Here is a 57671-nt window from a genome sequence, read left to right as displayed (position 1 = left end):
AGTAGGAGACCAGGCCGTACGCGGCGCTGTGTGCCTTGTTGAAGGCGTAGTCGGAGAAGGGGAGAAGGATGTCCCACAGGGTCTTGATCGCGGCGGCGGAGTAGCCGTTGTCCTTCATGCCGCTCTCGAAGGACTCGAACTGCTTGTCCAGCTCGGCCTTCTTCTTCTTGCCCATCGCGCGGCGCAGAAGGTCCGCTTTGCCGAGCGAGAACCCGGCGACCTTCTGCGCGATGGCCATGACCTGCTCCTGGTAGACGATCAGGCCGTAGGTCGTGCCCAGGATCTCGGCCAGGGATTCGCGGAACTCCTCGTGGATGGGCGCGATCTCCTGCTGGCCGTTCTTGCGCAGCGCGTAGTTGGTGTGGGAGTTCGCGCCCATGGGGCCGGGACGGTAGAGGGCGCCGACGGCGGAGATGTCCTCGAAGTTGTCGGGCTTCATCAGCCGCAGCAGCGAGCGCATGCCACCGCCATCGAGCTGGAACACTCCCAGGGTGTCGCCCCGCCCGAGCAGCTCGTACGTCTTGGGGTCGTCCAGGGGCAGCTTCAGCAGGTCGATCTTGGACCCGGTGTTGGACTCGATCATCTTCAGGCAGTCGTCGATGATCGTGAGGTTGCGCAGGCCCAGGAAGTCCATCTTCAGCAGGCCGAGCGTCTCGCAGGTCGGGTAGTCGAACTGCGTGATGATCGCGCCGTCGGAGTCGCGGCGCATGATCGGGATGTAGTCGGTCAGCGCATCCGACGACATGATGACGCCGGCGGCGTGGACGCCGGTCTGGCGGATCAGGCCTTCCAGACCGCGGCCGAGGTCGATCACCGCCTTGACGTCGACGTCCTCCTCGTACAGCTTGCGCAGCTCTCCGGCCTCGTTGAAGCGCGGGTGCTCGCTCTCGAAGATGCCGGACAGCGGGATGTCCTTGCCCATCACCGCGGGCGGGAACGCCTTGGACACCTTGTCGCCGAGCGCGTACGGGTAGCCGAGGACGCGGGCGGCGTCCTTGATGGCGGCTTTCGCCTTGATGGTGCCGAAGGTGGCGATCATGGCGACCTTGTCGGCGCCGTACTTCTCGGTCACGTAGCGGATCACGTCGGCGCGACGACGTTCGTCGAAGTCGATGTCGACGTCGGGCATGGAGACGCGGTCGGGGTTCAGGAACCGCTCGAAGATCAGTCCGTGCGGGAGCGGGTCGAGGTCGGTGATGCCGAGCGCGTACGCCGCCAGCGAGCCTGCCGCCGATCCGCGGCCGGGGCCGACGCGGATGCCGTTGTTCTTCGCCCACATGATGAAGTCGGCGACGACGAGGAAGTACGAGGGGAACCCCATCTGGAGGATGACGTCCATCTCGTGCTCGATCTGGCGCTGGTGCTCCTCGTCGATGCCCTCGGGGTAGCGGCGGGCCATGCCCCGGGCGATCTCCTCGCGGAACCAGCCCTCTTCGGTGTGGCCCTCGGGCACCGGGAAGGTGGGCATGAGGTTCTTGAACCCGAACATGCCCTCGGGCTCGACCCGCTCGGCGACCAGCAGCGTGTTGCGGCAGCCCTCGGCCCACAGCTCGGAGGAGTCGACCGCGCGCATCTCGTCGGCGGTCTTGAGGTAGTAGCCGCTGCCGTCGAAGCGGAAGCGGTCGGGGTCGGGGTCGGAGAGCTGCTTGCCCGTCTGGATGCACAGGAGCGCGTCGTGGGAGGTCGAGTCGGACTCGTAGGTGTAGTGCGAGTCGTTGGTGACCAGCGGCGGGATGCCGAGCTCCCTGGAGATGCGGGTGAGCCCGTCGCGGACCCGGCGCTCGATGTCGAGCCCATGGTCCATGATCTCCAGGAAGTAGTTCTCCTCGCCGAAGAGCTCCTGGTACCTGGCCGCCGCCGCGACGGCCTGGTCGTACCGGCCGAGGCGCAGGCGGGTCTGGACCTCGCCGGAGGGGCAGCCGGTGGTGGCCATGAGGCCCTCGGAGTGCTCGGCGAGCAGCTCGGCGTCCATGCGCGCCCACTTGCGGACGAAACCCTCGGTGTAGGCGCGCGAGGAGAGCTTCATCAGGTTGCCGAGACCCGTGGCGTTGCGCGCCCAGATGGTCATGTGGGTGTAGTAGCCGCCCGCCGAGACGTCGTCGCTCTTCTGGCGCGGCTCGCCCCACAGGACGGGCTTCTTGTTCAGCCGCGACTCGGGCGCGACGTAGGCCTCGATGCCGAGGATGGGCTTGATGTCCGCGGCGGTCGCCTGCTTGTAGAAGTCGTAGGCGCCGTGCATGTTGCCGTGGTCGGTGATCGCGATGGCGGGCATGCCCAGATCGCCGACCTGTTTGAACATCTGCTTCAGGCGCGCCGCTCCGTCGAGCATGGAGTACTCGGTGTGAACGTGCAGATGCACAAACGAATCAGCCATGCGGGCCGTCCCTCTCCCCTCGACGCGGTGCGGCCGATCAGAGCCTACGCCGTCGCGGCGGCCTCCTGGAGCACACCGGGCCCGTCAGTCTCGATCGTGATCCTGCCGGCCACCGGCGAGCGCCTGCGTGCCGGCCGTGCCCGCCGGGCGGTCTCGCGGCGCGGGTTCCTGGCCATTGTCCCTCGAAGCGGCCCTGACCTCTTCGGCGAGGTGGAGGCCGCTCTCGATCACCGCCTTCATGATCGGCGCCAGCCGTGCCTCGCCGAGGCGGGGCGCGCGGCGGGCCATCGCGGCGACGATCCGCCGCTCGCGTTCGGGGTCGCGCCCGGCGAACCCGCCGACCGGCTTGAGCCGCTGGACGACGCCGGCCAGGGCGGCCCGGCGCTCCAGGATCACGGCGAGCGCCGCGTCGGCCCGGTCGATCGCCTCGCGCGCGGCCGCGACGGTGGCGGGACGCTCCTCGCGGACGAGCGCGCCGACCACGACGACGGCCTCGCGCGCCGCCTCGGCGTGCGCGGCGGGGGCGTCCTCGTCCAGCCACAGGCCGTCCGCGCCCGCCGCGACCACGGCCGCCGCCAGCCCGGCGCCGTCCCCGGGCGAGGCGAGGACGGGGTGCCCGCGGCGCTCGCGGGCCGCACGGACCAGCCCGAGGTCGACGGACAGGTGGCCGTCCGCCGCCCGCGCGCCGTCCTCGCACAGCACCACCCCGGCCGCTCCGCCGTCCAGGCACGCTCCGGCGGCGGCCAGCCACGCGCCGAGGGACGCCGGGCCGCGCCGCACGACCACCGGCAGGCCCAGGCGCGCGGCCGCCCGCAGGAGCGCGTCGTCGCCCCCTGCCGGGACGATCAGGCCGTCGGCGTGCGCCGCGACGCCGGGCAGGTCCTCGACGTCCGCGGGCTCGACGAGCAGCGGGCCGTCCGACGCGGCGCGGGCCGCGGCGACCGCGCCGTGGCGGTCCCCGGGGCGCAGGCGCGTGAGGCTCATGTGGTGCCCGTCCGCCTGCGGAGGCCCCGCGAAGACCACGGCGGGACCTTCCCCTACGGTGAGGCTTCCGATGCGCACCGCGCGCCTGCCGGGCTGCCCGGTCGATGACATGTCGGCTCCCTAGGTGGGCGCCGGCCGCGTCGAGTCCGCGAGCCGGCGGGTCTGAAACGACGAAGGCGAAGACGCCGCCGTCTCCGCCCTCGTGCCGGCTCCGGATGGTCGCTAGATCATGTCAACGGCGACCGGCCCTCCCGGAACCGGCCTGGTAAACACGAAACAGCAAGTCACGGCATCAAGATTAGCAGCGACGGCCACCAGTCGGACACAGCATCTCAGATACCGGACACTTTCCCCGAAGCCGCGTTTGCACGTGCGCACCGCTATGGGACGATTCAGTCGGCTGAAAGGGGGTAGCGGCGGGTGATGTCGGAAGCACGGCCGGGTGGCCGGCAGCAGGGGCGCCGCGTAGCCGACCGCTACCAGCTCCTGGAGCCGATCGGCCGCGGAGGCATGGGCGTCGTCTGGCGCGCCCACGACGAACTGCTCGACCGGGTCGTCGCGGTGAAGGAGGTCCGCTACCCCGGAGACCCGGACGACGACGAGGTGGCCGAGCTCAACCGCCGCACGCTGCGCGAGGCGCGCGCGGCCGGCAGGCTCAACCATCCGAACGTCGTCGTGGTGCACGACGTCATCGAGGAGAACGGCCGCCCCTGGATCGTCATGCAGCTCGTCGACAGCCGCTCCCTCGGCCAGGTGCTGCGCGAGGATGGGCCGCTGCCGGTCCGCATGGTGGCCGAGATCGGCCTGCGCCTGCTGGAGGCCCTGCGCAACGCGCACGCCGCCGGGGTGCTGCACCGCGACGTCAAACCCGAGAACGTCCTGCTCACCGACGACGGCCGCGTCGTGCTCACCGACTTCGGCATCGCCCGCATGGAGACCGACACGACGATGACCCGCACCGGGCTCGTCGGCACGCCCGCCTTCATCGCCCCCGAACGGCTGCGCGGGTACCCTGCCCAGCGCGAGTCGGACTTCTGGTCGCTCGGCGCCACGCTGTACGCCGCCGTCGAGGGTCGCCCGCCGCACGACAAGGGCATGGCGATGGCCACGATGCACGCCGTGCTGAACGACGAGCCCGAGCCCGCGCCGCGCGCCGGGCGGCTCGGCGCCGTGCTGATGGGCCTGCTGGAGAAGAACCCGCAGCGCCGCCTCACCGCGGACCAGGCCGAGCGCATGCTGCGCGCCATCGCAGAGGACCGCTCCGCCACTCCGCGGTCGAGCATGCAGACCCTGCCCGCCGCCCCGCATCCGATCCCCGCCACGAGCCCTCCGCGCAAGCGGCCACGGCCCGAGGACGCGGTTCCCTCTCCGGCCGAGGCCGCGTCCCCGGCGGAGGCGGGCGAGGAGGCCGTGTCCTTCATCCCGGCCACGGGGGTGTCCGCCCCGCCCAAGGTCCCCGCGCCCGCCGAGGCCCCGGCGCCCGTCCAGGACGCGCCCGGCGAGGACGTGGCCCCTGCCGAGGACGTGTCCCCGGCCGCCGGCGCGCCGGAGGAGAGCTCGGAGACCGCGCCCGCGGGCCGGGAGGCGAAGGCGAAGGCGACCGGGGAGGCCGCGCCCGCCGAGACGCCCACCGAGCCCCCCGCCGTGGCACAGACCGCGGCACGGGAAACGCCGGATGAGCCCGGCGACGCGGAGCCGCGGGGCACGAAGCCAGAGGCGTCCGCGCGTCCCGGGAAGGCGTCCGCGAGGATCGCCGCCGCCCCCGTCCAGCCGGTCAAGCCCGCCGTCCCCGCTCAGGCGCGCCCCAGTGACGCCGAGGAGGCCGCGGAGGCGAACCGTCCGACGCGGGTGCCCCGGCAGCCGGGCCGCACCGAGGCCGAGACGCGACTGGAGACGCGCAGGCGCCCGTACGAGGACGCCCGGCCGGAGGCGTCCGGTGTCTTCGCCGCCGAGCGCCCCCCCGCCTCCGCGCAGGCTCCGGAGCCCTCGGCGTTCTCCGGCTTCTGGGAGACCTCCGGCGGCTCGCCGACGACTATCGAGCCCGCGCCCGGCGAGGCGGGGGACGGCCCCCGGCGGCCGATGCCGTTCACGCGCGTCGTCCTGGTGGTCATCCCCGTCGTGCTGATCGTCGCCGGGGTCGCGCTGTGGCTGGGGGCGCACGACGCCTCCGACACCCCGCAGGGCGCGTCGGAGGCCGGGAAGAACCCCACTCCCCCGGCCGTCTCCGACCGGGCCTCGGGCGTGCCGTCCTCGCCGCCCGGGGGCTCGTCGACACCGGCGGGCTCCCCCTCCGCCTCACCGAGCGAGTCGCCGAAGCCGTCGCCGACCCCCAAGCCGGCCGCCATCGGCCCGGGCGACGTCCCGGAGGGGTGGCACAAGTACACGCACGCGAAGTTCTCCGTGGCGCTGCCGAAGGGGTGGCACCCGGCCGGGAACGGCAATGGCCTGATCCGCTTCCGCGGGGACTCGCACACCTACCTTGAGGTCCACCACACCACCACCCCGGAGAAGAACGCGCTGAAGACCTGGCAGCGCGACGCGCCGGGCATGAGCCACAACTTCCCCGCCTACAAGCTGATCGCGATCAGAGAGGTCAAGGACTACTGGCAGACCGCCGCCGACTGGGAGTTCACCTTCGGCGACAGCCGGTACCGGTCCCGTGTGATCGACCGCGGGTTCGTCACCGACGACAACAACGGCTTCGCGCTGCTGTACAAGACCGACGACAAGGACTGGAAGGACAAGAAGAAGCTCTTCGAGACCTTGGCGGCCACGTTCAAGCCCAGGTGACCGGCCGGGCGCCCGTGAAGAAGAACCCGGGGGTCAGGCGGGCGTCGCCCGGCCCCCGGTGACGATCGCGCCGGCGTCCCTCACGCGTTCAGCGCCTCGCGCCTGATCTGCTCGAACTGCTCCCCCATCGCCTCGGCCAGGGCGTTCGCCCCCGTCAGCGGCCGGACCATCACCGTGAGGTCGTCGATGAGGCCGTTCTCGTCGACGTGCACGAAGTCGCAGCCGTGTACCTGCCGGCCGTTCACCGTGGCCTGGAAGACGAACGCGTGGTCGCGGCCGTCCTCGCCGGCGATCTCGCGGATGTAGCGGAAGTCCTCGAACACCCGCGCGGCGCCGCGGAGGATCGCCGCCGTGAGCGCCTTGCCCGAATACGGCTGGAACGCGACCGGGCTGGTGAACACGACGTTCTCGGCGAGCAGCTCCTCGAGCGCCGCCATGTCCCCGGACTCGACGGCCTTGCGGAACGGATGCATCGCTTCCCCCATATTCAACTTGTTGACTATGTGCTTTCGACGGTACCGCCCGCCGCTCGGGGCCGTCCAGAGATACCGGCCGCCGTGAATGGTCAATTCGTTGACTAATGAACGGGACGACCAGTCAACGCGGAGATATCGTGGGCTCATGTCATTGCGCCACGCGGTCATGGCCGCGCTCCTCGAGGGCGAGGCGTCCGGGTACGACCTGGCCAAGGGGTTCGACGCGTCGGTCGCGAACTTCTGGATGGCCACTCCTCAGCAGCTCTACCGGGAGCTGGACAGGATGCAGGCCGAGGGCCTGGTCCGGGCGCGCGTCGTCCAGCAGGAGCGCCGTCCCAACAAGCGGCTGTTCTCCCTGACCGAGGCCGGGCGCGGTGTGCTGCGCGACTTCACCGCCGCGCCGCCGCGCCCGGGCGCGATCCGCGACGAGCTGATGGTCAAGGTGCAGTCCGTGGACGCCGGAGACGCCGAGGCCGTGCGCGCCGCCATCGAGGAGCGCATGGCCTGGGCCCAGGCGAAGATCGCCCGGTTCGAACGGCTGCGCGCCCGCATGCTGGACGGCCGCAGCGAGGAGGAGTACCTGGCGCGCGCCGAGCGCGTCGGCCCCTACCTGACGCTGACGCGCGGCCTGTTCTTCGAACGCGAGAACCACCGGTGGGGCGCGTGGGCCCTGGCCGTGCTGGATCGCCGCTCGGCCGCGGCCGGAACCCCCGAGGAGGCGCCCGGCCCCGCGCGCGTCCGGCCGTGAGGCCGGCACACCGCCCCCGATGAGCGGCCCGGTGAGAGGCGGGGCGCCGGGCGGGCACGTCACGTGAGCGCGGCGGGCCCGGCCTGGTCTGGTGTCCCGGCCCGGCACACTGTGGGACGATCGGAAACCGGAGCGAAGGGGGGCGAGGTGACGGCGGAGACGCAGCGGCGGGTGGCGGGACGGTACCGGCTGCTGGAACCCATCGGCCAGGGCGGCATGGGGGTGGTCTGGCGCGCCCACGACGAGCTGCTCGACCGGCCCGTGGCGGTCAAGGAGGTCCTCCACCACGCGGTGAGCGAGCAGGAGCGCGCGGCCTTCACAATGCGCACCATCCGCGAGGCGCGGGCGGCCGGGCGGCTGGACCACCCGTCGGTGGTCGTGGTGCACGACGTCATCGAGGAGGACGGCCGGCCCTGGATCGTCATGCAGCTCGTGCGATCCCGCTCGCTCGGCCAGGTGCTGCGCGAGGACGGCCCACAGGCGCCGCGCCGGGTCGCCGAGATCGGCGTTCAGGTGCTCGGGGCCCTGCGCGCCGCGCACGCCGCCGGGGTGCTGCACCGCGACGTCAAACCCGAGAACGTCCTGCTCACCGACGCCGGGCGGGTCGTGCTCACCGACTTCGGCATCGCCACGATGCCCATGGAGACCGCGCTCACCACGACCGGCAGCCTGTCGGGCACCCCCGCCTTCCTGCCGCCGGAGCGGCTGCGGGGCCTTCCCGCCGTGCCGGAGTCGGACCTGTGGTCGCTCGGCGCCACGCTGTACGCCGCCGTCGAGGGCAGACCGCCGTTCGACCGGGGCGCGCCCGTACCCACGATGGCGGCCGTCCTCAACGACGAGCCCGAGCCCGCCCGTCACGCGGGGCCGCTGGCCCCGGTGCTCGACGGCCTGCTGCGCAAGGACCCGGCCCGGCGCATGTCCGCCGCGGACGCCGCCGAGGCCCTCGGGCGGGTGGCGGCGGGCGAGTCGCCGCGCGGCAGCAGGCAGGCGCGCCGGCGCGCCGAGCCCTCCGTTCCGCTGCCCGCCACCTCGCCCGAGATGCCGATCCCGTGGTCCACGAGCCCGTCCGCCACCGCCGGCGTGCCGCGTCGCCGGTCGCGCGTGCTCGGGCCGCTCGTCGGCGTGCCGCTGCTTCTCGTGGTCGCCGGGGCCGGCTGGTACGGCTACATGCGAGTCGCGGACGACGCAACGCCCGCCCCGCCCCCCTCGCCGAGCGTGACGTCCTCGGCGGGCGTGACCACGGGCCCGGAACCGTCGCCCACGGAGCCGGCCGCAAAGCCGTCCACGTCGCCCACCTCGGCCGCGCCGTCGCCCACGTCGCCATCGGCCACCAGTACCGGCGTGCCGCGCGACTGGCGCCCCCACACCGACCGCCTGGGGTTCACCGTCTCCCTCCCGCCCGGCTGGAAGGAGGTCGACCGCGAGCCGTCCCGCGTGTGGTTCCGGGCTCCCGGCTCGGGGAGCTACCTCCTGATCGACCTGACCCGCTGGGCCGACGCCGATCCGCTGGCGGCGCTGCGCACGGTCGAGAGGCAGTCGCTGGCCGAGGGCAGGCTGCCCGGCTACGGGCTGGTCTCGCTGCGGTCGCTCACGTACAAGGGGCGGCCGGCGGCCGACTGGGAGTTCATCTGGCGGATGGACTCGGGCGTGGCCCACGTCCTGGACCGCGCGTTCACCTCCGCCGACGGGCGGCACTTCGCGATGTACCTGCACATCCCCGCGGCGCAGTGGCAGGCGCAATCTGCCTATTTCGACGCGTTTGCGAGAAGTTTCCGACCTTCCTGACTCTCAGGGGCAGGTGCCAGGTTTTCGGATAGCTCGGCGATCATGCCAGGAGCCCCGGGGCGAAACCGGATGTGAGAGCGCCCCGGGCCCGCCGCCGGTCAGGACTCCGCGCGGACCACGTCCAGGGCGCGGGCGAGCTCGGCCGGGTAGTCGCTGGTGAAGGTCACCCACTCGCCGGTGACCGGATGGTCGAAGCCGAGCGAGACGGCGTGCAGCCACTGGCGGGTCACGCCGAGGCGGGCCGCGAGCGTCGGATCGGCGCCGTAGGCGAGGTCGCCCACGCACGGGTGGCGGGTGGCCGCCATGTGCACGCGGATCTGGTGGGTGCGGCCGGTCTCCAGCCTGATGTCGAGCAGCGACGCCGCCCGGAACGCCTCGATCGTGTCGTAGTGGGTGATCGACGGCTTGCCTCCGGCGACCACGGCGAACCTGCCGTCCCCCGCCGGATGCCGGTCGATGGGCGCGTCCACGGTGCCGCGCAACGGATCGGGGTGGCCCTGGACCAGCGCGTGGTAGCGCTTCTCGACCGTGCGCTCCTTGAAGGCCCGCTTCAGCCGGGAGTAGGCGACCTCGCTCTTGGCGACGACCATGACGCCGGTCGTGTTGGCGTCCAGGCGGTGGACGATGCCCTGCCGCTCGGCCGCGCCGCTGGTGGCCACCTTGTGCCCGGCGCCCAGCAGGCCGCCGATGACGGTCGGCCCCGTCCAGCCCACGGTCGGGTGGGCGGCCACGCCGATCGGCTTGTCGACCACCACGATGTCGTCGTCCTCGTACAGGACGCGCATGCCGGGCACGGGCTCGGCGACCGGCATCGGCGTGGTGGGCGGCGGGGGGATCACGACGTCCAGCCACGCGCCGGCGTGCACGCGGTCGGACTTGGCGGCGGGCGCGCCGTCGACCTGGACGTCGCCCGAGGAGATCAGGTCGGCGGCGAGGGTGCGCGAGAAGCCGAAGAGGCGGGCCAGCGCGGCGTCGAGGCGCTCACCCTCCAGCCCGTCGGGCACCGGGAGGCTGCGCAGCTCACCCATGCCGCTCACCTCCCCGCTCCCCCGAGGACTCCGGCGACTCCGAGGACTCCGGGGAAGACCCGGCTGAGGCCGCGGCCTCGTCGCCGGCGCGCGAGCCGTCGAGCTGGTGGCCCCGCCAGGCGAGCAGCACGGCGAGGATGCCCCCGCAGACGATCGCGGAGTCGGCGACGTTGAAGACGGGGAAGTGCCCGGGGAAGGCCTCGATCCAGTCGACGACGTGCCCCTGGAGGGGGGCGGGGGCGCGGAAGAGGCGGTCGGTGAGGTTGCCGAGGGCGCCGCCGAGCAGCAGGCCGAGGGTGATCGCCCAGGGGACGCTGCGCAGCCGCCGGGCCGTCCGCAGGATCGCGATCACCACACCGAGGGCGATGACCGTGAAGATGATCGTCATTCCGGTGCCGATGCTGAACGCCGCGCCGGAGTTACGGATGACGCGAAGCTGGAGCAGGTCGCCGATCAGCCGGATCGGATCCTTGCCCTCGAGCTCCCGTACCACGATGGTCTTGCTGATCAGGTCGAGCACGTAGACGAGGACCGCGACGACCACGAGGCCGCCCATGCGCCGGGCGCGCGCGGACCCGGGGCCGCCGGGAGGGCGGCCCGAGGCGTCCGTCGGGGGAATCAGCGGCGCTCCTCCCGCTGCTTGCACGACACGCACAGCGTCGCCCTCGGGAACGCCTGAAGGCGTTCCTTGCCGATCGGCTTGTGGCACGATTCGCACACTCCGTAGGTTCCCGCGTCGATACGGACGATCGCCCGCTCGTTCTGCGCGATGAGGTCGCGCGCATTCAGGGTAAGGGCGATCTCACGTTCCCGCTCATAGGTCTTGGCGCCCGCGTCCGCCTGGTCGTCCCCGGCGCTGTCGCTGATGTCGCCCGAGGCGATCTGCGACTCGGACCTGGCGACCTCGGCGCTGAGCTCCTCGATCTCCCCGTGGAGGCGGTCGCGGACCGCGGCCAGTTCCCGGCCGGTCCATACGGCGTCGCCGCTCGTCTCGGTGGCGGTCTTGGCCGCCCGCGTCATGCCCGCCATGAAGGTCTCCTCGCCGCTCGACCAGATGAACAGTGCGGGAAGCATAGGTCGGCCATTTCGGAAGAACAAACGACGCGCCGACCGTTTACGCCATGCGTAACGTCGTGGCCCTTTCGGTCAATTCCTGGTCGTTGCCGAGGATCTCCACGACCTTATCCCTGCTTGTCGCTCCGGTTACCAGACGCACGTCGGAGCGGCGCACGCCGAACGCCTCGGCGACGGCCCGCAGCGCCGCCTCGGTGGCCCGGCCGTCGACCGCACGGGCGTTCACCTTCACCACAATGGCGCTCTCGCCGTAGGCGCCGCCGACGGACTCGCGCGCGGCGCCCGGCCGTACCCTGATCGCCAGCCTCATAAATGTGTCGGTCCTCTCCCTGGGGTGGGATATCGTTTTAGTTTGCAAGGCGTCGATGGGACGAGTACCTCCGTGCCCACCTCGCACGAGCGACCCGGGGACGGTGGAAGCCCGGGGCGAGAGCCGGAGGGAAGATCACCCCGGAGCCGCCGGAAGAACGGCCCAGACCGGCCCAGCGCCGGGCGGAGCCCAGTAGAACCGGCAGCGCAGACAAGAGTGGGCCTCTTTTCGGGAGATTCTCGGAAGGGGTCAAGGAGGGTGGTACCGCGGGGCTTCCTGGCCTCGTCCCTCCACGCCATGGAGAAATCAGCTCGCGTGGAGGTCCACCCCTACCATGTCTACGTCGTCGGCCCCGTCCTCACCGTCCTCACCGTACTTCAGGCCCCTGCCCCCGCAGGCCGACCTGCCGGCCTTCGAGGCCGAGGTGCTCGACCGCTGGCGTGACGGCAAGGTCTTCGAGCGCTCGCTGGAGCAGAACGCCGGCGGCCCGTCCTGGGTGTTCTTCGAGGGCCCGCCCACCGCCAACGGCATGCCCGGCGTCCACCACGTCGAGGCCCGCGTCTTCAAGGACGTCTTCCCCCGCTACAAGTCGATGCGCGGCTACCACGTCGCCCGCAAGGCCGGGTGGGACTGCCACGGCCTGCCCGTCGAGGTCGCCGTCGAGCGCGAGCTCGGCCTGTCCGGCAAGCCCGAGATCGAGGCGTACGGCATCGCCGAGTTCAACCGGCGCTGCCGCGAGTCGGTCGAGCGTCACGTCGACGCGTTCGAGGCGATGACCGAGCGCATGGGCTACTGGGTCGACATGTCCCAGGCGTACCGCACGATGGACCCGTCGTACGTCGAGGCCGTCTGGTGGTCGCTGAAGGTCATCTGGGACAAGGGCCTGCTGTTCCGCGACTTCCGGATCACCCCGTACTGCCCGCGCTGCGGCACCGGCCTGTCCGACCACGAGCTCGGCCAGCCCGGCGGGTACGAGACCGTCTCCAGCCCGTCGGTGTACGTCCGCATGCCGGTGACCGCGGGCCGCTTCGAGGGCGCCGACCTGCTCATCTGGACCACCACGCCCTGGACGCTGGTGTCCAACACCGCCGTGGCCGTCCACCCGGACGTGACCTACGTCGTGGCGTCCCGTGAGGGCGAGAAGCCGGTGATCGTCGCCGAGCCGCTGGTGGAGGCCGCCCTCGGCGAGGGCTGGACGGTCACCGAGCGCGTGCCCGGCACCGAGCTGGAGCACACGCCGTACTCCCGGCCGTTCGAGCTGGTCGACATCCCCGGCGCCCATTACGTCGTGCTCGCCGACTACGTCACGGTCGAGGACGGCACCGGGCTGGTCCACCAGGCCCCGGCGTTCGGCGCGGACGACATGACGACCTGCAAGCGGTACGGCCTGCCGGTGGTCAACCCGATCGGCCCGGACGGGCGCTTCCTGGCCACGGTCCCGCAGGTCGGCGGCAAGTTCTTCAAGGACGCCGACGAGGGCCTCACCGAGGATCTGCGCGCCCGGGGCCTGCTGTTCCGCGGCGCCCACTTCGACCACAGCTACCCGCACTGCTGGCGCTGCCACACGGCCCTGCTCTACTACGCCCTCCCGTCCTGGTACATCCGCACCACCGCGATCAAGGACCGGCTGCTCGCCGAGAACGAGCGCACGAACTGGTTCCCGGCCACGATCAAGGACGGCCGGTACGGCGAGTGGCTGCGCAACAACGTCGACTGGGCGCTTTCCCGGTCGCGGTACTGGGGCACGCCGCTGCCGCTGTGGGTCTGCACGGCCGACGAGTCGCACGTCACCTGCGTCGGGTCGCTGAAGGAGCTCGGCGAGCACGCCGGGCGCGACCTGTCGGCCCTGGACCCGCACCGCCCGTTCGTCGACGACGTCGCCTTCCCCTGCCCGGACTGCGGCGCCGAGGCCCGGCGGGTGCCGGACGTGATCGACGCCTGGTACGACTCGGGGTCCATGCCGTTCGCGCAGTGGGGGGCACCGCACGTCGACAAGGACGTCTTCGAGCAGTCCTACCCCGGCCAGTTCATCTGCGAGGCCCTGGACCAGACCCGCGGCTGGTTCTACTCGCTGATGGCCGTCGGCACGCTGGTGTTCGACCGGTCGTCCTACGAGAACGTGCTGTGCCTCGGCCTGATCCTCGCCGAGGACGGCCGCAAGATGAGCAAGCACCTCGGCAACGTCCTGGAGCCGATCCCGCTGATGGACCAGCACGGCGCCGACGCGCTGCGCTGGTTCATGGCGACCTCCGGCTCCCCGTGGTCGCCGCGCCGGGTCGGGCACGCCAGCCTGGAGGAGATCGTCAGGAAGGTCCTGCTGACCTACTGGAACACGACGTCCTTCTTCACCCTGTACGCGGGCGCAGAGTCCTGGTCGCCGTCCAAGGCGGCCGAGGCCCCGGCACCCGCCGACCGCCCGCTGATCGACCGGTGGGCGCTGTCGGAGCTCAACCGCGCCGTCGCCGACGTCACCGAGGCGCTGGAGGTCTTCGACACCGCCCGCGCCGGGCGGCTGCTCACCGACTACCTCGACGACCTGTCCAACTGGTACGTCCGCCGGTCGCGCCGCCGGTTCTGGTCCGGCGACACGGCGGCGTTCGCCACGCTGTACGAGTCGCTGGAGACGGTGACCCGGCTGCTCGCGCCCCTGGTGCCGTTCCTCACCGACTACCTGTGGGACGTGCTGCGCGCCCCCGACGCGCCCTCCTCTGTGCACCTGGCCACCTGGCCGGAGGTGGACGAGGCCCTGCTGGACCCGGCACTGTCGGAGCAGATGGCGCTGGTACGGCGGCTGGTCGAGCTCGGCAGGGCGGCCCGCGCGGGCAGCGGGGTCAAGACCCGCCAGCCGCTCGGGCGGGCCCTGGTGGGCAGCGCGCGCTGGGCGTCCCTGCCGGAGTCGCTGCGCGAGCTGATCGCCGACGAGCTCAACGTCCAGGCGCTGGAGGACCTGTCGGCGTTCTCGGCCGACCTGGTGTCGTTCACGGTCAAGCCCAACTTCCGGGCCCTCGGCAAGCGGTTCGGCAGCGGCACCAAGGACGTCGCGGCGGCCGTCACGGCGGCGGACCCGGCCGAGCTGGCCGCGCTGATCCGCGCCGGGCGGACGGCGACCGTCGTCGTGAACGGCGCGGAGGTCGAGCTCGGGGCGGACGACGTGATCGTCACCGAGCAGCCGAGGGCCGGGTGGGCCGTCGAGACCGGCGCCGCCGGGTCGGGCAGCGGCGAGACCGTGGCCCTGGACCTGACGGTCACCCCGGAGCTGTCGCGCGCCGGCCTCGTGCGGGACGTGATCCGCCTGGTCCAGGACGCCCGCAAGTCGAGCGGCCTGTCGATCACCGACCGCATCGACCTGTGGTGGACGGCCTCCGGCGACCTGGCCGAGGCCCTGCGCGCCGACGGCGGCAAGGTCGCCGACGAGGTCCTCGCGGTCAGCATGACCGAGGGCTCCCCCGCCCACGACGTGCCCGCCCACCACGACCAGGACCTCGCGCTCACCTTCCACCTCACCCGCGCCAGGCCCTGACCGCACACCCCGCCGTCCGGCGACCTCGCTCACCGGACGCGGGGCCGCCGCGATAGAGGCCCCGGAGCGTTCCGGGGCCTCTATCGCGGCGCGGTTCCTTCCGCGAGCCCGGCTTCTCCAAGGAGCGGCACCTGGAGCCGCAGGTCACCATCGGCCTGACGACTTGGCTCGACGGCCCGGGCTCAGGACTTGAGCTGGGGCTGCGGCTGGAGGACGGGCTCCAGCAGCGAATCCACCAGCCGGCGGAAGGCCCGCGCCGCGTCGAAGGACGGCGCGAGCAGCAGTTGGATGCGCAACCCGTCGACCGCACCGACGATGGTCGCCGCGATCTCGTCCTTGTCGACGTCGGCGGCCACCCGACCCTCCCGGATCCCGGCGTCCAGCGCCCGGCTCACGACGCGCCGCAGCCGCATCACCCGGGAGCGCATGTAGTCGTTGATCGGATGAGAGATGTCCAGGCTCTCGGCGAGCAGCACCGTGTACAGCCGGACCCAGCCCGGGTCGCTGAAGCGGCGCTCGATCAGCCGGACATAGCGTTCCAGGTTGTCGAAGCCGACGTCGGTCCGGCTGAGTTCGGCCATCTCGGCTCCATCCATGCCGACGCGTTCGCGGACCACGGCGAACAGCAGGGTCTCCTTGTTCGCGAAGTGATGCAGCAGCCCTGCCTTCGACAGCTCAGCGGCCTCGGCGATCGCGTCCACCGAGGTGCCGCGATACCCCCTGGTGGAGAAGAGCTCCGCGGCGGCGTCGAGGATCGCCTCGCGCATCCGCTCTCCCTTGGGGCTGTGACGGGTTCTCGTCATCGGGTCCAGTCCTTGATCAGCAACTGCCGGCGGGCACCGACTGTACCGCCGCGGGCAACGTCACGGCCGCGGAAGCGCTGTCCGGCATCCGGACAGATATTCCCCCAGTACAGGTAGGGAATATAGGTTATACTAGAACCGACCAATTGGTGGGTTTAAGCATCGTCCTCCACTCTCGCGTGAAAGGTTGGCCATGTCCGCTCCTGTCGGAGTGCGCTCACGACTCGTCCCCGTCCGGGCGGGGACCGCACCCGTGGTCCTGTTGCTCGGGATCCTGCTCATCGCCCTGGCCGGATGTGGCGGCAAGCCCGCCGCCGGCGCCGGCTCGGACTCGTCGCCGGCCACGATCACCGTCACCGACGAGCAGAAGCGTGAACTGACGCTGCCCGCCGACGTCAAGCGGGTGGTGTCGATCAACAGCTACAACACCGAGCTACTGATCGCACTCGGTGTCCGGGACAAGATCGTCGGCATCGACGACCGCAGCGTGTTCCGGGCCCCGTTCGGCCATTTCAGCAAGGACGACGTGGTCGGTGTCGACTTCGGCGCCTTCAACTACGAGAAGATCGTCGCCGCCAAACCGGACCTCGTCGTGGTCCCGCGGAACGGCGGCTGGGAGGAAGCCGCCACGAAGCTGGAATCCTTCCACATCCCGGTCCTGGTGCTGACGGTCTGGGATCCGACGATCTGGAACGACAACGTCCGACTCGTCAGCAAGATCTTCAACAAGCAGGAACAGGCCGACAAGATCATCAACTTCAGCGACAAGGTGCACGCGCTGGTCAAGGACCGGGTCAAGGGGCTGGACCGGGTGCCGGTCTACTACGAGGACTCCAAGGACTTCGCGAGCGCCGGCTCCAAGTCCGGCAAGACCGCGGCGATCACCGAGGGCGGTGGCCGCAACATCTTCGAGGACGTCGACACCAACGACGGCCTGGTGATCACCGTCGACCCCGCCGACGTGTTGGTCGCCGACCCGGACGTCATCCTGCGGGAGAACATCAGCCAGTTCCCGCCGGTCGAGCAGTCGACGCTGACCTCGACGCTGTCGGCGATGCTGCAGCGCAAGGGCTGGTCGAGCCTGAAGGCGGTCAAGTCCGGCCGGGTCACCGTCTACAACGCCGGACCGCTGGATGCCGCCGGGCGTACCTTCTCCTCGCTCTACTTCGGCAAATGGCTGCATCCGGACGCCTTCGCCGACGTCGACCCGGACAGCTACGTCGACCAGTGGGCCAAGGAGTTCCTCGGCAGTTCCTTCGACGGCTCGACCGGCTACTTCGCCGGCGCGGGGGACAAGTGACGACGCCGGCGACCGGCCCGGACGGACGCGGCGAGCTCCACCTCGCGCTGCTGATCGGCGGCGACTTCGGCGCCGGCGGCTGGCGCCGGCCGGGCAGCCGGGTCGAAGAGCTGTACGGGCTCGGGCTCTACCAGGAGCTGGCCCGGATCGCCGAGGACGCCCGATTCGACGCGATCTTCCGCGCCGACGGCCTGCATCTGGCCGGCGACATCAGAGTCCGGCCGTTCGCCCGCCCGGACTCCATCGTGCAGTTGTCCGCGTTGGCGGCGACCACGTCACACATCGGCCTGGTGGTCACCGCGTCGACCAGCTTCACCGAGCCGTACGGGCTGGCCCGCCAACTGGCGACCCTGGACCACATCAGCAACGGCCGGGTCGGTTGGAACATCGTCACCTCCAAGGGCGGGGAGCAGAATTTCGGCAAGACCTTCTCCTACGGCGACCAGCAGGACCGCTACCGGCGGGCCGACGAACACGTCCGCGTCGCGAAGTCGCTGTGGACCAGCTGGGACGAGGATGCGATCGTCATCGACCGCAGTCCGGGCGGTCTCTACGCCGACCGGGACCGGATCCGTCCGATCGACCACGACGGTGATCATTTCGCGGTCGCCGGCCCTCTGGTGGTGCCGCGGTCCCCGCAGACCTATCCGGTGCTGGCGCAGGCCGGGGCGTCGGACAGTGGCAAGGATTTCGCTGCCCGTCACGCGGAGCTCGTGTTCGTCGCGGCCACCGATCTCCGGGCCACGATCGACTACGCCGACGACCTTGAGGTCCGGCTCGGCCAGTACGGCCGCAGCCGGCACGACATCCGGATCCTGCCCGGGATCAAACCGATCCTTGGCAGCACCGAGGCGGAGGCCAGGCAGCGGTACCAGGAGCTCGCCGAGATCACCGACTGGGATTCGGCCCTGCGCCAGGTCGGGCACGAGCTCGGCCAGGTCGATCTGAGCGGTCTGCGCCGCGACCTGCCGATCCCGGCCGAGCGGTTCACGGTCGGCGTCAGTGAGCTCTTCTACCGGCAGAGCAGGCCGGAGCTGTTGCGCCGCTTCGCCCTGCAGGACGGTCACACCCTGGAGGATGTGGTCCGGGCGGTGCTGCTGGGCGCCGGGCACTACGCCTTCGTCGGGACACCCGAGCAGCTCGCCGACGAACTCGAACGCTGGTGGCGGTCGGGCGCGGCCGACGGTTTCAACATCATCCCGCCCGACATCGCCTCGGTCGCCGGATTCGCCGAGACCGTGGTGCCGCTGTTGCAGCAGCGGGGCATCTTCCGCCGCGACTACACCGCCACCACCCTGCGCGGCCATCTCGGTCTGAGGCTCGATGCCGATCGGGGCGATCGGGAGTGACGGACCGGCCGTTGTTCCTGACCGCCCGGATCAACCCGGCCGGCGGGCTACAGGCCCGCAGCATCGACGACGCACCGGCCGGAGCGGCGGAGCTGTTCTCGCCCGATCACTGGGTGGACCTCGCCGAGACGGCCCGCAGCGGCCGGTTCGCCGCCGTCTTCCTGGCCGACCAGCCACAACTGCGACTGGTCTCCGACCAGCTGCCCGAATACACCGTCGACCCGTTGCTGCTGGCCGCGGTGATCACCTCCCGGGTGCCGGAGATCTCGGTGGTGGTGACCGCCTCGGCGAACTACAACCAGCCCTACACCCTGGCCCGCCAGTTCGCCAGCGCCCATCTGCTCAGCGACGGACGGGTGGGCTGGAACGCGGTCGCCTCCCTGGATCCGGGCGTCGCGGCGAATTTCGGCGGTCCGGTCGTCGACCATGATCACCGGTACGAACGGGCCGCCGAATTCCTCGACCTGGTGCACCGGCTCTTCGGCAGCTGGCGGTATCCATGGCGGACCCGGGACGGATGGGGCGAGATCGACCCGGTCGACTGGCAGGGGCGGTACTTCGCCGTCGCCGGCCCGCTGAACGTGCCGCTGCCGCCGTACGGGCCGCCGGTCCAGGTGCAGGCCGGCGGTTCGCCCGCCGGGGTCGACCTGGCCGCGCGGTTCGCCGACGTCGTGTACGCGATCGCCCACGACCGCGGCTACGCGGCCGACTTCCGCGGCCGGCTCCGGGAGCTGGCCGCCCGGCACGGCCGGCGCGACGCCCCGCTGGTGGCACCGTTGATCAATCCCGTCGTCGTCGCCGACGAGGCGCAGCGGCAGCGGGCGACCGATGATCTGGTCCGGTCCGGTGGCCCGATCGAGGAGCAGGTTGCCCGGCTCGCCGACCGGCTCGGTCGCCGGCTGGACGGCCTGGACCTCGACGAGCCGATCGTGATCGACGACCTGGAGAGCCACCGACCGGGCCGGCCGGTGCCACAGGGTGTCGCGGCCAGCCTTCAGGACCTGGTCCGCCGACAACGGCCGACTCTCAAGGAGGCCCTGGCGGCGTCGACCACCGCACTGATCGACACCCCCGAACGGATCGCGGCGTACCTGATCGACTGGTGGCGGTCCGGGGCCGCCGACGGCTTCACGATCAACACCATCGCCGGGACCGACAATCTGCGCGACGTCGTCGAGCAGGTCGTCCCGCTGCTCCAGGACAAGGGCGTCTATCCGAGGGCATATCCGGACACGAATCTGAGAGCGAACCTGGGACTGGGATGAACATGACGACAGAGGCCGCGGTGATGACCGCGGAGGCCGCGGCGCCGACCCGCAGTCGGCGATCACGACGCCGGTACCTCCGGATCCGCGCCGCGTCGCTGATCGGGGTCACCGCCGCCACCGCCGTCCTGCTGGTCGCCTATGTCGCGGTCGGGTCGGGCGGGATCGCGATCACCGATGTCGCCCGCACCATCTGGATCGGCGGCACCGGGCGGATCATCCCCGCCGACTTCCAGCGGACCTATGACATCGTCGCCGGGCTCCGGCTTCCCCGGGTGCTGGTGGCGGCCGCCGCCGGCGCGGCCCTGTCGCTGGCCGGGGTGGTCATGCAGGCCATCCTGCGCAACCCGCTGGTGAGTCCGTTCACCCTCGGCGTGTCACCGGCGGCGGCCTTCGGGGCGGCGCTGGTGATCGTGCTCAGCGGCGGGGCCGGGAACGGGTTCCTGGCAACGGTGGCGGCCTTTGTCACCGCAGCGGCGGCAGCACTGGTCGTGCTCGGCCTGGCCCACACCAAGTCCTCCGGCCAGATCACCGCGACGGTGCTCCTGCTCGGCATCGCCCTCACCCAGCTCTTCGAGGCGGCCACCTCGGCGATGCAGTTCGTCGCCGACCAGAACACCCTGGCCGCGATCGTCCGGTGGACCTTCGGCTCGGTGAACGAGGCGACCTGGGGCGACTTCCAGGCGATCGGCATCGTCACCGTGCTGTCGGCGGTGATCATCATGATCAACGCCAAGCACCTGAACGCGATCGCCTTCGCCGGGGAGGACGCCGCCCGCAGCCTGGGCGCCAATGTCACCTTGATCCGCTTCGGGCTGATCGCGCTGAGCGTGCTGCTGGCAGCGGTGGTGGTCAGCCTCTGCGGGGTGATCGGCTTCGTCGGCCTGGTCGGACCGCACATCGCCCGGTTGATCATCGGACCGGACCATCGCCACCTGGTCCCGTTCTCGATCGTCACCGGTGCGTTGCTGCTGGCCACGGCCGACACGGTCGGGCGGATCGTGCTGGCGCCGATCGTGGTGCCGGTCGGGATCGTGATCGCCGTGGTCGGCGCGCCGCTGTTCATCTATCTGATCCTCTCCCGCAGGACGACCCGATGACCGAACTGACCGTCGACAAGATCAACTTCTTCCACGGCCGGAAACAGATCCTCACCGACATCAGCTTTACGTTGTCCGCCGGCGACTTCTGCGGACTGCTGGGACCGAACGGATCCGGCAAGTCGACGCTGACCAAGGTTCTGGCCCGGGTCCATCGGCCCCGGTCCGGGGACGTGCGCTACGACGACCGCAGCCTGCTCCGGCTACCACGCCGGGAATCCGCCCGGCTGGTGGCTTACGTGCCGCAGAGCGGTGGCGGCGAATTCGAGCTCACCGTCCGGGACACCGTGATGCTCGGCCGGAATCCGCGCATCCGGATCCGCCCGACCGCCGACGACTGGGACATCGTCGAGGACACCATCGACCAGCTCGGCCTAAGCGAATTCGCCGACCGTCAGGTGGGATCACTGTCCGGAGGACAGGCCCAGCGGGTGCTGATCGCCCGCGCCCTGGCCCAGCAGCCCAAGGTGCTGCTGCTGGACGAGCCGACCTCCGCCCTCGATCTGCGCTACCAGATCGAGACCCTGTCGCTGGTGAAGTCGATCATCGACCGGGACCGGATCATCTCGCTGATCGCCATCCACGACCTCACCCATGCCTCGTACTTCTGCAACCAGGTGCTGGTGCTCGAGGACGGCAGCATCGCGGTCGCCGGGTCACCACAAGAAGCGCTCTCGCCGGTCGACCTGTCCCGGATCTACGGCATCGAGGTGATCGCCGAACGGCGCCCGGCCCGGGTCGACGTCTTCCCCGCACTCTTCGAAACCCCAGGAGACTGACATGTCACAGACCCCATCCGCCTCACCACCCCCGTCCGCACTCGTCAGCGATCAATGGCTGGCCGATCATCTGAGCGACGATGCTCTTGTCGTGGTCGACGCCACCGTGCTGCACGAAACCGTCGACGGCGCACCACGCTGGGTCAGCGGCGCCGAGCGGTTCGTTCAGGGACACCTCCCCGGAGCTCGCTTCGCCGATCTGCTGAACGACTTCTCCGACCCGTCCGCGCCGCTGCCCCTGACCGCCCCGGCGCCGGAGCGGATCGCCGAGGCGGCGGCCCGGCTGGGCATCGACCGGGACACCACGGTGATCAGCTACGACAGCGACGGCAACCGCTGGGCCAGCCGGCTCTGGTGGTTGCTGCGCAACATCGGCCATCCGGACGTCAGGGTGCTGGACGGTGGCCTGGCGGTCTGGCAGCAGGCCGGACGGGAACTGCAGACCGGCGCGGCGGACTGGCAGCCGAAACCCGGCTACGGCCCGGTCACCCCACAAGACGTCTACCTCGACCGCGACCAGGTCAGCCGGATCAGCGCCGGGGATCGGGCCGGCACCCTGGTGCACGCGCTGGCCCGTCCGTCCTACACCGGCGAGAGCGGCGACTCGGCCCGCCGGGGACACATCCGCGGCGCGGTGAACGTCGGCTGGGAGTCACTGCTGGACGAGACCGGACGGTTGCGCCGCGGAGCCGATGCCCGGAACGTGCTCGGTCCCGCGCTCGATGCCGAGGAGCCGGTCGCCTACTGCGGCAGCGGGATCTCGGCGACGCTGGTGCTGCTGGCTCTGCACGAGGAAGGCGTCCCCGGCCGGCTGTACGACGGCTCGCTCACCGACTGGGCCGCGCACGGGCTGCCGCTGGTCACCGGTGACGATCCCCAGGGGCAGGAGGCCGCCGGACGATGAGCGATCACCCGCGGATGCTGCTCACCTTCAACATCGACACGATCGGCCATCACCACGCCGCCTGGCGCCATCCGGACACCGACCCGCGCAGGGCCAACGACTTCGAGTACTACGCGCACCTGGCCGTGCTGGCCGAGGACGCCGGCGTGCACTCGGTGTTCATCGCTGACGGGGTGTCGCACGACCCCGACAACACCCACGCCCCGGTGCTCGGGCTGGAACCGTTCACCCTCTTCAGCGCCATCGCGGCCCGGACCAGCCGGGTGGGCGTGATCCTGACCGTCTCGTCCAGTTTCAGCCACCCCTACACGGTGGCCCGGCAGTTCGCCTCGCTGGAGCACATCAGCCGGGGACGGTCCGGGATCAACATCGTCACCAGCACCGGCGACGCGGCCGCCCGGAACTACGGACTCGATCGTCTTCCTGACCACGGTGCTCGCTATCGCCGGGCCCACGAATTCGCCGACGTGATCACCGAGCTCTGGGATTCCTGGGACGACGACGCGCTCGAACTCGACGCCGGCGCCAACCGGTTCGTGCGGCCCGGTGCGGTGCGCCGTATCGACCACGTCGGCGAGAACTTCCGGGTCACCGGCCCGCTCAACTCCCCGCGCGGACCGCAGGGCCGCCCGGTCATCGTGCAGGCCGGGTCCTCCCAGGACGGCAGGGAATTCGCCTCCGGCCGGGCCGACGTCGTCTACACGATCAGCCAGTCCCTCGACGACGCCCAGGACTTCTACCGCGACATCAAGCAGCGGGCAGCAGCGGCCGGACGTGACCCGGACCGGGTCAAGGTGCTGTTGGGCATCCGGGTCCTGGTCGAGGACAGCGGCACCCGGGCCAGGGAGAAGGCAGCCGAGCTGCAGGACCTGCTGCCCTACGAGCAGAAGCTGGCCGGCATCTCCCGTATCCTGCAGACCGACCTCACCCGGCTGGCACGTGAGGAACCCGTCCCGCCGCTGCCGGAACCGACCGACCGGCACCAGTTCCAGACCCAACTGGTGATGATCAGGAAGCTGATCGACCGCGGTGAGGTGAAGACCATCGGCGACCTGATCGAACGGCTGGACGGCGGACAGGGGGTGTCCAGCATCACCGGCGACCCCGTCGAGGTGGCCGACCACTTCGAGGAGTGGTTCCGCGCCGGCACCGCCGACGGCTTCATCATCCTGCCCCAGATCACCCAGACCAGCGGGCCGAATTTCCTCAGGTCGGTGTTGCCCGAGCTGCGCCGGCGCGGACTGTTCGAGCAGTCCACCGGTGGCACCCTGAAACACCAGCTCGGCCTCGACGCCTGATCACAACCGGCCAAGATCACAACCGGCCGGAGAAGCCGGAGCGGTCCCGGCGGCTCCGGCCGGGCCGCTGCCAGAGGGCGACCGCGCGACAGCGACCAACCCGAGCGGGATCAACACCACCCCGATGATCTTGACCGGCGTGTTCGCCTTGCGCACCACCCGGCCCCTGCCCCTGGTGTCGGTGCGGTAGATCAGGTCGGGCCGCCCGTCCGGTGGACGGCCGTACGACAAGGCCGGGTTCCGCACGATCAATCCGCGCGTGGTCACCCCCGGAGGCGATAGAGCGCGTGCTTTCGTCCCAGCAGGTCGAAAGACAAGCGAACGCCGGTGATCCGCTCCATCAGGATGGACGCGTGGACGCGCCAGTCCTCCAGCAGCCCCCCTCCCGGGCCGCGGCCATCCTGAACGTCGGCGTATCTCTCGTGCAAGTGGCACAGGCCGGTGAGGTGCTTCTCGATGGGTGCCGTGTCGCCCCAGATGTCTTCTCCGTGGGAGAATCTGCACACGAGGCGCCCTTTGCGGGCGTAGTACAACCTGAACCGATACAGGGTCTCACTGCCTATCAGGCATACGGCCTCGCCGCCGGTGGAGAGCCGCTCAAGCGCCCCGAAAGCTCGATCGCCGGACAACTCCATCGCGAGGAACCAGGGCGGTTCCTCGGCCAACATCAGGAACCTTCCCAGCCTGCCCTCCTCAAGGTCCTCGTACGACTCATCGACCAGGTCTCTCAGATCGCTCACGGTGACGTCGAGCACGTCGACGTCGAGAGCTTGGACCACCTGGTCGGCCGAGGCCGCCTGGCACCAGGTCAGGCAGAGCTCTCCGAGGGAAGGGCTGCGCTCGATCAGCCCCCTGTAGTGCGTCTCGATCTCGGTGAGCAAGGTCAGGCCCCTTCCGTTGAGTGCATTCACCTCGCCCGCGCCACCGCCTGTGCGGCCCGGCACAAGCTTCCGAGGTCCTTTACAACGTAGATCTCAACGAGGGGGCCGGTCGCGGAGACCGGCCCCCTCGCCACGCGGCTACTTGGTCGTGCAGACGGTGCCGTTCAGGGTGAAGAGCGGGAGCACCTCGACCAGGCAGAAGACGCCTCCGGTCGCGGGGGCGAGCACCACTCCTCGCCAGGAAACGTCGATGCGGATGGTGCGGACGTTGGGGTCGAGCGCGCTTTCGAGCTTCTCCAGATGCAGGCCGGCATGGGTGTGATGCTCGAATTTCGCAATAGCGGCATCGACGATCGTGTGCCCCGCCGGGCTCACGCTCCAGTGGCGTGACGAGATGCGCGACAAGTTCGGCCTGGACTTCCGCATTGTGGACGCCCGGCTTCTCAAGGAGCTCCGGCGCTCTCGCGGCCTGTACGCCAACCCGTGGACGCACTTCCCCCGACTGATCGTCAGCGTCGACTGGCTCAAGCGGGAGCGCCCGCTGCGGCTGCTGCGCGACGTGCTGCCCGTCGCACCGAAGTACCCTCGCGCCTTCGACCTGCTCGTCGTGGACGAGGTGCACACCTGCGCGCCGGCGACGCGGGGGAAGTACGCCGTCGACTCCGACCGGACCGAGGCCATCAGGACCCTGGCTCCACACTGCGAGCACCGGCTCTTCCTGTCGGCCACCCCGCACAACGGGTACCAGAACTCCTGGACGGCGTTGCTCGAAATGCTGGACGACCAACGGTTCGCCCGGGGCGTGCCACCGAATCCGGAGCAACTCGCACGGGTCATGGTGCGTCGCCTGAAGCGGGAGTTACCCCCTAAATGGGATGGTTCGCCGCTTTTCCCAACTCGTGTCCTGCATTCGATTGAAGTGACGTATTCGGATGAGGAACGGGCCGCTCACCGCAAGCTCGCCCGGTACGCCCAGAGCCGCCGGGAGGTCGCTCACGGCAACGCGCAGAAGACCGCCGCCGACTTCGTGACGACCCTGCTCAAGAAGCGGCTCTTCTCCTCCCCCAAGGCCTTCGCCGAAACGGTGGAGAAGCACCTCGAAACCATGTCGGCGCGCGACCATGACGACGCCTTCCCGATCGAAGAGAGCACAGGTGGCCGGGTCCTGCGCCCGCTGATCGACCGGCTCGACGAGACCGCCGACGACGACGCCTCGTACCACGAGGCTGAACAGACCGCCCTCACGGCTGCCCGCCAGGTGCTGCCCCCGCTCACCGCGGAGGAGAGACGCCTCCTTGAGGACCTGCGCGCGTGGGCACGCGCCGCCCAGGACCGCCCGGACACCAAGTTCGAGGCGCTGCGCGCCTGGCTCGACCCGATCGTGCGTCCCGGCGGCAAGTGGAACGACGAGCGCGTCATCATCTTCACCGAGTACCGCGACACCCAGCGGTGGCTGTACGACCGGCTCCTCGGCGCCGGCTACCCGAAGGAGTGCCTCGCCCAGCTCTACGGCGGCATGGACGACAAGGAACGCGACCGGATCAAGAAGGTCTTCCGCGATTCCCCGGACCTCGACGCCATGCGCGTCCTGGTGGCCACGGACGCCGCCAGCGAGGGCATCAACCTCCAGGATCACTGCCACCGACTGCTCCACTTCGAGATCCCGTGGAATCCGAACCGGCTGGAGCAACGCAACGGCCGCGTCGACCGGCACGGCCAGCCCGCCCCGCAGGTCGACATCTTCCACTTCCTCCCGCACGGCTGGGACACCGCCCCAGAAGGATCCCTTGAGGACGAGCTGCAGTTCCTGCACGTGGCGGCCAGGAAGGTCGATCAGATCCGCGAGGACCTCGGCAGCGCGGGGCAGGTGATCACCGCCCAGGTCGAGCGGAAGATGCTCGGCAGGAACGCCGACTGGCGATCCGCCGACGTCGAGATCACCAGCCGGGTGGGCAAGGCCGAGCTCAAGATCCGCCGCGAGCTGGCCCGAGATCTGGAGAACCTCACCAATGCGCTGCACGGCAGCCGGACCAAGCTCAACCTGTCGCCGGAGACCGTCGAGCGGGTCGTCCGGACGGCGCTGCGCCTCGCGCACAACAAGGATCTAACCGAGGCCGAGCCGCCCAAGGGCCTGAACGCCCGCTGCTTCCGGCTGCCAAGCCTCCCCGGCGCCTGGGCGGCGGCCAGGAACGACGGTCTGCGCCATCCGGTCACCGGCGTGGAGCGGGTGGTCACCTTCGACCAGGAGGCCGCGGCCGAGCGCACCGACGTCGCGCTGCTCCACCTGGGCAACCAGCTCGTCCAGAGATGCCTTGAGCTGCTTCGCGCCGAGCTGTGGTCGGGCGTGGGCATCGGCGGCACGAAGCTCTCCAGAGTCACCGCCCGCGTGGTATCCGGCGACCTGCTGAGCACTCCGGCCGTGGCGGCGCACATGCGGGTCGTCGTCACCGGAGACGAGGGCACGCGCCTGCACGAACAGGTCATCGTGGCCGGCGGCACCCTGGTCGGAGGGAAGTTCACCCGGGCGCGGGCCGACGACCTGAACGACTGGCTCGGCGCCTCCACCACGGAGACGCCGGCGGCGCCGGTGCTGGACCGGCTGACCGCCATGTGGCCGGAACTGGCCGGCCGCCTCTCCTCCGCCCTTGAGGACCGGGCCAACCGCAGCAAGAACAGGATCGCCACCGACCTGGCGGAGCGCTGCGAAAAGGACGTCACGGCGATGGCGGCGGTACTGGAGGAGCTGAAACGCACCATCCGGGCGACGCTCGACGACTCCGGCTACTGGCAGCCCAGCCTGTTCGAGCTGGAAGAGGAGCGCAAGCAACTGCACAGGGACCGCGAAGCCCTCGAAGAACGCCTGGCCGCCATCCCGGAACAGCTCCGGGAGGAGACCGAGGCGATCCGCCGCCGATACGCCAACCCGGCCGTGCGCTGGTTCCCTGCCGCCGTGACCTTTCTCGTGCCCGCCGCGATCGCCAACCGAGGTATCTGATGCCCCCCCACCGCAGACCCCCCGTCCCCTCGGTCTCCGACCAGCACGCCGAATGGGTGGGCCTGCTCCGGCCCGACGGCCCGTTCATCGCCGTCCCCGTCCTGACCGAAGCGCTGCCCCAGGGCCTGGACACGATCCCTGGCCACACCCTGGCCCGGCTGCGCCAAGCCTGGGACGAGGTGCGGGCGGCGCCCGACGTGCTCAACCACGGCTGGCAGGAGCTGGTGCTGCGCGAGCTGCTCCGGCTGGCCGGGCCGGCGATCGCGGAAGGTGAGCGCCTGCCCGACGAGGTCCGGCCGTTCGGCCCGGACGACACCCGCGCGCGGCCGGACGCGGTGGCCTTCAGCCCGGACGGTTCCGCCGAGCGGATGCACATCTACCGCCGCCCCTGGAACGAGGCCCTCACCAAAGCGGGCAAGCGGCAGCGCTCCGCCGTCGAGGAGGCGACCGACCTGTGCCGCAGGCGCGGTATCCCGCTCGCGCTGCTCACGAACGGCCCCTTGTGGGTCCTCGTGCACGCCCGCGCCGGCGAGGCGCCCACCGTGGTCGTCTTCGACGCCGACCTGTGGCTGGAGGAACGCGACCTGCTGCGCGCCTTCGCCACGCTGCTGAGCGCGCAGCGTGTCCTCAAGCCGCCGCGGACTCCGGACGGCTCGCACTCCGACAGCCTCGCCGCGCTCTTCACGCGAAGCGCCGAAGCTCAGGCCGAGATCACGAACACGCTCGGCTCGCAGGTGCTGCGCGCCGTCGAGCTGCTCGTCGGCGAGCTCTCCCGGCTCGACCGCGAGTCCGGGCGCGCCCTGTTGGCCGACGTGACGCCTCGTGACGCCTACCGGGCCGCGCTATCGGTCATGATGCGCCTGGTCTTCCTGCTGTACGCCGAGGACCAGAAGCTGCTGCCCGTCGGATCTGAGCTGTACGCGCGGTCGTACTCCGTCGGCGGGCTGTACGACCTGCTGAACGACGACAGCACCCGGCACGGGAAGGTCCTCGGTGACCGGCGGGCCGCGGCGTGGCCGCGCCTGCTCGCCACCTTCGCGGCCGTGTACGGCGGCAGCGAGCACGACGAGATGCGCGTCCCTCCCTACGGCGGAACGCTGTTCGACCCGCACCGCTTCCCGTGGCTGCCGGACATGCGGGTGACCGACCTGGTCGTCCACGAGATCCTCGACGCGCTGCTGATGCTGCGCCGGCCGGGCAAGGGCGCCGAGCGGCTCAGCTACAAGGGACTGAACGTCGAGCAGATCGGCCACGTCTACGAGGGCCTGCTGGAGTTCTCCTGCGTACGTGTCGATGAACCGTACGTCGGGCTCTTCGGGAAGAAGGAGCCCGAGCTGCCGCTCGCCGCCGTGGAGCAGGCGTACGAGCGGGAACGCGACTTCGCCGCCTGGGTGCGCAAGACCTGCGACGCGTCGGCGACCCAGGTCCGCAAGGCACTCGCCGCCGACATCACGGACGTGGAAAACCTGGACACGGCGGTCGACAACGATCGGCATCTCGCCGAGCGCGCCGCGAAGTTCGCCGGACTCCTCCGGCGTGATCTCCGCAAGTGGCCGACCGTCTTCCCCGCCGGATCGCTGATCATCACCAAGGTCGACGACCGGCGCTCCACCGGCACCCACTACACGCCGCGCAAGCTGGCCGAGGAGATCGTCGAGCACACCCTCGCCCCTCTGTGCTACTCCCCCGGTCCCGCCGACGGAGCGGAGCAGGGGGTCTGGCGGGCCAGGCCGTGGAAGGCGCTGATCGAGCTCAAGGTGCTCGACCCCGCAATGGGGTCCGGGGCGTTCCTGGTGTCCGCGTGCCGCTACCTGGCCGACCGGGTGATCGAGGCGTGGGACCGGGACGGGCTGCCGGACGAGATCGTGGACGCGGTCGGCCCCGACGCCGACCGGGACGACCTGGTGCTCGAAGCCAGACGCCGGGTGGCCGCCTCGTCCATCTACGGCGTCGACCGCGACGAACAGGCCGTCGAGCTGGCCAAACTGTCGCTCTGGCTCGTCACCCTGGCCAAGGACAAGCCCTTCTCATTCCTGGACCACGCCCTCCGCTGTGGTGATTCCCTGATCGGGGTCGTCTCCGAGGACCAGCTCACCGCCTTCGACCTCGACCCGGTGGCGGGACGCGCCAAGAACTCCCGCCTGACCAACACCCTGGCCGACACCACGAAAGCCGTCCTGAAGCAGGTGGAAGGGCTCCGCAAGCAGATCGAGGCCGAGCCGATCCGAGACGCCGAACACGGTAAGGACCTCGCCCGCAAGCTGTCTCGAACGGAGAACCTCACCAGCCGCCTCCGCCTGGCCGCTGACGCAGTGGTCGCGGCGGCGCTGGCCGCTGCGGCCGACAAGAAGCAGAACCGCCGGCCGCACTGGGAGGCGCAAGAGGACCGGGACGAGTACGGCAGGCGCCTGGCCGAGTTGGCCGAGGATGTCGAAGCGTCGTTCGAGGTCCACACCACCGAAGACGGCGAGGAGGAGCCGACGCCCGCCGCCCGCGACGCCTCGCACCGCGTCCGGGAACTCACCACCGCCACGCTCACCGACCGGCGCCACCCGATCCGCCCGTTCCACTGGCTGCTCGAATTCCCCGAGGCGATGCGCCACGGCGGCTTCGACGCCGTCGTCGGCAATCCGCCATTTGTCGGCGGGCAAAAACTCACCGGCAGCGTCGGCGACGACTACCGCGAATACCTGGTGGAATGGCTCGCGCACGGCAAACGCGGCAGCGCGGACCTGTGCTCCTATTTCCTCCTTCGCAACCTGTCACTTACCACGGCGGGTCGCACGGGCATCATCGCCACGAATACGATCGCCCAGGGGGATACCCGCGAGGTCGGCCTTGATCGGGTACACGCGGACGGATGGGCCATCTATCGCGCGGTTAAGTCCCAGCCATGGATCGGAACGGCGTCGCTGGAAGTGTCCCTGCTTTGGGCCGGCCACACGGGCAGACAGGAGCGCCTCATCCTCGACGGGCGTGACGTGACCGCCATCACGCCATCCCTTGACGAGAAATCCGGCGTCACCGGCAACCCATTCCGACTGATCGCCAACGCCGATCATTCGTTCATCGGATCCTACGTGCTCGGCAAAGGCTTCATCCTCGAACCCGACGCAGCTCAGGCGCTAATCGACCGAGATCCGCGAAACAAGGACGTCCTCTTTCCATACCTGACCGGCGAAGACCTCAACCAGCGCTGGGATTCCTCGGCAAGTCGCTGGATCATCAACTTCCACGACTGGAGCATCGAGAAGTCTCAGGACTACCCTGAACCGTTCGCCATTGTAGAGCGCGAAGTCAAACCGATCCGTCTATTGAACAATCGAAAGACCTACCGCGACTACTGGTGGCAGTACGGCGAGAAGCGCCCGGCCATGCTCGACGCAATCACCGATCTAGATCAAGTTATTGCGATCGCACTGGTCAGCCGATTGGCTATGCCATCCCTTGTCACCGCTAAGCAAGTCCTCGCACATAAACTCTGCATATTTTCTACCGATCGACTATCAATATTATCTTTACCCTCTAGCGCTTTTCACTACCACTGGGCTTGGCGTCATTCATCCACCATGAAGGCAGACCTCAATTACTCTCCTTCAGACGTGTATGAGACCCTTCCCCAGCCCCATCCGACGGAGAAGATGCAACAGGTCGGCCATGAGCTAAACGTTTTTCGCACGACCGTAATGTCGAAGCGACGCATTGGATTGACTGCGCTATACAACCTATTCCACAACAAATCCGAGTCAGCGCCCGACATAAGTCAACTTCGGGAGATCCATGCCGAACTGGACAGAACCGTGCTGGAGGCATACGCGTTAGACGAGGATCGAGAGCCTGCCATACGAGCCTTTGAGGCTAAGATTCCCTCTGCTTCACTGCCGCCCTGGGGGGAGATCGAACTCGGACACGGGTTCCACGGGACTCGGCAGGGTACCCGATTCACGATCAGCCCGGCGGCCCAGGCCGTGGTCCTGGACAAGCTTCTGGCGCTCAACCACTACCGCCACCAGCAAGAAATGCGAGAGGGCATCCAGCGCCCCAAGAAAAAGTCGAGGCCCAAGAAGCCAGGCGCAAGCCGTATAAGTGCGCCCTCCGCAGGCGCGTCCGCTCCGCGCACAGTCGCCCAGAGTACGCAAACGGAGCCCGAGCTAAAGGAAGTCCTCGACGACGGCCTGTTCCCGCCAGAAGGTGCCCTGTTCTGAAATCAAGGAGCAAGAGGAAGAGCAGAGACCCTGACCTTCGGTTCCCTGCTCTTCCTATCGATCAGGCAGTCACCTCGAACTTGCCGGATTTCACGCCTCCGAGGAATGCGTGCCATCCGCCGGAGCCGAAGGCGAGCACAGCGCCACGGGGCTTTTTGCTGTCACGAACGGCGATTATGTCACCGACCACAGCTACCTCGACGCATGCGCCATTCCCGCCACTTCGGCTACTTTTGCGCCAGACGGCGCGGGACAGGTCGGGCATCACTGACATCCAGCACTTCCTCTCACTTCAGCTCCTGCGCGAGCACGGCAGCCACCAGGGCACGTGTGGCCGCTGGACTTGAGGAGACAGCCCGAAGATGTTCAAACACCAGATTGTACCGCTTTATGTCCGTTTCGCTCTCCAGAAATAGGTCATTGGTCATGCTTTCGAGGTAGACGATGTCGGCGTTTCCCCGCTCGAACTGCATGATGATGAAACTGCCGTGCATGCCGGGATGCGCGCCTCCGACGAACGGCACCACCTGAAGGGTGACGTTGGGCTGGTCGGCAGCGTCGTGAAGCCTTTGAAGCTGCGCGCGCATGACCTTGCCGCCGCCGACATGGCGATGGAGAACGGCCTCGTCGATGACCGCCCACAGATGCGGCGGCTCGTCCTTCACGAGCAGCGCCTGGCGCTGCATACGGGCTTCGAGACGTCCGTCCACCTCATCCCGACTCGCCATAGGCAGTGTTCCTCGGATGACGGCACGGGCGTAGTCCTCCGTCTGGAGTAGCCCCGGGACGAACAGCGACTCGAAGTTGAGAAGGCGTCGACCCTCCTGCTCGAAGCTGATGTAGGCAGCGTATTGATCGGGCAATTCCGGCTCGAACGTGTGCAGCCAGCCACGCTCGTTGGACTCCTTGAGCAGCGCGGCGAGTTCACCACGTTGCTGACCATCAACGTCGTACAAGTCGAGGAGAGCCTTGAGCGTGCGTGCTTGAGGACGAGCGCGGGCCGTCTCAAGGCGATAGAGCGTCGCCCCGTTGATGCCGGTGCGTTCGGTTACCTCCTCCCTGGTCAGGTCCGCAGCGGTGCGGAGTCTGCGCAGCTCGGAAGCCAAGCGCCGAAGCCGGACGGTCGGGGTGTGACCTCGGGGTGACATATGGGGGTCCTCTCTCTGATGCCGCGAACGCGAACGCCTACCTTGCTTTTCCCTTGACGCGAACGCACAGTAGTCATTAGATTACCCATCGTCGCGATACGGCGTGGCCGAACCCCGTACTTCAAGGGCATCAACTCGGCACCGCCCCCTCCTGTCCAAGATCTCTCCCGATTGGGGCAGCACCGTGAACACAACGCGCGTCCGGGCGATGGAGCCACCCCCGATGAGCCGCCTCGCGCTGGCGGCACTCCCCGGCTCGGTACGCACCGCCCGCCGGCACGTCCACGACCTCCTGCGAGCATGGGAGCTTCCCCACCTCATCGAGGCCGCTGAGCTGGTGGTATCCGAGCTGAGCACGAACGCCGTCAAGGCGACCGGCCTGTCCACCGACAGCCCGAGCTACGGCGAGCTGTCCAACGGCCTCAACGCCATCTGCATCAGCCTCCACCTCACCAGCGCACACGCCGTGATCGAGGTGTGGGACTCCAGCGACAAGCCCCCGCGACGCGAGGACGCCGACCCGGACGACGAGGGAGGGCGCGGCCTGCTGCTGGTCGAGGCCTTCGCCACCCGGTGGGGGTTCCGCCGTCCCCGGACCGGCGGCAAGGTCGTCTGGGCCGAGATCCAGGCGAGTTCGCGCTGATCGGCGTAGTGTCCGTGACCAGCTCCGGAGGTCGCCCCTTGAGACTTGACGCCGAGCTGTACCAGGTCGCCGACGCGCTCCAGCGCGACACCCCCGACTGGGTGATCATGTGGGCGCCCTGGCGGCGAAAGTTCTGCGCCTTCTCCCGCCGGCCCCTCGCGACGAACCTGATCGTCCAGGCGACGACACCGGAAAGGCTGCTCGCCCTCATTCGTCAGGTCGAGGACGAGATGAGGGACGCCTTGTGATTCGGCGCTTCCCTGTTCACAGTGACGGTCATGGGCTGGTTTCGAGAGACGACAGAGCGGTGGCTTCGCATTCTCACCATCACGGGCGATCGATCACTGTCGATGGAGGAGCGACCTCGCCTGATCTCCAAGGTGAACGGCCCGATCGATCTCAACCCCAGACTCCGCCCCTACCGGTTCGCCTGGCAGCGGGCCGTTGCCGCCGAGGCGCTGGACGCCTCCACCATCGCCGCACGCACCACGCTCAACCAGTATTTGCAGGCCTCCCTGCTGACCACCGGGCTCCTCATCGGTCGTCTTCAGCAGGTGACCGGTGAATCCCGCGAGCAGATCCTGCAGGGGCTGTCGATCAGCGTCGACCAGTTCCTCTCCGCGCACGAGGAGAACGAGAAGGACGAGGAGGACGACGGCGATCCTGGCGCCTGACGAACTCACGGTCGAGCCAGGAAGGTCCATCCGACCGATGGTCAGCCTCGGGCTGGACCCTTCCGGCGACGCGCGGACACGCGACGGTGCAGGATTTCGACCGACGCCGCACCCACCAGCATCGCGACGACGAACCGGCCCCACCGCTTCACGGATGCGCGAGGGAAGTCCGGCCCCGGCGCGGAAGGAAGCACGGGAGGCGGGTCGGCGCGGTGGTACTCCTCGTCGAGGATCTCGTGAAAGCGGCGCTCACGGCGGGTGGAGGTGCTGGTGATCCGGAGATCCCGCACGTTGTTCCAGTAGCGGCGACCCGCCGGTCCGGAGAACAGTACGTGGGCGATGGAGCGCAGATGCTCGTCGGTGATGGTGCGCAACTCGTACTCCATGGACCACTGCGAGACGATGAGGTTGACGTACATGTGCTCGCGTGGCCCGTCGTGGTCATCGGAGTCGAAGAACGGACCCCAGGCGTGCCGGTAGAGCGGGTCTTCCATCGCCATCTTCATCAGATCGGCGTGCAGCATTCGCAGCGCCTGCTCGCGGGTGGCCTTGGCCTCACGTGCCTGGAGGAACAGCGACACGGAGACGCCGATGAGGGCGAGGACGGATAGGAGCGCCGAGGCCGCGCCGTACGTCTGGCCGATGAAGCTGAGGCGTTCCCAGTCACCGGCCCGCCCATCCAGCCAGTTGAGCGCAAGCGGGGACAGTGCGACCAGTGTGGAGATCAGAGTGATCACGATCAGGAGCAGGACGGTGATGAGGGCGCCTCGGGGGAAGCCGCGTGCCAGTAACCGGGCGGAAAGGCTATTTTGCGGCACGGAACGAAATACCGTCCGATCAGGTCGCGACCGTCGGGGGTGGGAGAGGCGCGATCTCTCGCTCGAAATAGCTCAGTAGATTCTCGCCCTTGTCATACAGCTCCGCAAGTTGGGCACGGCAGGCGTCGAGCACGGACTGGTCGTCGATACGCCGGCCGCCGGCGAGGATTCCGGCGTCGTCGTACAGGACCTCGTACATGGTCAGCCCGCCCAGAATCACCACTTCCGGCAGTTCGGCGGCGCTTTCCAGGTGGGCCACGGATTCGACGGGAAGGACCCGGATCTTCTCACCGGCCTCCACCCGGATCTTCAGGATCTGCATCTCCCACTGCAGGTAGGGGGTCACCGGCTTGTCAACGATCCGCAGCCTGCGCAGGTCCTGGCCCGGGTCCGAATGGACGGTCGGGCGCATCTCTTCCACAAGAGCCAGCGCGCGTTCCCAGCCGCCTCCGATCATGGCGACCCAACTCGGGACGTCGGGCTCCTGGAAGCTTTGCGCGCGCTCCAGCTTCCACAACGTTCCGCCGCCGAGCCTGTCGAAGTAGGGCCAGAATTCGTCGAGATAGGCGGCGGCCCCCAGACGATGGCCAGGGACGCCACGGACCCGGTCAAGCATGAGGAATCTCCGGTTTTGCGGCGATGAGCATGTTATGAGGGATTACAACGATGCGCTCATCGGCGGCGACGGATACATCGCTGGGCAGGCGTCCTGTGTAGGAAACCGTCACATCGCGGCCGATGACGGCGAAGTCGCCATTGTCCAGTTCCCAGATGTCTGGACAGGATGGACTGCTGTTGGTGTTGCCCAGTTCTAGCGCCGATCTGCCGATACGGCGTTTGAACTCAGCCGAAGGGTTCGCTTCCCATGGCCGGACCATCGCGTCCTCCATTTGTCAGGGCGATGTCCGTAGTCTCCCACGCTCGATGATCACAGACAACGAACGCCGGGGCGACATCCGACTCGCAGGGTGCCGTCCAAAAGGCACTTTTCGGATGTTCGGCAACTCGATAGCAGCGAAAGGACGATCAACGGCTGAATCCACGACCAGCATCCAGCCGGTCTTGACCTCCCGCCCGCCTGGACTGCGAAATGTCGCCGACGCCCTTTAAGGTGATCCGGTGAGCGAAAAGACGGTGCTGGCGCCCCCCGACGCCGCGCGGATTCGTGACGAGTTGCAGGCCCTGGTCGTCAGAGATCTGTACGGTCCGGAGGACGACGAGGCCGAAGAGTTCACCGAGCGGCCCACCGAGCGCTATCTCCTCGGCAGGCTCGCCCCCGAGGGCACAGTGATCGAGCCCGACGACCAGGACGACTCGGCCGACATCGACGGCGCAGATGTGGGCGAAGCCGACGCCGAGCCGTCGGCCCCCAATATCCCGAGCCTCGCGCCGTCCTCGCTCGGCTGCACCGTCTACGTCACCGGGGATACCGGTGAGCTGCGCGTCGAGGCCGCCTGGTCACATCACGAACGGGTCGATGACTCCTCGGTGGACCGGCCGAGGCGCGTCTGGCGGCGCGTGCCCATGCACGGGTCCGGTCGCATCACGCTCAGCGAAGGCGAGCTGCCGCCCGTCGAGATCTGCGCCGAGCCGAGGGTGATGGTCCGGGGCAGGGCCCGTCGTCACGGCGGCGACTGGCTGGTGTCGCTGTTCCTGGTGAATGCCACCGCCAAGCCCAAGCGCCTGGCGGACGGCGCCTGGCTGTTCCAGGTGCGCATGCGGGTGTCGGCGAACGACGGCGGGCCGGTGTTCCTGCCCCGGCCCCCCTCGGTCAGCGGTGGGGATGCGGCCGACCGATCCGAGCAGCGGCGCCTGGCCATGGCCTATCGCGACCGCCTGGAGTTCGCCGTCGGGCACAGCACCGCCGTCACGGCGGAACCGTCCACGGCCGACCCCGCTCGTGCCGTCGCGGTGCGCACGGTCTCCGTCCCCGAGTACGAGCTAGCGGCCACCGACGTGCCGTCCGCGAAGACGGATCTCGACCTCCCGGAGCTGGCCGACCTCGAACTCGACATGGGAGAGCTGGCGGAGCTCCCCCTCGATCGCCTGGTCGCGGGGCTGGCTCCGCTGGTGGTCGGCTACCGCTCGTGGATCACTCGGCAGAAACTCAGGCTCGAAGACCCCGACGAGGGCCTCGCCGACTACCGCACAGCGCCGAAGGATACGATCGCGGCGGCGGTACGTGCCGCGGACCGGATCCAGGCGGGCATCGAACTGCTCGTTTCCGACGAACAGGCCCTCACGGCGTTCCGGTTCGCCAACCGTGCCATGCGGTTGCAGCGCCTGCGTTCCCTGGCGGCGGCCCTCCGCCAGAAGGATCAGAATCTCTTCATCGATGACGCGATCCGTCAGGTCGACCTGCCGGAGAACCGCCGCTGGCGGCCGTTCCAGCTCGCCTTCCTGCTCCTGAACCTGCCCTCGCTCGCCGACCCGGCCCATCCAGAGCGAGGTGAGGGTGAGACCGCCGTGGCGGACCTGCTGTGGTTCCCCACCGGTGGCGGCAAGACCGAGGCGTACCTTGGTCTGACGGCGTTCACGCTGGCCATCCGGCGGTGCGGTGAGCCGGTCGGGCACCATGACGCGACGGCCGGGGTCGCGGTGCTCATGCGCTACACCCTCCGCCTGCTGACCATCCAGCAGTTCCAGCGGGCCACCGCACTGATCTGTGCCTGCGAGACGCTCCGCCGCGAGGACGAGACGACGTGGGGCCACACCCCCTTCCGGATCGGCCTGTGGGTGGGCGCCCGGGTCACTCCGAACAGGACCGACGACGCGATCGACTGGCTCAAGCAGAAGAGGAACACCGGCAAGAGTTCCTTCGTCCGCGCGGTCGGATCTCCGCACCAGCTCACCGGCTGCCCCTGGTGCGGCGAGACGATCGACGGTGGCCGGGACATCGACGTCGACCCGATCACCCGCCGTACCACGATCCTGTGCTCCAACGTCTACTGTGACTTCAGCTCCGTGAACGGCGAAGACGGGCTGCCCGTCCTGGTGGTGGACGAGGAGATCTACCGGCTGCTGCCCGACGTCGTCATCGCCACGGTGGACAAGTTCGCCCAGCTGCCCTGGCGCGGGGAGACACAGGCCCTGTTCGGCAGGGTGAGCCGGCACTGCGCCCGGCACGGGTACCTGACCCCGGACACCATGGCGAACGACTGGGAGCTGTCCTCGGCCACCTCCAAACACCCGGCGAAGGGTCGCCACCCGGCCGCAGGCATCGAGAGGCTCGACAACCCGCTCCGGCCACCGGACCTGATCATCCAGGACGAGCTCCATCTCATCTCGGGTCCACTCGGCTCCCTCGTCGGGCTGTACGAGACCGCGGTCGACCGCCTCGCCGTCTGGGAACGGTCGCGTGGCAGGCGCGTGCGCCCCAAGGTCATCGCGTCCACGGCCACCGTCCGCAGGGCGCAGCAGCAGATCGGCGCGCTGTTCGACCGGCGCACCGAGATCTTCCCACCCCCCGGCCTCGACATCGCCGACAGTTTCTTCGCCCGCCAGCGGCCCACGGAGCCCCAGGTGGCGGGCTATCGGCCGGGCCGGCGGTACATCGGCATCTGCGCGCACGGAACACGGATCAAGTCCGCGTTGATCCGTGTGTACGTCGCCACGCTGGGCGCCGCGCAGAAGCTGCACGAGATGTACGGCGCGAATCCGGTCACCGATCCGTACATGACGTTGGTCGGCTATTTCAACAGCCTTCGCGACCTCGGCGGCATGCGCCGCATGGTGGAGGACGACGTGTCCACCAGGCTTTCCCGGGCCGACCAGCGCGGCCTCGCACGCCGGTACGACCCGGTCGTTAAGGAACTCACCTCACGGCTGTCGTCCGGCGACATCCCCGTTGTGCTCGACCACCTGAGCCAGGCGTTCTCCCCCAAGCGCGGCCAGGGCGAGCGCCGCCCGATCGACGTCCTGCTCGCCACCAACATGATCGCGGTCGGTGTGGACGTCTCCCGCCTGGGGTTGATGGTCGTCTCCAACCAGCCCAAGTCGACCGCCGAGTACATCCAGGCCACCAGCCGGGTCGGCCGGGCCGACCCTGGGCTGGTGTTCACCGTCTACAACTGGGCTCGTCCCAGAGACCTCTCCCATTACGAGACCTTCGAGCATTTCCACGCGACGATCTATCGGCACGTGGAGGCGCTGTCGGTCACGCCGTTCGCCGATCGCGCCGTGGACCGCGGGCTGACCGGAGTGCTCACGGCGCTGGTACGCAACCTGGAAGAGACGTACAACGGCAATCTCCAGGCCGGCCGATTCGACCGGAACAGCGAACTCGCCGACCACGTCGTGCGCTACCTCAAGCGCCGATCGGCCCTGGTGGCGAGCGACAACGCGGTCGGCGTCGAAGTGGAGAGACAGTTGGACGCGCGACTCGACCACTGGCATGCCCAGCGGCGGGTGCCGGGGCGCCGGCTCGCCTACAGCGGTAAGGTTCCCGGTCTGCCCGACGATGTCGCCGGCCTGCTACGCCGGCCGGAAGAGGGTCGATGGCGTCAGATGACCTGCCCGACCTCGTTACAGGACGTCTCCCCCGGCATACGCCTTCTGCTGATGCCCGGTGGCGACGATCTCGCCATCGTCGACGAACCACCGTTCACCGCCGCCGGCCCCGAGCAGGAAGAGTTGTCATGACAGGGCAGACGCTCCGTGTCGGTGAACTGCGCCCCAACCAGCTACTGCATACCTACGGCATCGGCGCCATCGCTGACATGCCGAACCTCTCTGTCATCGTCTGCGGACTCGACGACTGGGACCCCGCCAAAGCGGCGATCGTGCGGGAAGACCGACTGCTCACCGCGATCCGCGCCGAGCTGGGAGCGCAGGTCGAAGCGTTGCGCATGCCTCCTTACACCCCGGAGACCTCTGACCCGTTCGGCGAATGGACCAGGGTCGGGGTGCCCGTCTGGTTGTTCCCTCGCTGGTTGCGATGTTCCGACGTCCGATGCAATCGGCTGGCCCCCGTCGAAACCGGCCTGTTCGAGCTACTGAGCAACCCCTTCTCCCCCGACAAGATCCGATACGTGCACGGCTGCCGAGGGCATGGCGGCAACCGGCCGACGGCCGTCCCCGCCCGGTTCGTGCTCGCCTGTGGACGCGGACATCTCGACGACTTCCCCTGGCTGTACTACGCGCACAGTGGCGTCATCCCCGCACAGGGAGACCACACGCTCACGCTCAAAGAAGTCGGCACCACCGGTGACGCCGCGAGCCTCTGGGTGAACTGCTCGTGTGGCATCCCTCCCAAGTCCATGGCGCAGGCATTCGGCGAAGAAGCCCTCAAAAACCTCCCTGGGTGCCGAGGTCGCAACCCGCACCTGCGGTCGTTCGAAGGGTGCGGCCAGGAGACGCGCACTCTCGGGCTCGGTGCCACCAACAGCTGGTTCGCGATGCAACTGCGCGCGTTCACCCTGCCGCAGGCCGAGGCGGAGGTCGATCAGCGTGTGGCCGAGAACTGGGGGGTCCTGCGGATCCTGGTCTCCCTTCCCGAGCAGGCGGCCAAACAGATCATGGTCACTCAGGCATGCTGGCCCGACCTGGAGCCTTATGGCGTCGACGAGGTCTGGAAGTCCGTCCTCCGCCGCTCCGACCAGGATGGCCGGTCCCCGGACGTCGACGAGCTCGACCTGATGACCCCCGAATGGGAGGCGTTCACCACGGCCACCGCGGTCACACTCCCCCCGAGGAAGCCGACCTGCTCCAACTGCCTCCGGGCGTCCCGATCCTCATGCACACGCGCCTCACCTACGACCAGGACGACCGGCCGGTCCAATATGACCAGAACGCCATGCGAGCCGACCGTCACGTCATGGACTACGACCTGCCCGCCGAACTTTGACCATCCCCATCGCAACGCACGCGGTGCGGGCCGCCTGAACCTCAAGACGGCCCGCCCCGCGCGAGGGGGAAAGAGGGCGTCACCGGAGAGCGAATCCTGAGCACGCCCCTAAGATCATTCTCATGGCCGACACCCCGGCGCAGGGCCCGGCCTCGGTGTGCCGGTGGTCAGGCGGCTACCCGGTCGTGCAGACGGTGCCGTTGAGGGTGAAGACGGCTGGGAGGACGTTCGGGCCGTTGTAGTTGCCGACGTAGCCGAGCGTCGCCGTCGCGCCGGTGGGCAGGGGCGGGTTGGCGGGGTCGTTGACGATCTTGACGTCCGGGCCGGTCTGCGTCCAGACGCCGCCCCAGCCGCTGCCCAGGCTCTGCCATGGCCTGGGCCAGGCGAAGTTCAGGGTCCAGCCGGCGAGCGGCGCGCCGTTGTTGGTGACGGCGATCGCGCCGACGTACCCGTTGCCCCAGTCGTTCTGGTCGGTGAGCTTCACCGTGCAGGAGCTGGAGGCGGGCGTGCCGGTGGTGAACGTCAGCGGCGGGGAGGCCCAGGAGACGGCGCCGCCCGCGTCCCGGGCGATCACGTTGATCATGTAACGGGTGCCCGGCCTGAGGTTGCCGGCCGTGAGAGAGGTTCCGGCGGTCTCGCCGAGCTGCTCGCTGACGGCTCCGACCTGGCGGTGCACCTCGTACTTCACGATCGGACGCCGGCCGGGCGCGGCGGCGGGCCAGGAGACCGTGGCGGCCTTGTCCGTGACGTTCGAGGCGGCCGGCTGCCCGGGGGCGCCCGGCAGGCCGGTCTGGACGGAGGACGGGTGCACGACGACCGTGGTGAGCGACAGCGGCGGCAGCGTCTGGCTGGTGGCGCTGCCTGCGGCCGAGGTGGTGATGCTCGTCGCGCCGTTGGTGTGGCTCAGCACGGTCGGCGTCGCGGAGGCCGGGCTGAAGCCCGCGTAGCCGATCGTGACCGGGTAGGACGTCGTGGACGAGATGTTGATCAGCAGGACCGCCAGGTCGCCATCCAGACGGCGGGCGGCGTGCGCCACCACCTTCGGCTGGTCGGTGGCGGCGCGGACGAACTGGTCGCCGGGCCTCGCGAACCTGCTCATCATCTGCAGCGCGTAGTACGGCGCGAAGGGGGTGTTCAGCGGCGGCTCGCAGACCGAGCCGTCGGAGGTGCAGGCCGCGCTCGACAGCAGGCCGAAGTCGCCGTAGTCGGTGTGCCCCTCGACCTGGGTGACGGCGCCGATCCCATTGTGGACGTTCCACCAGTCGACCGTGAACACCCCGCCCGCCAGCAGCGTCGCGTAAGCGTCGGCGGCGGCGAGCGCGCCCGGCTGCGTGTTCGTGCCGTTGCTGCTCGAGCCGGTGTTGAACTCGGTCATCGCGATCCCGATGCGCTCGGACCCGGGCCCGGCGTACGCGGCGATCTGCTCGCGGGTGAGGTGGATCATGTCCTCGACGTGGCCGGTCCTGTCGAGGGCGCCCGGGTACCAGTGCAGGATCACGAAGTCGATCTTCGATCCGGCGGTGGACAGGACCACCTTGTTCCAGGTGCCGTCGTCGCCGCCGGCGACCAGCCCGTCCGGCCAGTTGGCGGTGGTGGTGAGCACCGCGCCGATCTTGATGGTCGGGTCGGCGGCCTTCATCGCGTCGGCGTAGGCGACGACCTCCCGCGCGTACTGGGCCGGGCTCTTGTCGGCGTGGTCGTCCGCCTCCCACGCCGAGCCGTAGTGGCCGTTGCCGTAGTTCTCGTTGCCGATCTCCCAGAGCTTGACCCCGTACCCCTTCACGACGTTGGCCTGGCGAACCCAGGCCGCGGCCTCCTCGGCGGAGCCGGTGCCGTAGTTCGCGGTCACCATCGGCTGGGCCCCGGCGCGACGCGCCCCGCGCATGAAGGTGTCGAAGTCGGTGCCGGGGGCGACGTAGCCGCCGGGAGCGGTGTGGTCGGCCCAGTGGTAGATGTCGGAGTAGGAGCCGCCCGGATAGGCGGCCTCCCGAAGGCCTCGCCCATCACAGCAGGGAGTGGGACGGCGAGCGCACCGGGACGGGCGGGATCCGCCGCAGGCACTCCTGGCCGGAGACGCGCCCCCGGCGGATGAACCGGGTCTCCAGGGAGATCACGCAGGCGGCGGCCCTGTCGTCCTGCTCGGCTACGTGACCGGCGCTCGGCACCTCCAGCAGCCGGGCGTGCCGGTACGGCCGGGCCGCGAGCACCCCCTCCTCCGTCGGGGTACCGGTGTCCAGCTCGCCGGACAGGACGAGCACCGGCACGTCCGGCAGCCGGTCGAGGCGGGGCAGGGGCCGCGCCCGTACGCCCGGCCACCCGATGCACAGGTCGCCGAGGTCGGCGATGCCGTCGATCCAGGCGGCGGGACGGAACGGGCGGAAGTCGCGGCGGTCCACGCGCGCGAGCGCCGCCTCGTACTGCCGGGCCCGAACGGCCAGGGACGCCCTCCGGTCCCACAGCACCGGGTTGTCGTTGCAGGAGACGGTGAGGAACATCGGCACGCTGAACGTGCCGCCGCCCGAGAAACCGCTGATCGGCCGCACCTGCTCGGCCAGCGCCACCAGCGGCCCCGCGTCCCCGTGAACGGCCTCGCGCAGGGCCGCGGGCAGGCGCCCGAACAGCTCGGCATGACCGGAGGCGAGCTTGTACACGGTGCCCGCGAGGGCGGTCTCGTCCAGCACGGCGCGGCGGCTCCCGTACCGCAGGGGGCGTTCGTCCAGGCGCTCGGCAACCACCGCCAGGTCGTCCAGCACGTCCCTTCCGTCGCACACGCCCCCCGAGCGGTCGCAGAGGAGGCGGACCGCCCTGCGCATGGCCCGCGCCGCCGGGCGGCCGAGCATGTCGACGCGGGTCGGGTAGGCGCTGGACAGGACGACCGAGCTGACGTGCCGCGGGTGCCGGGCCGCGTAGACGGTCATGAGCTGCGTGCCGTACGACTGGCCGAGCAGGTCGAGGCGGTCGATGCCGAGACGGGCGCGGACGTCGTCGATGTCGTCCGCGACGGCGGCCGTGGTGTAGTACGCGCGCCGGGGGCCGATCTCCCGGGCGCAGGCGGCGGCCGCCGCCACCGCGCGCGCCCGCGAGGCGTGCAGGTCGGATCCGCGCGCCGAGCGGCAGGTCAGCGGGTCCGACTCGCCGACGCCCCGGGGGTCCACCAGCAGCAGATCGTACGTGGCGAGCAGGTCACGGTACTTGCCCGCGTAGTCCCGGTGCCCGATCACCGCGAGGCCCGGCCCGCCGGGATTGGGAAGCAACGTCCCTTCCGCCGGACGAGACCGGTCCCGCCGGTAGACGAGCCGGAACGCCACACTCGTCGTCCCCGCCCCTGGATGCTCCCGATCCAACGGCACCCGCATCCGCCCGCACACCGCCCCGGCCGGGCAGTCCTGGCCGGCGTCAACGACGCGCGGGCCGTGACCGGCCCGGCCAGGGCCGAGGCGGTGAACGGGGGCGTTACGGGCTTGCGCGGCGTCGACAAGCCCGAGGCCGCGAACGGAGCTGTTGTGAACTTGGGCAGCGTGGACAGGCCCGAGGCCGCGAACAGAGGTGTTGCGGGCTTGAGCGGCACGGACAAGGCCGAGGTCGTGAACGTGGGCGGCGTGGGCTTGGGCGGGCGGCGTCGGCAGGATCACGACGCCGGCCACCAGCCCCACCAGAACGGCTCTCACTTCGCGCATACGCCGATCCTCCGCCGGGACGCGCCCCTCCCCCGCCCCGACGCCCGGACCCGTACGGCAAGAACGCACAATCAACGCCCACCCGTTACGTCCGGCGCCTGCGGCCGGCGGGGTGTCCGCCGGGCCGCAGGCGAATGGCGCTCAGGCCATTTCCGGGAAGTCCGTCTCCGTGGTCCCGATGCTCCGGGTGATCTCCGGGCGGGCGATCCGCAGGTAGGCGTACCAGGCCGCCGCGATGGCCACCACTCCGAAGAACGCCAGCACGACGGCGTCGAGCGGCCAGGTCGGCCACGGCACCACGTTGGCGTAGAACACGTAGGCCATGCCGACGACCGAGATCACCACGCACGGCCAGATGAGCGCGAGGCGGACGCCTTCACGACGCAGGAAGATCGGCGCGGCGACGGCCACGACGGCGTAGGCGATCATGTATCCGTAGGTGCCGAACGTGTCGACGTTGATCAGGATCTCGTTGCCGTCCACGCCTCCCGCGTACATCACCGCGGTGGTGAGCACGGCGAGCGGCGCGAACGCGAGGATCGCCCGGTGCGGCGTCTGCTGGGTGCGGTGGGTACGGCCGAACGAGCGAGGGAGGACGCCCTCCTTGCCCATCACGAACACGATGCGGCCGACCACTCCGCGCGGAGATGCGGATTCCCCAGACGGTGAACAGCGTGGCGAGACCGCCGATGACGACCGCGAGCAGCACGTTCCAGACGGTGCCCCGCGCCGGAAGCCCGATCCCGTCCAGGAAGGCGTTGAAGTGGACGACGGCACCGCTGAGCGAGCCGGACGCGATGCCCAGGCATCCGATGATCAGGGTGATCCCCGTGATGTACGCGCCGAAAGGTCCCGTGCCCTGGGCGGCGTAGTTGTAGAGGGAACCGGCCGAGGCGCGGCGCTTGGCGAACTGCGCGATGCAGTACCCGACCGCGAGGATCACGACGGTGGCGAGCGCGAACGACAGCCACGAGGCGTTGCCCGCGCCGGCGTAGATGGCCGCGACGGTGAAGGCGATCACCGCGCTGGGCGCGATGTTCGCGATGGCCTGGGCGACGACCTCGCCGCTGGACATCGCGCCCCGCTTGAGGCCATGGTCGTGGAGTTCGCCGGGGCGAGCGCTGGTCTGAGTCATGTTCGGGGGGCTCCTCAGGGGATCAGGAGGGTGCGGAGGGCTTCGCCACTGGCCAGCTCGTCCAGTGCGTTGGGGGCCTCGTCGAGGGACGCGCGGCGGCTGACGAGCTGGTCGAGCCGCAGTTGACCGTCCATGTACCGGTCGACGAGCGCGGGGATGTCCACGGCCGGCCGTACGCTGCCGTAGTTGGAGCCCAGGATCCGCTGGTCGGCCTCGGCCAGCACGAGCGGGTCGAAACGGGCCGCGGTGTCCTTGGGCGGCAGTCCGACCGCGACGGCCGCGCCGCCGAGGCCGAGCGGGCACGTCCCACTCACCCCGCCGGACGTGCAGGTCGGACCCGCAGACGCCCGCCGCGGCGATCCTGACCCGCACCTCCCCCGGTCCAGGGGCCGCGAGCTCGACCTCCTCGACGCGCACCGGCTGGTCGGCGGACTGGAACACTGCGGCACGCATGCGACTCCCTTGGGAAGTGGACGGCGCACGCCGGGGAACAGCGTCTGGTCACCCGGCGTTACGAATACGTCATGCATGGTAGGTTCGCCGTTTACCTGCGGATATATGGCGAAATGTCCATTCGTTCGCGGACGGGACGCCGAACTGCTACATGCCGCCACGGGGGCGGCGGGTGGCACGGTATAGCGGACCTCCCGGAAAGGAGCAGCGCATGCTGGAGACCGTGGCGGACGTCGCCCAGCGGTTCCGGCTGCCGCTGCGCACCGGGCCCGACGGCACCGACCGGCCGATCCGCTGGACGCACATCTCCGACCTGGCCGACCCCACCCCCTGGCTTCGCGGCGGCGAACTGCTCCTCTCGCTGGGACTCCAGCTGGATCCCGCCGACTCCGAACAGCTCGACCTGTACGTGCGGCGGCTGGCGGACGCCGGGATCGCCGCGCTGGCCTTCGGCACCGGGGCACGCCACGAAACCGTCCCCGCCGCGCTGGTGGACAGCGCGCGCAGGCACCACCTCCCCGTGCTCGAAATCCCCGGAAGCGTGGCCTTCCAGGACATCACGTACCAGCTCAACGCCGACCTCCTGCGCACAGGCACGGCTGAGTCCAGGCTGGTCGCCGAAAGCATCTCCGCGATGACCCAGGTGGCGCGCAGCGCGGGCGCCCAAGGCGTGATCACCACACTGGCCGGCCGCATCGACAGCTGGGCCGTGCTCATGGACCGGCACGGGGCGGTGCACGCCGCCGTCGGAGCCGCCCGGGTGCACATCGACGACGCGCGGGCGGCGGCACTCGGCCAGCGCTCCCGGATCCGGCACCCCGACCTCATCGTGCACGCCGTGGGCGACCCCGTGCATCCCCGCGCGCACCTCGTGGTCGCCGCCCGGCCCGACCGCAAGAGCCTCACCCGCGAGCTGGCCCAGCACGCCGCCGTCCTGCTCGACCTCGCCCTGCACCCGCTCAGCGGCGGCGACGTGTGGGGCCTGGCCCGCGCCGACGCGGTGGACGTCCTGCTCAGCGGCGACGCCGCGTCATCGAGCGGGTCGCGGGCCGGTGGAGCGTGCCGGCGGGCGACATCGCGGTGGCACTGCTGCGCTCCCGATCCCGCGCGGTGCCACTCGCCGAGTACGTCCTCGAATGGTGCGACGAGCTCGACCTGCCACCGCTGATCAGCGAGGAGTCCTCGGTGGTGACCGTACTCGTCCCGGCCGACGAGCTGCCCCGATGGAAGCGCCGGGTGAGCCACGCGGTGGAGCACGAGAGCGTGCCCGCCCGCTGCGGCCTCGGCTCACCTCAGCCGATCACCGGCTGCTCGCTCAGCCGCCAGCAGGCAGAGCAGGCGCTGGAGGTGGCGGTGGCCGACGCGTCGCCGATGATCGAGTTCTCCGCCCTCTCCACCAGCCGGCTCATCCTGCATCACCTGGACGCCGCGGCACGCGCCGCGCTCACCTCTCCGCTGCTTCCCTTGTTGCAGAACGACACGACCCGTGGCCTGCTCCGCTCCCTGCGGGTCTTCCTCAGCGAGAACGCCGGCTGGGAGACGGCCGCCTCACAGCTCGGCATCCACCGGCACACGTTGCGCCAGCGCATGGCCCGCGTCGAAGAGCTCACCGGTCTGTCGATCTCCAGCGCCGAGGACCGCGTCATCACCTGGCTCGCCCTCCAGGCCCTCCAGTCCGACCACGTCATCTGACTCCCCCGGTCCGGCGCACGAGCATCAGGTCCACGCTGTCGTCGAGCAGGGCGGTGATCGCGAGACGCCTGAGGTCATGTGGCGTTATCGGCCCAATCCGGCGGCGCGCCGGAGAACGGCTACTGTGTGAGCCGTCGCCGCGCCTCAGACAGCCGGCCATACGCCTCGGCTGTCTGATCTGGTGCGCGCCGGATCAGCGCGTCCAGGACCAGGTCGACCATGTGGGTCGAGGTGAGGGTCTCGCCGAGGTTCCCGGATGGCGAGAAGGGTGCCCAGAGCGAGACCTTGACCCTGCTGGCCAGGACGGGGCCGAGGGTGTCGGAGACGAGCACCACCGGGACGTCGAGCTCGGTGCACCGGTCGAGCAGCACCTCCATGTCACGGTGAAGACGTCCAGGTGCGATCAGTACCAATCCGTCGCCGGATCGCACCTGCAGCACGGCGTCCGCGAAGGAGAATCCGGTCCCACGCACCGAGCGCGCCACGACCCCGACTCGTCCGAGCCGCAGTGCGAGATAGTCGGCGACCGTTGCCGACGCCCCGATGCCGTAGGTGAGGACCGTTCGTGCGTCCTCGATCACGGCGACCGCCGCGTCCAGGTCCTGCGCGTCCAGGCGGCGGTGCAGCTCCTCGATGAGACGCGTGGCCGCGACGCGTGCGTCGTCGAGGCCACGTGCCGTGCCCGTCAGGCTCTCGATCTTGGCCTGCTCTGAGGAGGGGCGGAAGCGTGCGATGTCGCGCATGAGCGCCGCCTTGAGGTCGGTGAAGCCTTGGTAGCCCAAGGCTCGCGCCGTGCGGACGACGGTGGCGTCGCTGACCTCGACTTCCCGTGCGAGGGCGCCGGCTGATGCCGCCGCGGCGTCGAACGGGTTGGTGGCCAGGTATGTCGCGACGTGCCGCTCGGACGACCTGAGCGAGGTCAGGGCGGCGGACACGCGCTGGGCGACGCTCATGGTGCCGTCGGGGTCAAGCTCGGACCAGACGATCGCTTTCGGTTCAGGCATGGGTCAAGTCTCGTACCTGATGTGACCCTTGACGCACTCGAATCGCGCCGATACTCTCCCGATACTCCCCAGATGTTGCATTCACAACATCAAGTTGTAAGTGTAACATCGCCGCTTCGTTCGAGGCGGCGACATTGTCGCCGCAGTCGCCATCCTGCGACTCCGGCGCTGAAAAGAGGTACCCACGATGTTTTCTGTGGTCCGTCCTGCGTCACGCGCCGCCCTCGCCGCCGCGGCCGTGACGCTCACGCTAACGCTCACGGCCTGCAGCTCCGACTCGTCGATCAAAAGGTCCGAGTCCGGCGCCGACAGCGACTTCACGACCGTCGAGTACGCCGGCAAGGCCACCGGTCCCATCGACTCCTTCTCGTGGGCTCTCTACGCCGAGCCCTCCACCCTCGACTGGGTGCACAGCAACACGTACCCGCAGAACACCGTGCTCTCCAACGCGTGCGAGGGGCTGCTCCGGCTCAACCCGGACCTGAGCACCTCGCCGGCCCTGGCCGAGTCGGTCGAGCAGCCCGACGGCAAGACGTACGTGTACAAGATCCGCAGTGGCGTCAAGTTCCACGACGGCGCTCCGCTGACGGCCGCCGGCTACGTCGACTCCAAGGCGTACGTCGAGTCGAAGGGCGAGGGCTACGGCAGTCCGTCCGGGCTGGTCGACTGCACGGGCCCGTTCGAGCTCTCGTCGTGGGACCAGGGCTCGGCGATCACCCTCAGCGCCTACGACGGCTACTGGGACCACGACCTGACCCCGAAGGCGAAGCAGGTCGTCTTCAAGTTCTACGAGGACGCGTCCGCCCGCGTCACGGCTCTGCGCACCGGTGAGATCGACGGCAACTTCTTCATCACGCCGTCGGGCACCGAGACCCTCAAGGACACCGGCGCAGGGAAGCTCTACTACGGCAAGAACCCGACGGTCCGTTCGCTGATGACCTGGCACCTGGACGGCCCGCTCGCCGACCCGCGCATCCGTCAGGCGCTGAGCATGGCGATCGACCGTCAGAACGTCATCGAGGCCGCCTTCAACGGCGCCGCCACGCCGGCCAAGTCGCCGGTCTCGCCCGACGCGTACTCCTACGCCGAGAACGTCTACAAGGCGGCCTACGACGCCATGCCGCCGTCCGACCCCGACATCAAGGCCGCGAAGAAGCTCGTCGAGGAGGCGGGCGCGCCGTCGGAGCCGATCGTGGTCGCAAGCTCACCGGCCGACCCATCCTACAACCTGACCGCACTCGCGGTCCAGGCGGCGGGCCAGGCCATCGGACTCCACGTCGAGATCAAGACCCTGCCGATCCAACAGTACAACGGCCTGTTCAACGACAAGGAGGCACGCAAGGACATCGACCTCTACTCGACCACGTGGAACCTCGATATCCCTGACCCGCTGGAGTTCTTCGGCCTCTACGCCTACCCCGGGAAGTACAACAACTACAACGGGTTCGACGACCCGGAGTATGTGAAGACGGCGCAGCAAGCGATGGCCGCGACCGACGAGAACACCCGTGCGGAGCTGACCGTCCGACTGCAGAAGCAGTTCGTCGACCAGACGTTGTGGATCCCGCTCTTCAACGTGCCGGTCACGGTCTTCCAGAGCAACAAGATCGCCGGCACCCCGACCGGCATCTCCTACATGGCGGGCCCGTGGGCGGCCTACGTGGGCGCGGCCAAGTAGGCACAGCGTACCCAGAGGTCACCACCGAGTTTCCACGCGCCACATGAGAGAGGCGACCCGCTGATGCCCGTTCTGAGATGGACCATACCCAGGATCATCCAACTGGTCCTGACCTTGCTGGTCGCCTCTCTCGTGGTCTACGGAAGTGTCTTCCTGGTCCCCGGTGACCCGGCGACGCTTCTCGGTGGCGGAAAGGCGCTCTCGCCCGAGGCGCTCGCCGTCATCCGTGAGCGCTACGGGCTCGACGACGGGTTCCTCACGCAGTACTGGCACTGGCTGACAGGACTCTTCAGCGGCGACCTCGGCCAATCGGCGCAGTACCGGCAACCGGTGTCCGCGATCATCGAGTCGCGGGTGGCGACCACGGTGGAACTCGTGCTCCTCGCCGGCCTCCTGGTGGTCGTTCTGGGCATCGGAGCCGGCGCGATCGCCGCCCTGCGCGGCAAGCGCGTCGACGACGCGATCACCTTCGGAGTCACGATTCTCGCCGCCGTGCCGAGCTTCGTAGCCGCCATCGTCCTCATCTTCCTCTTCTCGGTACAGCTCGAGTGGTTGCCCTCCGGCGGCGACGGCGAGGGGTTCGTGGGCACGTTGTCTCATCTCCTGCTGCCCGCGATCGCACTCGCGGTCTCGTTCATGGCGGTCGTCGCCCGGATCTCACGCAGCGCGATGCGCAGGGAGATGGTCCGCGAGCACGTCGAACTGGCTCGGAGTAGGGGCCTGCCCAACGGTCTGGTCGTCCGGCGGCACATCCTGTGGAACGCGCTGCCCCCGATCTCGACGGTCGTGGCGATGGTCCTCGCCGGGCTGATCGGTGGGACGACGATCGTCGAGTCCGCGTTCGGCCTGCACGGACTGGGCTCGTTGCTCGTGAACTCCGTCCAGTCCAAGGACTTCCCGATCGTCCAGGCCGTCGTCCTGATGATGGTCGCCGCCTTCGTGGTCGCCAACACCCTGGCCGACCTGCTCGCACTGATCATCAACCCCAAGGCCCGGAAAGGCGCCGGACTGTGAACACCGCGATACTCCCTGGGAAGAAGGACCCGCCACGTCGCCGTCGGCCGTCGGACTCACCCTTCACGTGGGGGTTCTGGGTTGCGCTCGGCTTTATCGTCCTCGTTGTCCTCGCCGCCGCCACGGCGCGTTGGAGCGCACCGCACGACCCGCTCCAGCTCGATCTGCTGGACACGCTCGCGCCGCCGTCCGGTGCCCATCTCCTCGGCACCGACGAGGGGGGCCGCGACACCTTGTCTCGGCTGCTCTGGGGTGCTCAGACGGGTCTGTTCGGCCCGCTCGCCGTGGTCGCGATCTCGCTCGTGGCCGGAGTTCCGCTGGGACTCCTGGCAGCGGGCCGGGGTGGCATCGTCGACCTCGCGGTCTCGCGGATGACCGACCTGGTGTTGGCGTTCCCGGTGCTGCTCCTCTCGATCCTGGCCGTCGCGCTGTACGGCGCCGGCTTTCTCACCACGGTGGTCGCGCTGGGTGTGGCGTTCGTGCCCTCGGTCATCCGGCTCACCCGGTCTCTCGCCTCGACCGAGAAGAACCGGGAGTACATCAACGCCTACAGGTCCCTGGGTTTCGGACCACTGCGGATCTACGGGCTGCACATCCTGCCCAACATCCTCGGCGTCATCCTCGCCCACGCCGTCGTGCACTTCGGCTACGCGCTCACCGACCTGGCCGTCCTCTCGTTCCTCGGCTTCGGCGTCCAGGCGCCGGACTCCGACTGGGGGCTGATGGTGCACGAGGGGCAGCAGGCGTTGCTCCAGGGCTCGCCCTGGCAATCGATGATCTCCGGCGGCGTGATCGTCGCCACCGTCCTTGCTTTCAACGTCGTCGGGCTCAGGCTCGCGGACGCGGTCGGAAAGGAGGACCTGGTGTGACCGAGCCGCTGTTCGAGGTCGAAGACCTCACGATGACCCTTCGCGCCGGTCACGGCAAGACCATCCTGCGGTCCGTGTCCGTCGGCGCGTCCGCCGGCGAGGCGATCGGGCTGATCGGGGAGTCGGGTGCCGGCAAGTCGACGACCGCCCGCGCGCTTCTCGGTATGACGCCTCCCGAGGCGGCCGTCCACGGGACGGTCCGGGTGCTGGGAACCGACGTGCTCTCTCTACGGCGCTCGCGGCTCCAGCGCTTCCGCGCGGAGAACGTCGCCCTCATCGCCCAGGACCCTCGCGCGAGCGTGAACCCGATGCACGGCATCGAGGTCTTCCTGACAGAGGCCATGCGGGCCAACAGGAACCTGTCCAAGGCGGAGGCCCGGCGCCGAGCCGCGGCGGCTCTCGAGCAGGTCGGTCTCGACCCGGAGAAGGTGCTCCGCAGCTACCCTCACGAGGTATCCGGCGGCCTGCAGCGGGTCGTCATCGCCGCCGCCGTGGCCGTCGAGCCGCGTCTGCTGATCGCCGACGAGCCTTCGACCGCACTCGACGTCGCCTCGCAGGCGACCGTGATCTCGCTCCTGCGACGCGTCGCGCGACGCAGCGGCGCCGGACTTGTGCTCGTCACGCACAACATCGAGGTCGCGGCGTCCGTCTGCGACCGGCTCGTGGTGATGCGCGCCGGCTCGGTCGTCGAGACCGGGACGACCGACCAGGTCCTGCGCCGGCCGCTGGCCGAGTACACCCGAGCGCTGATCGAGGCGACGAGGGCGGTCAGCGGTGCGACCGACCGTGACGACTTCCCCGGGAACGCGACGGAGAGTGCCCATGCCTGAGCTGATGAAGGTCGAGGGCTTGCGGAAAACCTTCCCGCTACCTACGCCGGCTGCCGACGGCCGGCGATCTTTCGTCGCCGTCGACGGCGTCAGCTTCGCGGTGGCACGGCCCGGAAGGACGATCGCGATCGTCGGGGAGTCCGGTTCCGGGAAGAGCACGGTCGCCCGGATGCTCACCGGTCTGGAGCGACCCGACTCGGGGCGGATCCACTTCGAGGGCCGGCCCGTCGAGCCGTGGCGGAGACGTCGTGCGGACCGGTTCGAGTACGCGCGGCGTGTGCAGATGGTGTTCCAGGATCCCTACCTCTCGCTCGATCCGCGACTCACCCCCCGGCAATGCCTCGACGAGGTCCTGCGCGTTCACGGAACGGGATCGAAGCACGTCAGAAGCGACCGGGTGGCTGAGCTCGGTGAGTCCGTCGGGTTGCGTCCCGAACTGCTCGACTCGATGCCGCGACAGCTCTCGGGCGGTGAGCGTCAGCGTGTGGCGATAGCCCGGGCCCTGGCGGTGGAGCCGTCGCTGCTGATCCTGGACGAGGCGGTCTCCGCACTCGACGTCTCCACGCAGTGGCTGGTCCTCCAGCTGATCAACCGTCTGCGTCGTGAGCTCGATCTCTCCTATGTGTTCGTCACGCACGACCTCGGCGTCGCCCGCCTCATGGGCGCGCACGTCCTGGTGATGCGCCGGGGTCTCGTGGTCGAGGAGGGGCCGTCCGCCCAGGTCTTCGACAACCCACAGCACCCGTACACCCAGCTCTTGATCCGATCCATCCCAGGCGACGGGTGGAACCCCGACGCCGTACACCCCGAGGAAGTCACCCAGTGAACCACCCGCGTCCCGTGCCCGTCTTTCTGCACGACATCGACGCCGACTTCGAGATCCCGGTCTTCACGATCTCGTCGGCGTCGGCGTTCGAGCGCGGGGAGCAGTACGGCACCCAGGCGCGCGCGCAGATCGACGCCTCCATCGCGTGCTATTCGCGGCTGTTCTCCATCAGTCACGGTCTCGATTGGAGCGAGGTCGCGGAGCGCGCCCTCATCTGGGAGCCGATCGTCGGCAAGTACGACGCCGACATCGCCGACGAGATCCGCGGAATCGCCCACGGAGCCGGTCGCGAGCTCGGCGAGATCCTCGCTCTCAACGCGCGCGGCGAGATGGTCTACGCCCAGTTCCTGAAGGCGGAGGGCTGCACCTCGTTCGCACTTCTCGCCGACGGAAACGCATCGGGCCACGCCTTCGCCGGGCAGAACTGGGACTGGCGGATGCTGTCGAAGGACTCCCGCGTGATCCTGCGCATCGAGCAGCCTCCCAAGCCGACCATCACGATGGTGGTCGAGGCGGGACAGGTCGGCCGCCATGGCGCGAACTCGGCAGGGCTCGCGGTCTTCGCCAACGGACTGCCTGCGAAGGCGAGCGAGTTGGGGGTCCCACAGGCCCTCATCCGGCGCAAGGTCCTCGACCAGCACCGTTTCGACCGTGCCCTCGAGGTCGTGCTCGGAGCGGAGCAGCAGATTCCGGCGAACGTACTCATCGCCCACCGCGACTTCGCGATCGACGTCGAGACGACGCCGACGGAGCACCGCTGGGAGTATCCGCAGGATGGGGTGATCGCCCACGCGAACCACTTCGAGTACTTCCAAGGGGCCGAGTACCAGCCGCGGCTGGGGGCGGACTCGCTTTACCGCGGTTACCTGATGAGGCAATCCCTCAACCGGCTGCGCTCGGAGTCCGACGTCGGCGCCGTCCTGCGCGGTATCGGCACCGCCTTCGCCAACAAGTTCGGGCACCCCAACTCCATCGCTGCGCATCCCGACCCTGACGAGCCCGAGCACCTGCAGTGGGGCACGCTTTCGTCGTCGATCGTCGACCTGACGGAGGGGACGTGGTACATCACGGACGGTCCGGCGGACACGCGTGCGTACCGCCGCCTCGGCTGGAGCGTGTTCGATGAGCGCATCTGAGCAGAGGCCGCGTTGGCCGGAGGGAGCTCGCTGCGCCGTCATGCTGAGCTTCGATGTGGACGGTCCCGCGGTCTGGATCGATGATGACGAGGAGGCGTGGTCGCGCCCGCGCACCTTCTCCCTCGGCACGTACGGACCACTGCGCGGCCTGCCGCGCACGCTCGACCTCCTCGACGAGTACCAGGTCCCTTCCACATTCTTCGTCCCCGGATGGGTGTGCGAGAACTGGTCGAGCCAGGTGAAGCAGATCGTCGACGCGGGCCATGAGCTCGGCCACCACGGCTACCTCCACGAGCTCTACATCCGCCGCACCCTGGACGAGATGCGTGAGATCATCGCCCGCAGCCAGGAGGCGTTCGCCGCCGTAGGCGGCCGGCCCGCGGTCGGCTTCCGCGGGCCGAGCGGCGACTTTCCCGACGGCAGCCACGCCATGCTCATCGACCTCGGGTTCTCCTACTCGAGCTCGATGCGCGGCGACGACCGCCCGTACCGGTGGGTCATCGACGGCGTGACGACCGACCTGGTCGAGATTCCCGCGCAGTGGGAGCTCGACGACTTCCCGGCGTTCGGGTACAACGACCGGCCCGTCGTACCCGAGGGCGGGGACCGGATCGCGAGCCTGGGCGACGTGCTGGACAACTGGAAGCGCGAGTTCGACGGCTACTACCGCGACGGCCTCTGCTACACGGTGATGATGCACCCGCAGCTGATGGGCAAGCCGTCGCGGATCGAGCTCATTCGTGAGCTGATCGAGCACATCCGAGCACATGATGACGTCTGGTTCGCCACCGGGGAGCAGATCGCCGACTGGTGGACGAGGAGCGGGCAGTGAGCATTGAGGCGAGAAGCACGGCTCCGGCGTGGCCGGATGATGCCCGGGTCGCCGTCGTCGTCACGGTCGATCACGATGCCGAGTGGTTCTGGCTCCGGCTCGATGAGTCGGTGGCACGGCGCGCGAAGACCAGATCGTTGGGGGAGTACGGTCCCCGCCGCGGTGTCCCGCGACTGCTGGACGCCTTGCGGACGGCAGAGGTGCCGTCGACGTGGTTCGTGACCGGCATCGTCGCCGAACGGCACCGGGCGTCGGTCGAGGCGGTGGCCGAGGCCGGCCACGAGATCGGTTCGCGCGGCTATGAGCTGGAGTCGTTCCACCAGCTCTCCCGCGACCAGCAGGCCGACGCGCTCGACCGGGGAGGCGCGGTGCTGGAACGTGTCCTGGGCGCACGTCCGCGGGGATTCCGTGGGTACGACGAAGTCGCGCCGGACACTTTCGAGCTGCTCCTGGAGCGTGGTTACCGGTGGACCTCTCTGCTGCGTGGGGACGACCGGCCGAGCTTTCTCGGCGGCACCTTCGACGCGCAGCGGTCGTTGGTGGACGTGCCCGCGCACTGGGAGCTCGCCGACATGCCGAACTTCGCGTTCAACTTCGCGCCCGCGATGCCCGCCGGCCAGAGCAGGATCGCGCCGTACGCTCGCGTGCTCGACGACTGGAAGCGCGAGTTCGACGCCTATCACAGGCACGGCGGTCTCTATGTCCTGACCCTCGACCCGCAGTCGATCGGCAAGCCCGGGCGGATCAGCATCCTGAACGAGCTGCTCGCACACATCCGCGGGGCGGGATCGGTGTGGTTCGCCACCGCCGGCCAGGTCGCCGAGTACTGGCGCACGGTCGCGACGACCAACGACGTGGGCGAGGGCGAAGTGATCCGCCGGCGCACCTTCCCCGGCAACGAATGAAGGCGGCACGGTTGTCTTACACCATCGCCGTCATCGAGGGCGACGGCATCGGGCCCGAGCTGGTGCGCGCCGCCACTCGTGTCATGGACGCGGCAGCCGCCGCGACGGGGGTGGAACTCGCCTACGAGTCGGTCCGCGCCGGCGCGGACCGCTTCCGGGAGACCGGCAGTGCGGTCACGCCGGCGGACATGAACCGTCTGCGCGAGGCCGACGGGATCCTCAAAGGTCCCGTCGGCCTGCCCGACGTCCGACACCCGGACGGCGCGGCCGTCACCGGCCTGCTGCCCCGCGAGGACGGCGGCCCCGGCGCGGCCGGGGTCCGCCACAGCGACGCCACCGGCGCCGAGCACGAGGTGCGGGCGGGCGCGGTGGTGCTGGCCGCGGGCGGGTTCGAGGCCGACCCGGAGCGGCGGGAACGCCACCTCGGCGCGGGCTGGTCGCGGGCGATCGTGCGGGGCACGCCCGCCAACACCGGCGAGGTGCTGGACATGGCGCTGGCCGTGGGCGTGGCGCCGTACGGCGAC

50 protein-coding genes and 4 pseudogenes (2 of these 54 running past the window's edge) are annotated in these 57671 nt (G+C 69.6%); 31 read left to right on the top strand and 23 right to left on the bottom strand.

All coding sequences use genetic code 11. The annotated features are described in order from the left end of the window. A pseudogene (gene dnaE, locus AB0M95_RS18515) lies at positions 1-2374 on the bottom strand (DNA polymerase III subunit alpha) (it extends 1153 nt beyond the left edge of the window). Positions 2375-2458: 84 nt separating this feature from the next. Further along, positions 2459-2857 (bottom strand): chorismate mutase, encoded by a 399-nt coding sequence (locus AB0M95_RS18510; protein WP_363765754.1) that lies wholly within the window; start codon positions 2855-2857, stop codon positions 2459-2461. 924 nt (positions 2858-3781) lie between these two features. Between AB0M95_RS18510 and AB0M95_RS18505 the strand changes: the two genes are divergently transcribed. After that, a complete protein-coding gene (locus tag AB0M95_RS18505; RefSeq protein WP_363765701.1) occupies positions 3782-6148 on the top strand; it encodes a protein kinase in 2367 nt (788 codons plus the stop codon). 80 nt (positions 6149-6228) lie between these two features. On the opposite strand, the gene AB0M95_RS18500 is transcribed toward AB0M95_RS18505, so the two are convergent. Next, positions 6229-6621, bottom strand: coding sequence for a nuclear transport factor 2 family protein (locus AB0M95_RS18500; protein WP_358513754.1), 393 nt, complete (start codon positions 6619-6621; stop codon positions 6229-6231). 148 nt (positions 6622-6769) lie between these two features. Here AB0M95_RS18500 and AB0M95_RS18495 point away from each other — a divergent pair, with 148 nt between their 5' ends. Then, the gene (locus AB0M95_RS18495) at positions 6770-7372 is read left to right on the top strand and encodes a PadR family transcriptional regulator (protein ID WP_363765698.1); all 603 of its coding nucleotides are present in this window, start codon (positions 6770-6772) and stop codon (positions 7370-7372) included. Positions 7373-7519: 147 nt separating this feature from the next. Further along, positions 7520-9157 (top strand): protein kinase, encoded by a 1638-nt coding sequence (locus tag AB0M95_RS18490; RefSeq protein ID WP_363765695.1) that lies wholly within the window; start codon positions 7520-7522, stop codon positions 9155-9157. A 98-nt stretch (positions 9158-9255) separates the two neighbouring features. On the opposite strand, the gene AB0M95_RS18485 is transcribed toward AB0M95_RS18490, so the two are convergent. The 4 genes from AB0M95_RS18485 to AB0M95_RS18470 all read right to left on the bottom strand — a co-directional run bounded on the left by AB0M95_RS18485 (position 9256) and on the right by AB0M95_RS18470 (position 11569). Next, positions 9256-10185: an RluA family pseudouridine synthase gene (locus AB0M95_RS18485; protein WP_363765692.1), complete on the bottom strand. Its 930-nt coding sequence runs from the start codon at positions 10183-10185 to the stop codon at positions 9256-9258. After that, entirely contained in the window at positions 10178-10831 is a 654-nt protein-coding gene (gene lspA / locus AB0M95_RS18480; protein WP_363765689.1) for a signal peptidase II, read from the bottom strand. The genes AB0M95_RS18485 and lspA overlap by 8 nt, the downstream gene beginning before the upstream one ends. Continuing rightward, positions 10804-11205, bottom strand: a complete 402-nt coding sequence (locus tag AB0M95_RS18475) for a TraR/DksA C4-type zinc finger protein (RefSeq protein ID WP_363765751.1) — start codon at positions 11203-11205, stop codon at positions 10804-10806. Before AB0M95_RS18475 ends, lspA begins: the two co-directional genes overlap by 28 nt. Before the next feature lie 94 nt (positions 11206-11299). Further along, the gene (locus AB0M95_RS18470) at positions 11300-11569 is read right to left on the bottom strand and encodes a DUF167 domain-containing protein (protein WP_363765686.1); all 270 of its coding nucleotides are present in this window, start codon (positions 11567-11569) and stop codon (positions 11300-11302) included. A 334-nt stretch (positions 11570-11903) separates the two neighbouring features. Here AB0M95_RS18470 and ileS point away from each other — a divergent pair, with 334 nt between their 5' ends. Beyond that, entirely contained in the window at positions 11904-15089 is a 3186-nt protein-coding gene (gene ileS, locus AB0M95_RS18465) for an isoleucine--tRNA ligase (protein WP_363765683.1), read from the top strand. Positions 15090-15271: 182 nt separating this feature from the next. On the opposite strand, the gene AB0M95_RS18460 is transcribed toward ileS, so the two are convergent. Then, positions 15272-15892, bottom strand: a complete 621-nt coding sequence (locus AB0M95_RS18460; RefSeq protein WP_363765680.1) for a TetR/AcrR family transcriptional regulator — start codon at positions 15890-15892, stop codon at positions 15272-15274. A 193-nt stretch (positions 15893-16085) separates the two neighbouring features. Here AB0M95_RS18460 and AB0M95_RS18455 point away from each other — a divergent pair, with 193 nt between their 5' ends. Genes AB0M95_RS18455 through AB0M95_RS18425 form a run of 7 tightly spaced genes read left to right on the top strand, consistent with a single transcriptional unit; the run spans position 16086 to position 23887 of the window. Continuing rightward, positions 16086-17192: an ABC transporter substrate-binding protein gene (locus tag AB0M95_RS18455; RefSeq protein ID WP_363765677.1), complete on the top strand. Its 1107-nt coding sequence runs from the start codon at positions 16086-16088 to the stop codon at positions 17190-17192. Beyond that, positions 17189-18541 (top strand): NtaA/DmoA family FMN-dependent monooxygenase, encoded by a 1353-nt coding sequence (locus AB0M95_RS18450; RefSeq protein WP_363765674.1) that lies wholly within the window; start codon positions 17189-17191, stop codon positions 18539-18541. The genes AB0M95_RS18455 and AB0M95_RS18450 overlap by 4 nt, the downstream gene beginning before the upstream one ends. Beyond that, on the top strand, positions 18538-19806 hold the full coding sequence (locus tag AB0M95_RS18445; protein WP_363765671.1) for an NtaA/DmoA family FMN-dependent monooxygenase: 1269 nt from the start codon (positions 18538-18540) through the stop codon (positions 19804-19806). The genes AB0M95_RS18450 and AB0M95_RS18445 overlap by 4 nt, the downstream gene beginning before the upstream one ends. 2 nt (positions 19807-19808) lie before the next feature. Beyond that, positions 19809-20906: an iron ABC transporter permease gene (locus AB0M95_RS18440; RefSeq protein WP_363765668.1), complete on the top strand. Its 1098-nt coding sequence runs from the start codon at positions 19809-19811 to the stop codon at positions 20904-20906. Continuing rightward, positions 20903-21685 (top strand): ABC transporter ATP-binding protein, encoded by a 783-nt coding sequence (locus AB0M95_RS18435; protein ID WP_363765665.1) that lies wholly within the window; start codon positions 20903-20905, stop codon positions 21683-21685. The genes AB0M95_RS18440 and AB0M95_RS18435 overlap by 4 nt, the downstream gene beginning before the upstream one ends. Position 21686: 1 nt before the next feature. Then, positions 21687-22589: a sulfurtransferase gene (locus tag AB0M95_RS18430; RefSeq protein WP_363765662.1), complete on the top strand. Its 903-nt coding sequence runs from the start codon at positions 21687-21689 to the stop codon at positions 22587-22589. Continuing rightward, positions 22586-23887: an NtaA/DmoA family FMN-dependent monooxygenase gene (locus AB0M95_RS18425; protein WP_363765659.1), complete on the top strand. Its 1302-nt coding sequence runs from the start codon at positions 22586-22588 to the stop codon at positions 23885-23887. The genes AB0M95_RS18430 and AB0M95_RS18425 overlap by 4 nt, the downstream gene beginning before the upstream one ends. On the opposite strand, the gene AB0M95_RS18420 is transcribed toward AB0M95_RS18425, so the two are convergent. The 3 genes from AB0M95_RS18420 to AB0M95_RS18410 form a co-directional block, all read right to left on the bottom strand. Next, a complete protein-coding gene (locus AB0M95_RS18420) occupies positions 23888-24154 on the bottom strand; it encodes a hypothetical protein (protein ID WP_363765656.1) in 267 nt (88 codons plus the stop codon). Beyond that, positions 24151-24768, bottom strand: coding sequence for a DUF6461 domain-containing protein (locus tag AB0M95_RS18415; protein ID WP_363765653.1), 618 nt, complete (start codon positions 24766-24768; stop codon positions 24151-24153). The genes AB0M95_RS18420 and AB0M95_RS18415 overlap by 4 nt, the downstream gene beginning before the upstream one ends. 138 nt (positions 24769-24906) lie before the next feature. Further along, positions 24907-25143, bottom strand: coding sequence for a hypothetical protein (locus AB0M95_RS18410; protein ID WP_363765762.1), 237 nt, complete (start codon positions 25141-25143; stop codon positions 24907-24909). Between the two features lie 19 nt (positions 25144-25162). On the opposite strand from AB0M95_RS18410, the gene drmD reads away from it, so the two are divergent. Together drmD and AB0M95_RS18400 are read left to right on the top strand one after the other, a co-directional pair. Beyond that, complete coding sequence (drmD, locus tag AB0M95_RS18405; RefSeq protein WP_363765650.1) at positions 25163-27763, top strand: DISARM system SNF2-like helicase DrmD; 2601 nt, start codon at positions 25163-25165, stop codon at positions 27761-27763. Between the two features lie 179 nt (positions 27764-27942). Beyond that, positions 27943-31968: a DNA methyltransferase gene (locus AB0M95_RS18400; RefSeq protein WP_363765647.1), complete on the top strand. Its 4026-nt coding sequence runs from the start codon at positions 27943-27945 to the stop codon at positions 31966-31968. 61 nt (positions 31969-32029) lie between these two features. On the opposite strand, the gene AB0M95_RS18395 is transcribed toward AB0M95_RS18400, so the two are convergent. Then, positions 32030-32233: a DUF397 domain-containing protein gene (locus AB0M95_RS18395; protein ID WP_363765748.1), complete on the bottom strand. Its 204-nt coding sequence runs from the start codon at positions 32231-32233 to the stop codon at positions 32030-32032. Positions 32234-32255: 22 nt separating this feature from the next. Then, a complete protein-coding gene (locus AB0M95_RS18390; RefSeq protein ID WP_363765645.1) occupies positions 32256-33074 on the bottom strand; it encodes a helix-turn-helix transcriptional regulator in 819 nt (272 codons plus the stop codon). A 265-nt stretch (positions 33075-33339) separates the two neighbouring features. Here AB0M95_RS18390 and AB0M95_RS18385 point away from each other — a divergent pair, with 265 nt between their 5' ends. Genes AB0M95_RS18385 through AB0M95_RS18375 form a run of 3 tightly spaced genes read left to right on the top strand, consistent with a single transcriptional unit; the run spans position 33340 to position 34433 of the window. Beyond that, the gene (locus AB0M95_RS18385; RefSeq protein WP_363765643.1) at positions 33340-33759 is read left to right on the top strand and encodes an ATP-binding protein; all 420 of its coding nucleotides are present in this window, start codon (positions 33340-33342) and stop codon (positions 33757-33759) included. Between the two features lie 38 nt (positions 33760-33797). Then, the gene (locus tag AB0M95_RS18380) at positions 33798-34007 is read left to right on the top strand and encodes a hypothetical protein (protein ID WP_363765640.1); all 210 of its coding nucleotides are present in this window, start codon (positions 33798-33800) and stop codon (positions 34005-34007) included. Between the two features lie 30 nt (positions 34008-34037). Next, positions 34038-34433, top strand: a complete 396-nt coding sequence (locus tag AB0M95_RS18375) for a hypothetical protein (RefSeq protein ID WP_363765637.1) — start codon at positions 34038-34040, stop codon at positions 34431-34433. Between the two features lie 41 nt (positions 34434-34474). On the opposite strand, the gene AB0M95_RS18370 is transcribed toward AB0M95_RS18375, so the two are convergent. The 3 genes from AB0M95_RS18370 to AB0M95_RS18360 are packed head-to-tail and all read right to left on the bottom strand — an operon-like array spanning position 34475 to position 36129. Further along, positions 34475-35251, bottom strand: a complete 777-nt coding sequence (locus AB0M95_RS18370) for a DUF6082 family protein (protein ID WP_363765634.1) — start codon at positions 35249-35251, stop codon at positions 34475-34477. Positions 35252-35270: 19 nt separating this feature from the next. After that, entirely contained in the window at positions 35271-35867 is a 597-nt protein-coding gene (locus AB0M95_RS18365; RefSeq protein ID WP_363765631.1) for a DUF6879 family protein, read from the bottom strand. Continuing rightward, the gene (locus tag AB0M95_RS18360) at positions 35860-36129 is read right to left on the bottom strand and encodes a hypothetical protein (protein WP_363765745.1); all 270 of its coding nucleotides are present in this window, start codon (positions 36127-36129) and stop codon (positions 35860-35862) included. The genes AB0M95_RS18365 and AB0M95_RS18360 overlap by 8 nt, the downstream gene beginning before the upstream one ends. A gap of 241 nt (positions 36130-36370) precedes the next feature. Between AB0M95_RS18360 and drmA the strand changes: the two genes are divergently transcribed. The 3 genes and pseudogenes from drmA to AB0M95_RS18345 all read left to right on the top strand — a co-directional run bounded on the left by drmA (position 36371) and on the right by AB0M95_RS18345 (position 41096). Next, positions 36371-39892 carry a DISARM system helicase DrmA gene (drmA, locus tag AB0M95_RS18355; protein WP_363765628.1) on the top strand — a complete coding sequence of 1174 codons (3522 nt, stop codon included), beginning with the start codon at positions 36371-36373 and terminating at the stop codon, positions 39890-39892. Continuing rightward, positions 39889-40911 (top strand): annotated as a pseudogene (gene drmB, locus AB0M95_RS18350) (DrmB family protein); the annotation flags it as partial. The gene drmA and the pseudogene drmB, both read left to right, overlap by 4 nt. After that, a complete protein-coding gene (locus AB0M95_RS18345) occupies positions 40899-41096 on the top strand; it encodes a UTRA domain-containing protein (RefSeq protein ID WP_363765743.1) in 198 nt (65 codons plus the stop codon). The pseudogene drmB and the gene AB0M95_RS18345, both read left to right, overlap by 13 nt. 175 nt (positions 41097-41271) lie before the next feature. Here the strand turns inward: AB0M95_RS18345 and AB0M95_RS18340 are convergent, their stop codons facing one another. From AB0M95_RS18340 to AB0M95_RS18325, 4 genes and pseudogenes are all read right to left on the bottom strand, one after another. Further along, the gene (locus AB0M95_RS18340; RefSeq protein ID WP_363765625.1) at positions 41272-42981 is read right to left on the bottom strand and encodes a cellulose binding domain-containing protein; all 1710 of its coding nucleotides are present in this window, start codon (positions 42979-42981) and stop codon (positions 41272-41274) included. A 118-nt stretch (positions 42982-43099) separates the two neighbouring features. After that, positions 43100-44773 carry an alpha/beta fold hydrolase gene (locus AB0M95_RS18335; RefSeq protein WP_363765622.1) on the bottom strand — a complete coding sequence of 558 codons (1674 nt, stop codon included), beginning with the start codon at positions 44771-44773 and terminating at the stop codon, positions 43100-43102. Between the two features lie 141 nt (positions 44774-44914). Then, a complete protein-coding gene (locus AB0M95_RS18330; RefSeq protein ID WP_363765761.1) occupies positions 44915-45409 on the bottom strand; it encodes a hypothetical protein in 495 nt (164 codons plus the stop codon). A gap of 121 nt (positions 45410-45530) precedes the next feature. Continuing rightward, positions 45531-45773 (bottom strand): annotated as a pseudogene (locus AB0M95_RS18325) (hypothetical protein); the annotation flags it as partial. Between AB0M95_RS18325 and AB0M95_RS18320 the strand changes: the two are divergent. Next, positions 45769-45903: a hypothetical protein gene (locus AB0M95_RS18320; RefSeq protein ID WP_363765759.1), complete on the top strand. Its 135-nt coding sequence runs from the start codon at positions 45769-45771 to the stop codon at positions 45901-45903. The pseudogene AB0M95_RS18325 and the gene AB0M95_RS18320 sit on opposite strands and share 5 nt — an antisense overlap. A 19-nt stretch (positions 45904-45922) precedes the next feature. On the opposite strand, the gene AB0M95_RS18315 is transcribed toward AB0M95_RS18320, so the two are convergent. After that, positions 45923-46222: a hypothetical protein gene (locus tag AB0M95_RS18315; RefSeq protein ID WP_363765757.1), complete on the bottom strand. Its 300-nt coding sequence runs from the start codon at positions 46220-46222 to the stop codon at positions 45923-45925. Between the two features lie 19 nt (positions 46223-46241). Further along, positions 46242-46361 (bottom strand): annotated as a pseudogene (locus tag AB0M95_RS18310) (alcohol dehydrogenase); the annotation flags it as partial. A gap of 211 nt (positions 46362-46572) precedes the next feature. Between AB0M95_RS18310 and AB0M95_RS18305 the strand changes: the two are divergent. Further along, positions 46573-47529 carry a PucR family transcriptional regulator ligand-binding domain-containing protein gene (locus tag AB0M95_RS18305; RefSeq protein ID WP_363765619.1) on the top strand — a complete coding sequence of 319 codons (957 nt, stop codon included), beginning with the start codon at positions 46573-46575 and terminating at the stop codon, positions 47527-47529. Further along, positions 47472-48053, top strand: a complete 582-nt coding sequence (locus AB0M95_RS18300) for a helix-turn-helix domain-containing protein (protein WP_363765616.1) — start codon at positions 47472-47474, stop codon at positions 48051-48053. Before AB0M95_RS18305 ends, AB0M95_RS18300 begins: the two co-directional genes overlap by 58 nt. A gap of 119 nt (positions 48054-48172) precedes the next feature. Here the strand turns inward: AB0M95_RS18300 and AB0M95_RS18295 are convergent, their stop codons facing one another. Continuing rightward, the gene (locus AB0M95_RS18295) at positions 48173-49057 is read right to left on the bottom strand and encodes a MurR/RpiR family transcriptional regulator (protein ID WP_358513727.1); all 885 of its coding nucleotides are present in this window, start codon (positions 49055-49057) and stop codon (positions 48173-48175) included. Positions 49058-49253: 196 nt separating this feature from the next. Between AB0M95_RS18295 and AB0M95_RS18290 the strand changes: the two genes are divergently transcribed. The 9 genes from AB0M95_RS18290 to AB0M95_RS18250 all read left to right on the top strand — a co-directional run. After that, the gene (locus AB0M95_RS18290) at positions 49254-50735 is read left to right on the top strand and encodes an ABC transporter substrate-binding protein (RefSeq protein ID WP_363765613.1); all 1482 of its coding nucleotides are present in this window, start codon (positions 49254-49256) and stop codon (positions 50733-50735) included. Between the two features lie 63 nt (positions 50736-50798). Continuing rightward, positions 50799-51749, top strand: coding sequence for an ABC transporter permease (locus AB0M95_RS18285; protein WP_363765610.1), 951 nt, complete (start codon positions 50799-50801; stop codon positions 51747-51749). Continuing rightward, positions 51746-52618, top strand: a complete 873-nt coding sequence (locus AB0M95_RS18280) for an ABC transporter permease (RefSeq protein WP_363765607.1) — start codon at positions 51746-51748, stop codon at positions 52616-52618. The genes AB0M95_RS18285 and AB0M95_RS18280 overlap by 4 nt, the downstream gene beginning before the upstream one ends. Beyond that, positions 52615-53448 (top strand): ABC transporter ATP-binding protein, encoded by an 834-nt coding sequence (locus AB0M95_RS18275; protein ID WP_363765604.1) that lies wholly within the window; start codon positions 52615-52617, stop codon positions 53446-53448. The genes AB0M95_RS18280 and AB0M95_RS18275 overlap by 4 nt, the downstream gene beginning before the upstream one ends. Further along, positions 53441-54274: an ATP-binding cassette domain-containing protein gene (locus tag AB0M95_RS18270; protein WP_363765601.1), complete on the top strand. Its 834-nt coding sequence runs from the start codon at positions 53441-53443 to the stop codon at positions 54272-54274. Before AB0M95_RS18275 ends, AB0M95_RS18270 begins: the two co-directional genes overlap by 8 nt. Continuing rightward, positions 54271-55410 (top strand): C45 family peptidase, encoded by a 1140-nt coding sequence (locus AB0M95_RS18265; RefSeq protein ID WP_363765598.1) that lies wholly within the window; start codon positions 54271-54273, stop codon positions 55408-55410. The genes AB0M95_RS18270 and AB0M95_RS18265 overlap by 4 nt, the downstream gene beginning before the upstream one ends. A gap of 40 nt (positions 55411-55450) precedes the next feature. Next, positions 55451-56242, top strand: a complete 792-nt coding sequence (locus AB0M95_RS18260; RefSeq protein ID WP_363765595.1) for a polysaccharide deacetylase — start codon at positions 55451-55453, stop codon at positions 56240-56242. Beyond that, positions 56239-57147, top strand: coding sequence for a polysaccharide deacetylase (locus AB0M95_RS18255; RefSeq protein ID WP_363765593.1), 909 nt, complete (start codon positions 56239-56241; stop codon positions 57145-57147). The genes AB0M95_RS18260 and AB0M95_RS18255 overlap by 4 nt, the downstream gene beginning before the upstream one ends. 11 nt (positions 57148-57158) lie before the next feature. Continuing rightward, a protein-coding gene (locus AB0M95_RS18250) for an isocitrate/isopropylmalate family dehydrogenase (protein WP_363765590.1) crosses the window boundary here: on the top strand, positions 57159-57671 show its beginning. It continues 705 nt past the right edge of the window; 513 of the gene's 1218 nt are visible here — the first part of the coding sequence; the start codon lies at positions 57159-57161; its stop codon lies beyond the right edge, outside the window.

The organism is Sphaerisporangium sp. NPDC051017, assembly GCF_040683095.1.
GTDB lineage: Bacteria > Actinomycetota > Actinomycetes > Streptosporangiales > Streptosporangiaceae > Sphaerisporangium.
The sequence above is the reverse complement of the archived record's forward strand: the minus strand, read 5'-3'. Positions and strand labels throughout refer to the sequence as shown.

Coding starts and splice junctions, on each gene's coding strand:
- AB0M95_RS18505 (WP_363765701.1), top strand. CDS start 3,782: ATGTCGGAAGCACGGCCGGGTGGCCGGCAGCAGGGGCGCCGCGTAGCC.
- AB0M95_RS18500 (WP_358513754.1), bottom strand. CDS start 6,621: ATGCATCCGTTCCGCAAGGCCGTCGAGTCCGGGGACATGGCGGCGCTC.
- AB0M95_RS18495 (WP_363765698.1), top strand. CDS start 6,770: ATGTCATTGCGCCACGCGGTCATGGCCGCGCTCCTCGAGGGCGAGGCG.
- AB0M95_RS18485 (WP_363765692.1), bottom strand. CDS start 10,185: ATGGGTGAGCTGCGCAGCCTCCCGGTGCCCGACGGGCTGGAGGGTGAG.
- AB0M95_RS18475 (WP_363765751.1), bottom strand. CDS start 11,205: ATGACGCGGGCGGCCAAGACCGCCACCGAGACGAGCGGCGACGCCGTA.
- AB0M95_RS18470 (WP_363765686.1), bottom strand. CDS start 11,569: ATGAGGCTGGCGATCAGGGTACGGCCGGGCGCCGCGCGCGAGTCCGTC.
- ileS (WP_363765683.1), top strand. CDS start 11,904: ATGTCTACGTCGTCGGCCCCGTCCTCACCGTCCTCACCGTACTTCAGG.
- AB0M95_RS18460 (WP_363765680.1), bottom strand. CDS start 15,892: ATGACGAGAACCCGTCACAGCCCCAAGGGAGAGCGGATGCGCGAGGCG.
- AB0M95_RS18455 (WP_363765677.1), top strand. CDS start 16,086: ATGTCCGCTCCTGTCGGAGTGCGCTCACGACTCGTCCCCGTCCGGGCG.
- AB0M95_RS18440 (WP_363765668.1), top strand. CDS start 19,809: ATGACGACAGAGGCCGCGGTGATGACCGCGGAGGCCGCGGCGCCGACC.
- AB0M95_RS18435 (WP_363765665.1), top strand. CDS start 20,903: ATGACCGAACTGACCGTCGACAAGATCAACTTCTTCCACGGCCGGAAA.
- AB0M95_RS18430 (WP_363765662.1), top strand. CDS start 21,687: ATGTCACAGACCCCATCCGCCTCACCACCCCCGTCCGCACTCGTCAGC.
- AB0M95_RS18425 (WP_363765659.1), top strand. CDS start 22,586: ATGAGCGATCACCCGCGGATGCTGCTCACCTTCAACATCGACACGATC.
- drmD (WP_363765650.1), top strand. CDS start 25,163: ATGCGCGACAAGTTCGGCCTGGACTTCCGCATTGTGGACGCCCGGCTT.
- AB0M95_RS18395 (WP_363765748.1), bottom strand. CDS start 32,233: ATGCCCGACCTGTCCCGCGCCGTCTGGCGCAAAAGTAGCCGAAGTGGC.
- AB0M95_RS18385 (WP_363765643.1), top strand. CDS start 33,340: ATGAGCCGCCTCGCGCTGGCGGCACTCCCCGGCTCGGTACGCACCGCC.
- AB0M95_RS18375 (WP_363765637.1), top strand. CDS start 34,038: ATGGGCTGGTTTCGAGAGACGACAGAGCGGTGGCTTCGCATTCTCACC.
- AB0M95_RS18365 (WP_363765631.1), bottom strand. CDS start 35,867: ATGCTTGACCGGGTCCGTGGCGTCCCTGGCCATCGTCTGGGGGCCGCC.
- AB0M95_RS18360 (WP_363765745.1), bottom strand. CDS start 36,129: ATGGTCCGGCCATGGGAAGCGAACCCTTCGGCTGAGTTCAAACGCCGT.
- AB0M95_RS18345 (WP_363765743.1), top strand. CDS start 40,899: ATGGGAGGCGTTCACCACGGCCACCGCGGTCACACTCCCCCCGAGGAA.
- AB0M95_RS18340 (WP_363765625.1), bottom strand. CDS start 42,981: ATGCGCGGGGCGCGTCGCGCCGGGGCCCAGCCGATGGTGACCGCGAAC.
- AB0M95_RS18335 (WP_363765622.1), bottom strand. CDS start 44,773: ATGCGCGAAGTGAGAGCCGTTCTGGTGGGGCTGGTGGCCGGCGTCGTG.
- AB0M95_RS18320 (WP_363765759.1), top strand. CDS start 45,769: ATGGCCGCGACGGTGAAGGCGATCACCGCGCTGGGCGCGATGTTCGCG.
- AB0M95_RS18305 (WP_363765619.1), top strand. CDS start 46,573: ATGCTGGAGACCGTGGCGGACGTCGCCCAGCGGTTCCGGCTGCCGCTG.
- AB0M95_RS18295 (WP_358513727.1), bottom strand. CDS start 49,057: ATGCCTGAACCGAAAGCGATCGTCTGGTCCGAGCTTGACCCCGACGGC.
- AB0M95_RS18285 (WP_363765610.1), top strand. CDS start 50,799: ATGCCCGTTCTGAGATGGACCATACCCAGGATCATCCAACTGGTCCTG.
- AB0M95_RS18270 (WP_363765601.1), top strand. CDS start 53,441: ATGCCTGAGCTGATGAAGGTCGAGGGCTTGCGGAAAACCTTCCCGCTA.
- AB0M95_RS18260 (WP_363765595.1), top strand. CDS start 55,451: ATGCTGAGCTTCGATGTGGACGGTCCCGCGGTCTGGATCGATGATGAC.